This is a genomic window from Marinobacter lipolyticus SM19 (assembly GCF_000397065.2).
In the GTDB taxonomy this organism is placed as follows: Bacteria; Pseudomonadota; Gammaproteobacteria; order Pseudomonadales; family Oleiphilaceae; genus Marinobacter; species Marinobacter lipolyticus.
The window spans coordinates 119,940-175,807 of record NZ_KE007317.1 but is presented as its reverse complement, the minus strand read 5'-3'; the positions used below and the strand labels follow the sequence as shown (position 1 = coordinate 175,807).

The following is a 55,868-nucleotide window of genomic DNA, read 5'->3' as shown; positions in this document are numbered from 1 at the left end:
GTAATCCCCAAAGGCATTGGCGGCCGTTACTCCAAACAGGTGGGAGCGGTTGTAGCTGGCTCGAATCGCCCGTACCGCTGGATCAACGGTAATGATCGGGTCGTCAATGGTGTGGTACAGGTAGTTGAAAGTGAGATCCCACCCGTTCCAGTATCGCCCTAGGCGGGCACCGTAATCGCTTTCGCTGAATGCCTTTGGTCGGTCAACTGTCAGCTTGCCGGCACCATCGAAGGGGTCATCCAGCAATGCATAGGCTGCTCCCGGTTCCGGTGACTCCGTGACGGTACTGTCTGGTACCCACACCAATTGCAGGCTCCATGAGTCCATGGGCATTTCGACTTGGGCGCTCCAGAGGGGAATGCGTCGGTCTTCCATCTCAGGAAGAATAAATTCACGGTGATTCAATGGATTAATAACGTCCAGGACTCGCAGTCCGTCGGCCTGGCCCCAAACGATCTGTTGTTTACCAATGCGAACAAAGGTATCGCCGAGATAGTCATCCACGAACAGCTCGCGCAACTCGAGATCGGTGTGGTTGTCGGGGAAGATACGACGATTAATGCCTGACCTGAAAGGCTGTGCCGGCCTGCCCGGCTCAAGTTTGTCCTCAAGATCCCAGCGTGCAAGAAGCTTGGCGGTCACCTTGGTACCGCCGTCAAATCGAGCCATTATCTCGGGCTTTATCGCCAACTGATTGGTCTGCCATTCACCGGTGTTTATTTCGTAGCCTGAATTCCACCGGCTGATCCCGCTGAGGCCGACGTCTACCGCCCATAGCGCCTGTGACATCAGGGTCATGACCATGAACGCAAAACTCTGTCGCTTCATATCAGTACCCGCGTTTCAATGCGTTCTGTTCGAACAGCCGGGGAGGTACAGCGGCGCCATAGTCAGTATTGCTGAACAGTATCCGGGTTTGGTGGCCGGTTTTGTGATTCTTTGCCTCGATTTCTTCGACAGACCATATGCCGTCTATTTTGACAATTTTCCTGGTATGGACAGTTTTCAAATGGTTGCCGGCAATATCCCAGTAATCTGACAATCGTGGCATCCAGACTTTGGGGTCGATTCGTAACAACACCTTGCTGTAACCAAGAACCGAAGCGACTTCGGAAGAAGCGGGCCTGGCTTCGATCACCCAGGTATGACGGCCATCCACCTCCTCTTCACCCACCAGGGTAAAGTGATAGTCTTCTGCCGAGATCTTGCTCTCTTTCTTGATTTCCTCGTATGTGAAGTCAGTCCCAAGGAAATAGTCTCCCCTGTCTGATGCCGAGATCCGCCGAACCTTCCGTAGTGCGGGAAGGTAGAGCCATTGGTCGTCATCACGGGCATTATCGGCATAGTCCCATGTCAGAAAGGCGGTACCTTTGACGTTGACCGGGCTGGTATAAAAAATGACGGTCTTCTTGGTATCACCGAAATATCTCCGAAACGCCGCCGTTTCCTCGACCCGGGTATTGCCGCGGCGGTCGGTTAACTCGATTCGCATTTCCCGGTAGACGGAATCGCCTTCGTCCCGGGCATTCAGCTGTTGAATAACACTGTCACCGCTTGGCGACTGTTGTGCGGACGCCAGCTGGGCACCAAACGCCAGTGCAATGAGCACCAATGCAAGTGCAGCGCCTCGCCACTTGCTTTGCTTTTGCCCAAACAGGAAGGCGGGTTTGAATACCAGGGCAATGGCTGGTAGCAGCACCAGGCTGGAAATGAACGCGATGCCAACGGACATGGCGACCAACAGCCCGAAGTTAACTAGAGGCGGCACCTGGCTGGTCATCAATACGCCAAAACCAAGCCCTACCGCCAGGAAGTTGTACCAAAGTGCACGTCCGGAAAGCTGGAACACTGACTGAATTCGTTGCTGCACCGTTGAGTCGGTTTGCATGCTCAATACCTCCTTCAGGCGGTCGAGTGTGTAGATAGCGAAATCGACGCTCAGACCAATGGCAATCGCTGCAAACATGGAAGTGCCAACGCCCAGCCAGATATCCGTCACGCCCATCACGGCATAAACCGTCAGGATGGCCAGCCCCACCGGCGTGGCAGCCATGACACCACCAACCAGTGACCGGAAGAGCAAGGCGGCCATAACGAGCACGGCGATAAAGGCCGCCATCACACTGTTAAAGTGACTGGCGGCAATGCCCTGTATCCAGTGGTAGTCCACGTTGACACGCCCGCTAACGTTGGCGCTGACACCGGGATCTGAGAAGTGCTGTTCTAGGTAGGATTCCAGTCTGGGAATCAGCTCCCTGGACGTGAGATAGGACCCTGTGGAGAGGTTCGCCCGTACCAGGGCAATTCGGCGTTCAGGATCAATTCTGTCCTCAAAATCGGTGGGAGAGGCAGAAGCTGTATAAAGCAGGAACAACTGAGCCGTCAGATTCGGGTCATTGGGGATACTGTAGTACTGGTCATCCCCTTCATTGACTGCTTTGTGCATCTGCTGGATGTAGTCGACTATTGATGTCGAACCGTTGATCTCCGGTTGCTGCTCAAGGAAGTACTGCAGGTTCCGGATGCGGTTCAGCACTTCCGGTTCGTAGATTCCGTTAGCATCGGAGGTCTCAATCACCACGTCCAGGTAATAGCTACCATCCATGCTGGCGTTGATGGCTTTGTCGGCTTGATACAAAGGCTCGGACGCCTGGAAATTTTCGATGCGCTCCTCATTGATAACGACTTTGCTGCTTCCAACCACCCCGATCGCACCGATCAGGACAGCGACCGCCAGGGTGACCCGTGGCTTTTGCGTTCCCAGGACGCAAAGAGTTCTGGACAGTAGACTCGGCGGTGCCATGTTATGGGCAACCTTGATGCGACGGCTTGGCTTCAACTTAAGAAGGCTCAACAGGCAGGGTGTCACCAGCAGGCTCAATAGCCACGCCGCTATCACAGCGAGCGCGCCAAACACCCCGAAGTACTGGAGGGGTGGCATATCATTGGTGGGATAAAGCGCCAGGAAGCCTGCGGCTGTGGTTAGCGTCGTCAACGTGACGGGACGCCAGACCCGCGCCACGGCATGGGCAATCACACGATGGTGGTCCAGTGACGGGTGGCTGGCCATGGTGTCGTAGTATTCTGAGAAAATGTGGATAGAGTCCGCCACGGCGATCCCGATCATACACACGATCAAGCCATTGGTGATGACGAAAAAGGACACACCGGACACGGCCATCGCTCCCAGGCCCACAACCACTGTGCCTGCCACCACGAAATTGGGCACAAGGGCCGCTCTGGGTGTCAGGAATGCAACGATCAGGATCAGGGTAATGATCAGGCCGGCAAGTGGGTTCAGCCGCTTTGCATCCTGGTCGATATAATTGGCAAGGTACCCCGCAACGGCTCCTTCGCCGGCCACATGAATTTCGTCATTGGCTCCGGTCGGAGCATCTTTCACCAAAGCCATGATGTGGTCATAGGTGGCTTCCGCTTTGGTTTCGTCCAATAGCTCAACAATAATGAGCGTGGCGGTTCCATCCCGCGCCACCAGGCTGCCCTGAAAGAGCGGGAAGTCGCTGACTGCGGCCTGGATCCAATCCGCACGTTGTTCGTCCACCGGGCCTTCGCCATAAAAGTCGTCGACCTCCATGCCATCCTCGGTACCACGAATATTGGACTCCGTGGACAGGCTGGTAATCCGGTCAGGATCAACATTGGGGACCTGCTCAACTCGCTCCGTCAGCCATTGCACCAGCTCAAGGCTTCGGGGGTTGAAGATCCCGGACTCCCCTTTGTTCCTAACCGCAATGACGATGGGATCCCGAAGATTGAAAATATCTTCGACTTTTTCCCGATAAACGAGCGCTGGCTCGTCAGGGCTGATGAAGGCGTCTGCCTGTGTATTTTTCGTCAATTTCCCTAGTTGACTGCCAAGGCCAACCAGGCTCCCTAAGGCGATGCTCAAAACGACCCATCGCCAGCGGATAACGGTAAGAAAAAAAGCTTCAGCTCGTGTCGATGTTTTACTCATCGCCCTCTCCTGATGTATATACACTATAAGTCACCAATAAAACCACAAAGGAAGCCATCATACTCATAGCTTTCACTTCATCTGACTCGACCAATCTTTAATCTTAGTGTATTTACACTATTAGACTTGAAACCGGATCGCAAGCACTTTTCAACTTTATCCGATTTGACGTGGGATCTCTTCTATCGGTGGGTAGGCAGTCATCGAAGACTGCCGGCAAAGATCAAAGGTTAGACTTCAGGGAGGCGCTGAAGTCCTGCAACTTTTCGGCAACACTGGACCACTCTTCAGTTCCCGCCATGTCGACAAATGCCTGATGCGCTTCATTCCACTTCACAGAGGCTTCTTTATAAATCCGTTTACCCTCTGTTGTCAGGCTGAGTTCCAGAGAGCGACTGTGTCCGCTTGATCGGGTCTGCAATAAGCCTTTATCAATCATCTTATCCACCGTCCGCTGCAGAGACGTACGTTCCATGCCCAGAGTCTCAGCCAGATGGTGTATCGAGTCTGGAGTGAAAAGCGTAATCGCATTCATGATCGTAAACTGCGTGACCATCAATCCGGTCGGACGAAGGTAGGCGTTGTAATGGCGGGTAACCAGACGCGAAAATACCCTGGAGTGCAGGGCCGCACACTGCTGTGCAATGGCCATTGGATCAGGTGTATCGATTGCCTGTTCGCCTGTTAAACTCATACCTACCCCGTGGTTTGTGCCATTTAAAATGGCTAAAGCTGCATATACACTATATTGTCGTGACTATCGCCTGTCTTGTCTAGTGGCCCGTCTGGCTCAGTAGGTTAACGAATCAGCCAGACGGGCCACTGGCCCGCCGTTATTATCAGCTACACGCCGACGGCAGCAGCTTGGCTTTCACATTTTGCCCAAAGCAAACCCAACTGATCTCGCCTTCGACAACTTCGGGTTCCAGTATGATGTACTGCGACTCTCCACTGGCATCAGTTCCAACCTCAACACCGATCAGGCCGTTTTCGTAGATATCTATCTCATAACCCACTTCAGGATCCGACAGGGTTGGCTGCGCATACCCCAACTCGTTCATAGTGGTTGGCCACCCCTGGTTCTCATAACCATAGGCGGTGACCTGCTCCTGGACAGACTGAGCCGCAGAATAGGCCGAGGAGTAACGTGCCCGATCCTGGTACTCCTGATAGGCCGGAATAGCAACGGCAGCGAGGACACCAATAATGGCAATCGTCACGATCAGGGAGGCCGCACCACCGGCTCCACCGCCCACCCGAGGTACAAACATTGACAGGAACCAGGCAAACCCGTGGCGTCGTGGATGGTTTATCTTCCGCCCTTGCGAGACAGCAACCGCGGTCGCCATTCGCTTGGTCAGCCAGGGGTAATCGCCAGTCAGTTCGTTGAACGACATCCAGAACCCATTGGTGGTAGCCACCTGATTGATATAGGCGTCAACGTTAATGGTCTTCCAGCGCGTATCACCCGCTGCGATCGCGGCAATTGCAGCCTTGATGTCGCCTTCGGACCGGCAACAGGCAACTCCATAGCGGTCACACGTATATTCCTCCGCACGACGCAAAGCCGGGCCCACAATAGGAAGCAGCGAGCCTGGCATTACAAAAGTACGCCATGACAAGTGCTTACGGTGGATATGTCCGAGTTCATGTCCAATATAGAAATCGATCGCATCTGGTTGATCTTCCAAGGCATCGATAACATCCGTAAACAACACAACGAAATGTCTGCCTAGAAATTTCGTGGCCAGAGCATTAAAGAAGTCCGTGCGCAGCAGGTAGGCCTCCGGGATCTCCTTGACCCCGACCTTCTCACAGCTCCGAACCAGTCGCTCATGCAAGTCGGGATACTGATCCGGACTGATCCGGACTCCAGATCCTTTCAGGTGGGAAATAAACGCCGAATGGGCAAACAGAAAAAACAGATAGCCGAAGAGCAGATACAGCAAGGCGATGCCCAGGGTGCCGACAATCAAGGCCAGCCAGAATATGGCGGAAAACACCGCCGCAATAATCAGTAACGGTTTTTCATTTTTGTAAACCAGATCCATCCTATTCCCTCAATTAGATGACTACAGGGTGACAGAGCCACATCCAGGCTCCATGATCGCACGACCGGACGAAAACACGGGGCAACGAACACAACTGTCCATGGAGCCGGGGGTCATTGAGGTGCTTCCGTGCAGTAGACTCCGGAATTATAGGCTATTTTTACTATTCCCGGTCAGGTGCAGTGCATTCAGATGCTGTCGGATTACTGCTGCAACGAATCTTTGCCATCAACGCCAACGTTTTCGGGTCATAGACCGTTGGCGCTCCGTTGGTGCCATCCCGCATCTGAAGTCGGTTCTGGCGGAACATTTCCTGGTACCCCTCAATGTCTTCAGCAGATATGGTGATCCAGCTCTTATCTGGAATAGCTGATTCCTGCCCTCCTATCAGCTCCATGGTTTGCGGGAACATGGACCAGGCGATCGTTCGGGCCTTTTGTGCGGTTTCGTCATCCAACATATCGTCATGGACAATGAGCTGAACCGTTAACTGAGCCAACGCGTAATCGACGATACCGCCGTTTGGTTCGATGCCCTTATAGAGCTCCAGCGCTTCATACGCAAAGGCCGGCGCATAGGCGGCGTCGACGGAGCCATTGTTAAACTTTCCCGCAAAATTAGTGATGTCGGAGGGAACCACAGTGGCCTTAACGTAGTTCACCATATGGATAGCGTCTTTCTGATAATCCAGCGTAGCCATTCGTTTGCCGGCCAGCGCGGCGGCGGAATTGATACTGCGATCGTCGACGAACAGGTACCCTGCCCCAATCGGAAAAATACCAAGCACTTCAAAGCCACCGGATTTCATGAGGGGCGCTGCTTTAGGTTGCGCCAGCGTGGCCAGCATGGTTTTCAGGTCATCGTAGGTCGGCAAAGCGCCAACGGCACTGATTGACCCGGTGAACCGGTTAAATGGCCGTGTTCGCAGATCCGTGGCCGCAACGGCATCGCATTGCCCCGCGTTAAAATCACCCACTGCGACACCTTCGTCGGTGTATGGCTTCAGTTTGAGGTCCAGACCGATGGACTTTGCTTCCAGCGAGAAGTCCTTCATCAGGTTAAACACATCACCATTGGCACCGATGACATCGAACACACACACGGACAGCGTGTTAGCTGAAGCAAACGGGACAACACACGATAACGTCAGGGCACTAATCAATTTACGCATTCTTGATTTCCTTTTTTTTGTTTATGGACTTATTGGTTTGCATGCTTCATAAGCGCCGGTATTCCACTTGTGGCATTGGCGTGCGATGCCAGGACGCGCTCTGCCGAAGACGCATATTTCTCATCCCACTCCAGGACCTTTGGCGTCATGAGCTTGTGCCAAAGCGGCGGGATCATTGCGACCACTATGGTGGTGAGATATCCGCTGATCATCATGGGTGAATCCGGGAACGGCTTTAGATCCTGATACGGCACCTCGCCCTGGGCGTGGTGATGGGAATGGCGGGTCAGGTTAAACATGGTCCAGGAACTGATGCGCTTGTTGGTATTCCAGGAATGCCGTGGCTGCACCGGGGTTTCAGGGTGACGGACCATGCCGTAATGCTCCATGTAATTAACGATCTCGAGTAAGGCCTTGCCCCAGAGTGCACAGGCTACGAAGTACACCATGGCGCCAACGCCTCCCATGGCGAAGGCCGTAGCTACCAGCAGCGCACTCATCAGATGCCCCCGGATCACCGCATTACGCCAGGACAATGCAGAGTGACCTTTACGCCTTAGCCGGCGGCGTTCGATATTCCAGGCGCTGGCATTGCCTTTCACGGTGGATGCCACGACGTGGTGATAAACATTTCGTCCGCGCGGTGCGGTAGCCGGGTCCTCAGTGGTCGACACGTAGCGGTGGTGCCCGTAGACATGCTCAATAGAAAATATCGTGTCGAAACTGAAGGCCAGCAACCAGCGGCCAATCAGCATCGACACCGGATCCCAGGTTCTGTGGGTCAGCTCATGGCCGGTAATGGTGCCGATGATTCCGATCATCAGTCCGGTCAGTACGACACCGGAGATGTGGTGAAGGAAAGGCGTGGCATCGCGGGCCGAGATCGCATCGTAGCCAGTCAGTTCAGTGATCAGGGCACCAAACCCGGCGACATCCTTTGAACTGAAGCTCCAGACTGAGGCGAAAACGATCAGGCACAGTAATGGCAGCGCCATCCATAGTTGCACCGTCAATATTGCGGGGTGTCTGAACTCAGGTGTTGTTGTGTCGTCACCACACAGGGCGTCACCGGCAATGTAGATGACCAATACTGCCAACAGCCCCAGACTGATCCAGTAGCCACCGGCTACCAGTGAAGCCAAAGCCTGGAGACCGATGCCGTGAAAGAGAAAAAACTTCAAGTAGTGTAATAACATCATCTTTCAACTCCTTAGGTTTTTTAGTTTTTTAGAGAGTCATGACTGAGGCATCGGCCTCCAGCACATCCCGTGTGGTGGTGAATCGGTCGGCATAAATGCTTATCCGCTTGACGCCCCCTTCAATAAGCCTGGCTTCAGCGGCATCGATCATTCCTGGCGGACCACACAGGTAGGCCTCTGATCCTTGTAATGAGAGTCCGGGGATGAAATCGGTCACCCGTCCGCGAGCCCCGGTCCAATCCGAACGTTCGTCCTCCTTGGATAAAACCGGGATGAACCTGAACGCCGAGGACCATTTGAGTGCGAGATCCCGAATGTCATCCAGCCGGTAAAGATCCTGTTGACACCTGGCGCCAAACAACAAGGTCACTGGCCTGTGATTCTGTCCATCCATAGCGTCTTTCAGGAGCGCCAGGATCGGCGCGAGACCGCTGCCCCCTGCAATCAGAATCAATGGAGCCTCTGAGGCGCGCAACCAGAATTCTCCTGCCGGACCATCCACCATGACGGTGTGGCCCAGCAATTCCTGATCATTCACTGCTGTTGAGAATGGGCCCCCGGGTACTTTGCGGACAAAGAACGACAGCGTTGCATCCATCTGGCAAGGCGTGGCGAAGGAATAGCTCCTGGCCAGTCCCGGTAACGAATCCAGGGACAGATCCGCGTACTGACCGGCTTTGTAATTCAGAGTCTGATCGAGCTGTAATTTGAGGTGGGTGATATCGTGGGTTAACCGCTCCTGCAGGATCACTCGTCCCGGAACGGTCTTACGCTGATTTTGTGCCGTCAGGTCCACTTCAATGGAGATGTCGCTCGTCGGGACACTCTGGCAAGCCAGGATATACCCCTGATCGAGCTCGTCGTCACTAAGGATATAGCCAATGTCCGTCAGCTCCTTCACGGTTCCCTTGACCAGGCGGCATTTGCAGGACGCACAGCCCCCCACACGACAACTGTGCGGGAAATCGATGTTCTCCCTCAGTGCGGCATGCAGGATGGTTTCTTTCTGGAATACCTGGACAACTTCCCCGTTGATCTCTGCGCAGTGTTCTTTCGGTGCACTCTTCCTGAATAAAGAAAACATGATCTTCCCCCGTTTCTTGTTCTCACGGGATACATGCTAGTGTCCCTCACCGAAAACCAGGGGGTTATTTATTGACATCCATGGGTGATAAATTGACAATCATCAAATGTCGAACTCGAAAATCACCTTACCCAATCACTACATCCTCCAGATCATCAATATCGTCGCGGATCTTGGTGTTCCGACACAGGGCTGGCTGCGGCATCTGGGAATTGACCCGGATGAGTCGGAAGAATCGCTGATTACCATGCCTTGGGCGACATTTCGGCAACTGCTGTTGGACGCTGGCCGATTCTGCAACGACAAGGCACTGGGACTGATGATCGGAGAACGACTGCTGATCAATACCCACGGCATTCTTGGTTATGCAGCGCTAAGCAGTGGCACTACCCGGCAAGTGATTGAATTACTGGAGCGATATCTGGTTCTCAGGACCGACATGGTGACGATGGAGTCCGCCCAACAGGGTGACCGGTTATGGGTGAGCTTCTACGAGAACAGACCGCTGGAGGACGTTCGCCGACCGGTTACCGAAGCCATTGTCCTGGCGATTCGAAATATTCTGGACTTCACGACCATGGGGACCTGCGACATCCGGGAGGTTACCTTTCCATTTGATGGCGATGCCAAGCTGGCAGAAGCGATGTTTCGGTGCCCGGTTTCCTACAATCAGGACTCAGCCGGCTTTTCGCTACCCCTGGCGACCATTGACCAACCTCTCAAGCTCGCGAATACCGTCAGCTTTCAGGAAGGGCTGAAAGTCTGTCAGCAAGAGCTGGAGAAACTGTCCTCCGAACAAACCTGGGCTGTCCGCGTACGCCGGATCATGTTGCAGAGTACCCATGGTTTCCCTTCTCTGGACATGACCGCGAGGCGGTTCCATGTCACACCGAGAACCCTTCACCGCCGCCTGATCGAGGAAGGCACATCGTACAGGGACATTCTTGAGGATGTCCGCCACCAACTCGCAACCCGTTACCTGGAAACGGGACAGATGACCGTGCAGGAGATCTCCTATGCGCTGGGCTATTCGGATATCGCGAATTTCCGGAAGGCCTTCAAGCGCTGGGAGTCGGTGCCACCCTCCATGTATATACCGCCACTAACGTCATAGACGCGCCTCTGTCATTTTATAACCCTAAACTGTCATTAAATAACCCAACTCCGCCGTCATAGAGTCGATACCATACTCTGGGACCAGTTTGGTCAGCCACTTTTCAAGACCACGAGTCATCAAAAGTCCAACAATTGGCGAGCGCCATGAGCTTTATCCCCCCAAAGGAGGATTCCAGAAATGGAAATGGTTAAACAAGACATCCCCACACTTGAACTGACGGCCACGAATCCGGCCAACGGCCAGACGTTGGGCTCCCTGCCCTACACGCCATCTCACCAGATTCCTGAAATGTTCAGTCAGGCAAGGAAGGCTCAGGCCTTATGGGCGGAAAAGTCGTTTGCCGAGCGCCGCCAGCACATGAAGAAAATGGGCAACTACATCCGTGACAATGCCGATGAGCTGGCCCGCATCGTCAGTGAAAGTAATGGCAAGACACGTATGGACGCCCTGGCGACCGAGGTGTTGCCCTGCCTGATGGCCTGTGACTGGTATGGCAAGAACGCGGCAAGTGTTCTGAAGCCCGAATATCGGGGACCCTCCAGCCTTCTGTGGATCGGCAAACGTTCTGAAATCCGTCATGACCCACTGGGTGTGGTTGGCATTGTCAGCCCCTGGAACTATCCATTGTCCATTCCTTTCGGCGAAGTGGTCATGGGTCTGATGGCCGGTAATGCCATTATCCTGAAAGTGGCTGCCGCAACACCGCTGGTTGGTAAGGCCATCGAGGATATCGTGGCCGCCGCTGAATTGCCGGACGGCCTGTTCCACCATATCGTCGGCTCCGGCGGACAGGTGTCCAGCGCAATGTTTGAAAACGGTATCGACAAGCTGTTTTTCACCGGCTCGGTACCCACCGGCAAACAGATCATGGCCCAGGCCGCGACCACGTTGACCCCGGTGTCACTGGAACTCGGTGGAAAGGATCCGATGATTGTTCTGGAGGATGCTGATCTGGAACGGGCCGCCAATGGCGCCGCCTGGGCGGGCTATCAGAACGCCGGTCAATCCTGCGGTGGGGTTGAGCGCGTCTATGTTCATGAGTCTGTGTATCACCGGTTTGTGGAGCTGATGGCGGAGAAAACAAAGGCGCTACGCCACGGTGTTCCCGATGACAAGTGTTCCGTGGACATTGGTTCGATGACCACCGCCAAACAACGACAGTTCGTTGAAGGGCAGTTGGCCGACGCAGTCAGGGATGGGGCAAAAATAGTCGCCCAGTCACAAGCTATCAGTGATCAGGACGGCGAATTCCATCCTGCAACCCTGGTAACCGATGTGCATCACGACATGGCCCTGCTGCGAGAGGAAACCTTTGGGCCAGTAATACCTGTGATGTCATTCAAGACTGAGGACGAAGCGGTAGCCCTGGCCAATGACTGCACCATGGCACTGACTGCTTCCATCTGGACACGGAACACCAAGCGTGGCAAGAAACTGGCTGATCGCATTAACGGTGGCGTGGTGGCAATCAATGATCACCTGTACACCCACGGAATGTCCGACCTGCCCTGGGGCGGTCCCGGAGAGTCCGGAATTGGTCGTACCCACGGCCCGGAGGGGCTGCTGGAGATGACCCATTCCAAAGTGGTTAACTGGGACTGGCTGAAAGCCAAACGCAATCTCTGGTGGTACCCGCAGGATGAGGCGAGCAACAACGCCATTCACAACGCGTTACATCTGGTGGCCCCTCGTTCGCCGGTCGACTTTGTACGGGCAAGCTTGCGTGTCATGCCAGCGATGATCCGTAAAATGTACTTCTGACGATTACCACCTCCGCAAATAACGGGGCGGATCATGACTTCCTCCTGATCCGTCCCGACTGTCCTAACTGGCTACACCGTTTGTATCTGCGGACTTTCCTCGCCCAGTATCTCGGCCAACACCGAAATTGCCAGGCGTTGCGGATCCTTCATCGGGCCAACCAGGCCTATGGGTCCGTGGATGCGATTCAGTTCGGCGGTGTTGTGCCCCAGATTCCGTAACGCTGCCAATCTGGCTTCGTGGGTGCGATGACTGCCCATGGCGCCGATGTAGAAGGCATTGCTCGCCAACGCCTTAGCCAGAATCGGAATCTCATAGTCGTGATCGTGAAACATCGCAACAAACGCGGTTCTGTTATCCAGCGATGCTCCGTCAAATGCCGTGGGGCTGATAATTTCAGCGGCAATCCCTTGAGCGGCCAACCGTGCCACCTCCTCCGATCCTGGCAGATACACCTTCACGCCAAAGCCTGAGCTTTGAGCCAGGTGAGCAAGGGCCATGGGTTCGGTACCCCGACCGCAAATTGCCAGTTGAAGCCGCGGCTGATATTGAATCCGTGGGTAAGGTTCGGCGAGCGCCAGCTTTTCAGGCAGAAGATCCCGCAGATCAAGGTCCCAACGTTTCCGGTTGTGAAGGCAGGTCATGGCCCTATCCAACCAGGTTGGCGAAGGATCCGGAATTATCATTAGATCAACCGCACCACCACAAGGCAGCTGGATATCCAGATAATCACTCCCGGCACCATAACGGATACGTCTCACCTGGTGAGTTGCCATGGTTTCCAGTGCCTGGGACACAACATCTGACTCCAGACAGCCATTCGACAGGGATCCGACATACTCTCCGTTATCCCTGACCGCCATGAGGGTCCCGGGAGATCGCGAAGCCGGCCCTTCCACCGATACCAGAACCACCAATGCACAGGAACCAGTATTTCGTGCGGTTGCGAGGTGCTCAAGCACTGAGAGCGGATCACTTGTAATCTGGCCGTTCATGGGCAAAGCAAACCTCCGGGCCCGCGGGATAGGAACGAGATGTAGCTGACACCGGCTTATTCTGCCATTCGATTCCCGTTAATACACGGTGTAATGGCACGGCTTTTTACCGGCTTGTTCGCCAACACGACCCCGACCATTAGCAATGCCACACCACCCCAAACGGTCCAGCCAAAGGATTCTTTGAAAAACAGAATCCCGAACAGTAAACCTGCCGGTGTGATCACAAACCCGAGCTGACTCAGAAAGGTAGGTGACGAGCGTTTCTGTAATTGAAAGAATCCTCGATACCCTACCGCCGTCACCATCGACTGAATGATCAGGATGCCCCATAACGTCGGATGACCAACCAACAGCGTAGCAGCCTCTCCCCGAATCAGGATGACAACAAGTATCAGGATGGCGCCGCCCAGAAGCATGCCCGGGGCCAGCTGTTCCGCAGTGGCGCCTCTGGGCCAGTGCGTCGTGCGGTAGATATTACCGATGGCCAGTGACAACGGGATCAGCAGACCCAACATCAGCCATGGAGCGGTCTCTCCACTGATACCGGTGGGACTGGGAGACAGTATCCAGACACAGCCGGATATCCCCATCAACAGACCCATGGCCCTGCCCAGGCTCAGGGTCTCCATGCGAAGTGTCAGCGCGATGGCGTAGGTTGCCAATGAAGGCAAGGCGTACAATGTTGCCGTCAGCCCCGAGCCTATCTGCGCAACCACGACAAAGGCAAGCACATTGGGTAAGGCAATGGCGGTCAGTGCACTGAACCCAAAATATCGCGCCACACTGCCTCGCCATCCAATAGCTCTCCCTTTCCCCTGGCAAACAAACAGGATCAAACCACCGCCAAAAGCCTGCCAGAAGGCATAGGCCAGCGGCGTCATCCCCAGGCTCATTGCGATTTTGGACAGTGGCAGCATGAGCGCAATCAACACCCCTACTCCGAGGAGCAGGAGCACGGATACGGCGTCCGGTCGGAAACTTTCGATCACGGCTTCGGATTTCATACGATGTTCTCCCCAACAGAAGTCCGCCATGATCCATGAACCGATACCGTCAATCAGCCCCCATTTCGTGAAAACTCATTTCCCGATCCGGAGGTCGATCGGCACCTTCCGTTCAGGAGATCATTACCGGGAACAATTACCCAGCGAACGAAAGGAGAACATCATGGACTTTCTAAAGGCTTTGCATTGGCGCTACGCCGCGAAACGAATGAGTGGTCAACGAATTCCTGAATCGCAACTCGATCGCATCCTGGAGGCAACCCACCTGGCGCCCTCATCCTATGGTCTGCAGCCTTATGTGGTGAAGGTGATATCCGACCGATCGCTGCTTGCCCAAATCCGTGAAGAAGCGGCCCCGCAACCCCAGGTCACGGAATGCTCACACCTGTTGGTGTTTGCAACCATGACAAATCTGAATGATCCGTTGGTCGATCAGTTCATACAACTGACCGCCGAACATCCAACCCCTGTATAATCGGCCATCCTCCAATCATCAGCATGGAGTCTGGGCATGGACCGCCTCAAGGGTGTCGAGTACTTCAAACGAATCTATGAACTGGGATCTTTCACGGCAGTAGCAGACGAATTCCGTTGCTCGAATGCCGTGATCTCAAAGTATGTCAAATTCCTGGAGTCCTGGACCGGCGCCAAGCTGATTCTTCGCAATACCCGTACGATCAGCTTCACCGACGAGGGGCACCGGTTCTATGAGTATTGCCGATCCATTACCGAACAGACCGAGCACTTGCTGGATTCTGTAGCGAATACCGGGGAGCTCACCGGCCAGCTGGTGATTGCCAGCCCCGTCTCCCTGACCATGAAAGTGCTGGCACCGCTCGTTTTCCAGTTCCAGAACGAACATCCACAGATCGCCATTCGGATGCAGATGAGTGACCAGATCACGGATCCGGTGGGATCCGGGGTCGACCTGGCTATTCGGGGCATTGAGGCTCCGGAAGATTCCTCCCTGATTGCCGTTCGGCTTGGCTCACTTGAGCGAATTCTGGTTGCCTCCCCCAGCTACCTGAACCGTGCCGGCACTCCCGAAACGGTCGGGTCGCTTGGTCAGCATCAATGTCTGATCTACAGTCTGAGTTCCGACGCCAACCATTGGGAATTTTCACCCTCAGCGGGTGACATCGTGCCGCTCTCGGTAACGGTTTCCGGTCCGGTCACTGCGGATAATTCACTGGTCCTGGCAGACGCCGCAAAGGCAGGTCTGGGCATTGCGCTGTTGCCAAGGACTTATGTTCAACAGGAGTTGGTACGGGGAGAACTTCAGGAATTGCACCTGGACGCCCATCCAATTCCCCGGTCAATCTATGCGGTCTATTCAGACCGTAAATATCTCCCAAAGCGGGCACGGCTCTTTACCGAGTTTCTAAAGACCGCTTTCAGATAGCCAGTTTTAATGGGTGGCTCAGAACTTCCAGAACGGCGTTTTCAAGCGCTGTTCAACAACTTCCGGGGAATAGCCAGCATCTATAAGAAGGCGAGGCTCAGTGGTATGAACGAGGTGGAGAAAATTACGTTTCATCCTCCACCCTTTGTACAGTGATGCAGCTTTTTTCATAGTAACCTTCCATTCATAGGTAACAACAAGTAGCAGATCAAAACCGGTTTGTTAGTTGCCTATTCTATGAAAAAAGTCTTTCCGGCCCCATACTTGGAAACCACTACGCCACCTGGCTCCCGAGCCAGAAGAACTACCTGTTTATACCTACCCCTTGCCGTTGGATTTCTTCACGAGTGTTTGGTACAGGTCATCCTTCAGTTCCAGTCGCTGCTGCTTCATCCGGTGCAGCTTGTCGTCACCTATCGGTGAATCCCTGAGCTCCAGCCCTTCGATTTCCTGGTCCAGTGCTGTATACCTTTTGAAATGTTCCTGGAATTTCGGGTCATTCTTGTTCAACTCGTCAATCAGATCTCCAAATTGGGGAAATTCGTTGTGAAGCTCGTGGTTCGAAATGCCCATTACCTCATCTCCTTTTTCTCGCAGCGTGTTTAATCAGGATGCCATTCTTACTCAGGATTTGTGAATAGCCTCAGAAGATTCAAATCCATCGCCCTACAAATCCGATTCCAGGCGCTCCAGCCCCAATGAGGCCTTGAAACTCTGGTATTCATCCCAGTATACGATGGCCCCCAGCGCCATCGCTGCCTTGGTCGTCATACGGTTGAAACTCTCCCGTATCAACCCGGGAATATTCAGCTTCAGCCGCACACTGGCAGTTTCTATCAGTACGGCGCCCATCACCAACAAGGCATCAATCCTCCGGTTATTCCTGTCGCCATCCATAATATGGCGTGCCAGTATCCTGGCATCCTCCAGTATCACCTTCTCTTCCGGGTACAGGCTAGCGCCATCGAAGCTCATGAAGCTTTGATAGCGTCGCGCCCTCTTGAGCATGAAAGACTCCTGAACGGCGGGGTCCGGTTCGTCTGCTGCCGGCCTGGAATTGAGAATGCCGTGAAGCCGGAAGTCGACCTCTCCCGCCGCCCGTTTTTGCTCAAAGACGTGCCTGATGTCGGACCGTGCCTTCTCCGAGGTACTCTCCAGAGCCTCGGCGATAACGGCATCAAAGGTAGTTTTCTCGACCAGATCCAACACCCGGCGAATGGTATGAATAGCTTTCATGACATCCGGCCACAGGCGAGGATCCGCTTCTTCCGGCTCGTCTGGCAGGCGGCTCCCGATCGCCCGGGCACTGAAGAACGCCTTCTCAACATCGCGAATAGCGACACCGGATTCGTTGGCCACCCATCTGACGCCATAATCATTGAGGTCTTCAATCAGGCTGGAGGTGAGGATTAGCAGGTAATACTTCATGCCAAGCGGAAGGTCTGTCATTAACACTCCTTCTCATCATGGATTTCTCTTTAAAGGTATAGCTTATTATGGCCCGAGTACCAGCTCTGTGCATTGCCGCCTTCGCCTTTGACAAACCGCTAATAGCTGGGGCCCATCAATAGGGTATAGGATGATTAAAAGAATCTGAGCATTGATCTGTTTACCCTGAGGAATATTGCACATGACGTACGCGCGAATTGTCGGCACGGGCTCGTATCTGCCCCAGAATGTCATGACCAACAAAGACATGGAAAAGATCGTCGACACCAGCGACCAATGGATTCGTGAACGTACCGGCATTGAACAGCGGCATATTGCGGTGGAAGGAGAAACCACCGTTGATCTCGCAGAAAAAGCATCGCGGCTCGCCATTGAAGCGGCCGGGCTCACGCCCGATGACATTGACCTGATTATTTTTGCCACCTCAACGCCGGACAAGATTTTTCCGAGCTCTGCGTGCATCCTCCAGGCCCGACTGGATATTCATGGCTGCCCTGCTTTCGACATCCAGGCCGTGTGTAGCGGGTTTGTCTATGCACTGTCCGTGGCTGATAAGTTCATCAAGACCGGCAGCAGCAAAAAGGCGCTGGTTGTGGGCGCAGAACTGTTCTCCCGTATTCTGGACTGGGAAGACCGTGGTACCTGCGTCCTTTTTGGCGACGGCGCTGGCGCCGTGGTCCTGGAAGCCAACGAGGAAACAGGCATTCTGTCCACCCATATCCATGCCGACGGCCAGTATGAAGAGCTGCTGCATGTGCCCTATGGCATTGGCGACGGCTTTGATCAGGTGCGGGCCGGTAAAGGGCACGTTCACATGAAAGGCAATGAAGTCTTCAAGATCGCGGTTAATACGCTCGGCAAGATTGTCGATGAAACCCTGGATGCGAACCAGATGCAGAAGTCGGATATCGACTGGCTGGTTCCCCATCAGGCGAACCTGCGCATCATCGCCGCGACAGCCAGAAAACTGAACATGTCCATGGACCAGGTGGTGGTCACCGTCGACAAACACGGTAATACCTCGGCAGCATCCATTCCCCTCGCCCTGGACGTAGCCGTTCGTGATGGCCGCATCAAAAAGAACGAAGTCGTCCTGTTGGAAGCCTTTGGTGGCGGTTTCACCTGGGGATCTGCCCTGCTCCGTTATTGATCGTTCTGACTACCCGGTTTGCACACATTAGCCATCCCTGATCCCCTGTTGGCGCTTTATACTTGTTGGTGACAACGAAGCCAACAGCCAACAGCCAACAGGATTCAGGTGATGACGAACAAGGCGAATGCAAAAAAGCCATCGGTGATAATCATCGGAACCGGCTTCGGTGGTCTCTGTATGGCCATCCAGTTAAAACAAGCCGGTTACGATAATTTCACCATGCTGGAGAAAGCCGGCAACGTCGGCGGAACCTGGCGTGACAACACCTACCCGGGTGCCGCCTGCGACGTGCAGTCACACTTCTATTCCTATTCCTTTGAGCCGAAGCACGATTGGTCCCGCAAGTTCGGACTCCAGAAGGAGTTGCTGGGTTACATGGAAGACTGCGTGGACAAGTTTGGTCTTGCCAGCCACATTGTGTTCCACCAGGAAGTGACACGCGCCGCCTTTGATGATGCAAGCAACACCTGGACCGTGACCACCCAGGATGGGCAGCAACGCATCGCAGATGTGGTAGTGTCCGCCACAGGGCAATTGAACCAGCCCGCCTATCCGAACATCCAGGGTATGGACCGTTTCAAGGGGAAGCTGTTTCACTCCGCTCGCTGGGATCATGACTACGATCTGACTGACAAGCGGGTTGCTGTGATCGGCACCGGGGCAAGCGCCATCCAGTTCGTGCCGGAAATCATGAAGCAGGTGAAGTCACTCAGCCTGTTCCAGCGTTCCGCTGCGTGGGTATTGCCCAAGGCCGACCGGCCCTTCAAGGCCTGGGAGCAATCCCTGTTCAAGTCCATCCCCGCGTGGGACCGAATCTATCGCTACATGATCTACTGGAAAAACGAAAGCCGCGCACTGGCTTTCACACGCTTCAGTGGACTGCTGGAACTGTTTGCTCGCCAGGCCAGGAAGGAAGCCCGCAAGCACGTCACCGATCCATACAAGCTCAAGCACATCATTCCCGACTACAAGATCGGCTGTAAGCGGATTCTGATTTCCAATGACTGGTATCCGGCCATTAACCAATCCCACCTGGATCTGATTACCACCTCGATAGACCGGATAGACGAGTCAGGCGTGGTGACGTCTGATGGCAAACACCACGACGTCGATGCGATCATTCTGGGTACCGGCTTTGCAGCGTCAGAATTCCTGGCGCCGATGACCATCACCGGTCGAGACAATGTCACCCTCAACGAAGCCTGGGCCAACGGAGTCGAAGCCTACAAAGGTATTTCCGTCACCGGATTCCCGAACCTCTTCGTGCTATACGGCCCCAACACAAACCTGGCCCATAACTCCATTGTGTATATGTTGGAGTCCCAGGTCCGCTACGTCATGAGCTGTCTCGATACATTGGAGAAATACCCGGGATCAGCCATGGACGTGTTACCCGAGCGCCAGAAGGCATTTTCCGACACAGTCCAGACTGGACTTGAAGACAGCGTCTGGAATGCCGGCTGCACCTCGTGGTACCTGGATAAAAACGGTCGTAACACCATCAACTGGCCAGGTTTTACCTTCACCTACCGCCTGGCGACACGTAGCGTGGACACTACGGATTACCAGCTTCTGTATCCCTCCGAAGCCCACTGACGACACTATCGAATGCCAAAAAAATCCCGCCCTGACCGGCGGGATTTGACGTTTCCCGATATTCATAGGATGATTGGTTAATCAGCTGACAGGATCATAGACATGGCTCTTGTACCTATCAAAAAAGGATCCCTGGTCGAAACGGCCATCGAAAGTCTCCGTTCCGCCATAGAACAAGGCCAGTGGCCGATCGGCGCCCGACTGCCCGTGGAGGCAGACCTGTCCGACGCACTCGGCGTCAGTCGCAACACGGTTCGGGAAGCGGTCCGCGTACTGGTGCATGTCGGCATGCTTGAAACCCGACAGGGGGACGGCACCTACGTGCGGTCTAAAAGGGACGCCGGAGAAACCCTGCGCCGAATTGCCCGGACCCGATTGGGCGATCAGCTGGAAGTGAGAATCATGCTGGAAACGGAAGCCTCCCGGCTGGCCGCTGGCCGTCGTACAGAATCCGACCTTGTGGCCATGAGTAAAGCACTGGATTCCCGGGCACAGGCCGGGGACAACCTGGCGGCCCGCATCCGCCACGACGAAGCCTTTCACCATGCGCTGGTCGCCGCGTCCCATAATCCCGCGCTGACAGAGCTTTACGACTACTTTGCCCATGCTGTTTCCCGCACCATCGAGAGCACGGAAACCGAACCTGATCTGCCCGAACCTTCCCAGGAAGATCATGAATTGCTTTTGGCTGCCATCCGACGCCAGGATGAGGAAAAGGCAGAAACTTTGGCAAAAGCGCTCCTGAAACCCAGCCTGGACACCCTTCGGGACAACCGCCCATGAAGTTGAGGGTCGATACCTTTACCCTGCTTTTGCTCGGTGCCATTGTTCTGGCGTCTTTTCTGCCGGTCAAAGGCGACGCGGCAGACCTGCTCGCAACCATCGGTACGCTGGCTGTCGCTTTGCTGTTCTTCTTTCACGGAGCAGCCCTGTCCCGCGATCAGATCATCGCCGGCGCCACACACTGGCGCCTGCACATATTGATCACCTCCCTCACCTTCGTATTCTTTCCTCTGGCAGTGCTGCCCATCAACAGCATCAGCAATTTTGCGCCACAGTGGATGCCGGCCGACCTAGGACTGGGGTTCCTGTATCTCGGCGTCCTGCCCTCGGCGGTGTCATCATCCATTGCCTACACCGCGATGGCGAGAGGGAATGTGCCGGCGGCCATTTGCAGTGCCGCAGCTTCTAATGTGTTTGGAATGATGTTAACGCCCTTTCTGCTGCTACTGGTGGTCAGTACATCCGGTGGCAGCAACTTCTCGGTGGCCGAGGCCCTGAAGGATATTATGTTGCAGCTGTTACTGCCGTTTGCAGCCGGGCATGCCCTGCGACCACTACTGGGAGGGTTCCTGGCACGTAACGAGGGATTGATGTCGCGTTACGATCAATGCGTGATCTGGCTGATTGTGTACTCCGCATTCTCCCATTCGGTGGAAAGCGGTCTGTGGCAAAACCTGCCAGTTCCAGCGATCGTACTGGCTGTCGTGCTGTGCTTTGCCCTGCTCGGTTTTTTCATGCTCATGGCACGATTCCTGGTCAGGCGTTTCGGGTTCAGCCTGGAGGATGAGGCAGCGGTGGTATTCTGCGGATCAAAGAAGAGCCTGGCCTCGGGATTGCCCATGGCGAAAGTGCTGTTCTCGGGTCACCCCGGCTTCGGCATGATCGTACTGCCGATCATGTGTTACAACCAGATTCAGGTGATCGTTGGGGCCATCCTGGCCAAGAAATACCGCGAGAAAATAGAGGCAGCCTCAGCCACCGCCTCCCATGCCACTGAAAAGGGTCGCCAGAACGGCTAGCCCAACAATCCAGCCAATCACAGCTGGCCAGAAATTGACCATCTGAGGCGGCAGCTGTTCCGCCTCTTCCTGCTGCTGCACCCCCCCTGCAATCTCCTCTTCTTCCCTGTCTTTTCTGACCACCTCGGTCAGGCTGTACCAGTCGAACCACTCGCCAAGAAAACTGACGACAGGGGGCGGAAAGCTGCCATTTTCCGCCATTGGCCGCACCTGGTGCTCCAGAGATCTACCTATTTCACGCCTCAACCGGGGCTGATCCGCAGGCGGCTCGCCAAGGATTGCCTTCCAGATTTGGGGATCCTTGCTTCGCCGGGAATCGTTCAATAGCGCATTCACCTGGATCACCACTTCGCGAACCACCTGTTGCTCACTGGCATCCAACGATTGCTCGTTAGAAACGGGCTCTTCAGGCTGTTGCGGCTGCTCTTGTGGAGCCTCATCCCTTCCCATTGCTTCCCGGTATGCCCGTTTCAGGCGCTCGGCTTCTTCGCCGCTGGCAAATTTGCTTTGCTGCTCATAGGCGGTTTCAATCCGGCGTGGATCACGGGTCGGTTCGATTCCGAGGATTTCCCAACATGTCATATAGGCGTAACTCTCTTGTCAGAGATTCATTACAATTTTGAGAGACAAATGCAGTGTCGTCACCTACGATACACAAAAGGCTTTCATGCAAGACACTGTCTATCCCGTACTCAGCCGATTATAAAACGACTGCCATGCCCGTTACGAACTCTGTTGCCAACATGTTACACGGCCCGCGCCGATCCGTCGCTCCACTGGCCTGTATAGCCCTGGTTTTTGCCGGCTCGCTTTTGATTTACACCCCGACCCAGGCAGATGACCGGGAACCTTCGACAGACTTTTCCGGACTGTCATCCATTGAACCTCCCCTTCCGGAGATCCTGACGACTACCCGGCTGCGCCAGCCAAAATCCCGGGTTCCCGGCACCACCACCATTATCGAAGGGGATCTCATCAGGGATCTCGGGGTAATGAATCTCGTCGAAGTGTTCCGCCTGGTACCGGGCATGACGGTTGCGGAAGTAGGCAGCAACAACCCGGTGACCAGCTACCACGGCACCGTGCACTACGAGCAGCGCCGGCTTCAGGTTCTGGTGGATGGTCGTACCTCATACCGCGCCAGCCTCTCTGACACTGACTGGCATACCATGCCCGTGCCGCTTGAACTCATAGAACGAATTGAGGTCAGCCGCGGCCCCAACGCGGCAGCTGATGGCATTAACGCATTTCTGGGCACCATCAACATCATTACCCGCTCACCTGAGGATACCGAAGGCGTTCAGCTTGGGGCGGTGTCCGGTTCCCGCGGCCATCTCAGGACGTTCGGTTCCATTGGCGATTCCAGTACCCCGTACAGTTGGCGGCTGGCCTATGAAAAACGCAAATCCGACGGCTTTGACAAGCAGGAAGATGACGACCAGTTCTTTCCGTTCAATGACGGACACGATATCAACACATTCAGTTATGACGGCATTGTCCGCACCTCAGACAGCACCAATGTCGAACTCCGGGGCGGTGTTGTAGACGGCATCAACGAAGAAGACCTGAGAAAGAACGGCAAGCTGGGCGCCACGGATCACCCGGACATCATCGTTGATGATTATTACCTGCAAACGCGGCTGAACGTGACCACGTCCGAGAACCATTTCTTTCATTTCCAGGTCAATTATCAGAATTATCAGCGTCGCCAGCGTTGGCCAGTGTGTATTTCCGGACCAGTAATCGATGGCATTCTTGCCGGGAATGCACCCGAATTCGATTTCGAACCGGGCGATTGCATGCCAGAAGACAGCCCTGCCCCCTTCGTTGCAGATCTTAACGAAGATATTGAAGAGTCCCGGCTGGAATTCGAAATTCAGGATACCCTGTATTTCAACCCCGACCTCAAACTGGTTTCCGGGCTGGGGTACCGCAGAGACACCTATCGCTCCGAAACTTTCTTCAATGGCCGGGGTAACAATTACCAATCCCGAATGTTTGCAAACCTGGAATATACACCGATTGAATGGGTCACCTTCAATGCAGGCGGAAACTGGGAAAGCACCACAACCACCGATGACGACTACCTCTCGCCACGGGTCGCCGCCAATTTCCTCATCACCAGAAACCAGGCCCTGAGATTCGTTTATTCGGAAGCCGTTCGCACCCCGGATGCTTTTGAGCAGAATCCCGACTGGGGTTACCAGCCAAGAAATATACGTCCACCCTACGATTTTCTCGAAGGCGCAAGGTTCGAGGTCGAAGATCTGGTAAATCCACAGACCTCAACTTTTGGAGAAGAACTTGAAGAAGAACGCATAATCTCCCGGGAAATAAGCTATTTTGGCCAATTTTTGGTCAATCAGGCCCTGTTGTCGCTGGAGGTTCGGTATTTCAACGATCACCTGATTGACATGATCAGCGGCGTCATAAATGAAGAAGAATGGTTCATCGCCAACAATGTCGACCTGGACCAGGAAGGTTTCGAGCTGGAGTCGTCTGTCGACTACGCCGGTACCAAGCTTCGTGCGACCTATGCCTACCTTGATCAGGATGGCCGCTATACCGGGGCTCCCGATGCACTTGACTCCAGGGATCAGGAATATGTCGTTGAGCTTCTCGGGCGACTGTCCGTTCGTCACTCCGGAAGTTTCGCGTGGATACAACAGTTGCCTTTCGACCTTACATCGTCTGCTACGTTTTTTTGGGCCGACGAATTCCGGAGAGCCCAGTTCGAACGTGCGGATTTCCGCCTGGCGCGTAGAATATTCGCCTCAAGCTACAGTTACGAACTGGCCTTTACCGTGCAACACTATCTCAACAGGGAGCCGGACCTGAGTCCGGATAACATTATTCAGAACCACAACCAGTATTTTGTCGAAGCGGGTGTCCGCTTCTGACCCAGTCAATGGAATGCACTGAACCCAGGACGGTATGAGAGCCAAAATCGAGTCAATCAACGCCTTGTACACAGGCAGGATGCCTGTAAGCACTGCTTTTTGCCTGTTCTTCCTCTGCGTGCTGGCACTGCCGCAATCCGCGTTCAGTCAAACACCCCCGACAACGGCCGTTTACATTGCCGGCACAGAGTCCAACGTCGCGCTGACGCAACACATGTCCGGCCTTATACAAAACGAGCTCGGCGAAGAGTTCAGCCTGCGGCCATTCAAACCGGGCCAAACCTCTCAGGATGACAACAGTCTGGTCATCACCCTGGGCCCCGATGCCTTTGCCCTCGTTCGGCAGGAAAGTCGCAGCGTTCCAGTTCTCGCCCTACTCGTGGATGAGCAATTCATCAAAGGGTACACCGACCGGCCCGGGGAGCAGCGTCTGGGCGCCATCTTTTATGCTCCGCCCCTGATTCGTCAGGCAGTGGCCGGGAAAGTGATCCTTCCGCACGCAACCCGGGTATCCATGCTTGCCACACCTGACAGCGTAGAAATATATGAACAATTGACGGAACAGTTGCCGGCCTTTGGTATGGAAGGTCAGGTATTTGTTGTCACCAATAACGATAACCTGATTTCCACCCTGATCCGGGCGCTTGAGTACGGCGACTTTCTCCTCGCTGCCCCCGATAACGGCATCTATAACCCTCGCACCATCAAACATATCCTGTTGACGACCTACCGACGAAATCGAATTGTCATCGGTCCAAGTCAGGCTTATGTCAAGGCGGGCGCGCTGGCATCCACCTACGTTCCCCTGACGCTTGTCGCAGAATTAGCCGCAGATGTCATCAATGAGTATCAGGTTTCAAATCAGTTTCCTCCACCGATATACCCGGACAACTTCAAACTGGAAATCAATGAACAGGTTGCCCGCTCATTGAATATCCCCCTTCCATCCAGGCAAGAACTTGTCGATGTCATCAAGGAGAGGCTTTCAGCATCCATGGAGGGCGACCATGACTGAACCGACAAACAGGCCCGCCCCTCTTGTCAGAAAGCTGATGCTCCTGGGCGCAGCGCCCGCCATTGTCATGTTCATTGTGCTGATGGCTTTCTTTACCTCCGCCCGGCTTGATGATGCCCGAAAGGATCTGGCGAACAGCAGTCAGATGCTCGCCAACAGCCTGGCTCCGGCAGTGGAGTACGCTGTGGTTTCAGGCAATACAGCAGCGTTAAAGCAGATTTTGAGTCAATCGCTTCAGCGAAGCCGGGCACAGTGGATACGGGTATCCGACGTGATGGGAGACGAGGTAGGCTTCGTGACCAGCACCGATAGCGACACCATGGGTGCCAATGACACGTTTGACATTTTTGAGGCCGAGATTCTTCAACAACCACTGGATCTGGGCGGTAGCCGTCAAACCGAATGGTTTGAACCGGATTACAGCTTCGGCAACGGTGCCCTGAGAGTGGGAACCGTTCAAGTCGGTGTCAGCAAGGAGCAGCTTGCCGCACGACGTAACGACATTCTCTGGACCTCTCTGGCGGTCGGAGTCGCCTTGTTGCTGTTCACCATGTTGATTGTGAACCAGACCTTGTCCGGCATATTGGCACCGATACGCCGGTTGTCTGATCGAGTAACAAAGCTCATAAACCTGGACTACAACCAGGTTGCCGTTAGCAGAAAACATAACACCCGGGAAATTCAGGAGCTGGAGGAAAACCTCAACGCCCTGGCTGCCCACCTGAGAAGCCTGGAAGATTCCAGGGCCCATACCCTGGCCGCTTCCGAGAACGCCCGCGCCAAAGCGGAGACCGCCAACCAGGCCAAGTCAGAGTTCCTGGCCACAATGAGTCACGAACTACGCACCCCACTGAATGGCGTGCTCGGTATGATAGAGCTGGCCTCCGAAGACCCTCTTTCATCCCGCCAGAAAGACTATTTGCTGACCGCCAGACGATCGACAGAGGATCTGTTGATGGTGATTGGGGATATTCTCGATTACTCAACGGTCGATCGTGGCCAACTCAAGCTTGAGAATCGTGAGTTTGACCTTCGCCAGCTACTCACGAACTGCACAGCAAGTTACAAGTTACTGGCCGTTCAGCAGGGACTTGATTTGACGCTAACCTTCCAGGGCAACTGGCCAGAAACACCGTATGTTGTCGGTGATGCTCCCCGGCTCCGGCAGATTCTTGCGGGACTGACCGACAATGCCATCAAGTTTACCAGTGCCGGCTACGTCAATATTCAGGCAGGCTGGTTCCCACTCGAAGATAACTGCATGGTACTGAAATGTACGGTCAGCGATTCCGGATCGGGTATTCCGGTCGACCGACTGAATGATATCTTCAACTCCTTCGAGCAGCTCGATAACGGCGATAGCCGTGATTACGGCGGTACTGGCATAGGCTTGTCACTGGTTCAGAGACTGATTGAATTAATGGGTGGCCATATTCATGTGGAGACGGATCCGGGCAAAGGGTCGTCATTCAGTTTTGAATTGCCGTTTGAACTTAGTAACCTGGCTCCGTTGCCGAGCCCCTCCAGCCGCCCGATCAGATCACCGGCAACTGAAGGCTTTGCCTCAAAAGCATTGGTTGTCGAGGATAACCTCGTTAACCTCAGAGTAGCCACCGCCCTTCTTAAGCGCCTGGGATTCGACGCTGATGCCGCCAGTAACGGCAAGGAGGCATTGGAGTTAATCCAGACGAATCATCACGGTTATGACGTCATTCTGATGGATTGCCAGATGCCCATCATGGATGGTTACGAGACCACGCGGTGCATAAGGGAGTGGGAACAAAGCAACGGTCAGTGCGGCACACCGATCATTGCGCTTACTGCAGATGCCCTGCCCGGCACAGAAGCCAATTGCCATGGGGCCGGCATGAATGATTACCTGGCCAAGCCAGTGCGCAAAGAAAGCCTGAGAGCGGTGCTCAGCCGCTGGTTAAACGTCTGATCAGCGACTGAGCAACGGGCCGGCTCGGTTCAGGTAACCGGTTCACGCATAGTGACAAACTCTTCGGCGGATGTCGGATGAATCCCCAGGGTACTGTCAAACTGGGCTTTGGTCGCTCCCGCTTTCATGGCAACGGCCAGTCCCTGAGTGATCTCACCCGCGTCCGGTCCCACCATATGGGCGCCAAGAACTTTGTCACTCTCCTTGTCTACCACTAACTTCATCAAGCAGCGGTCCTGCCGGCCACTCAGGGTGTTTTTCATCGGCCGAAATTCCGAGCGGTAGATGCTGACCTGGTGGCCGGCTTCTTTTGCTTCGGCCTCTGTCAGCCCCACTGTGCCAATATTCGGCTGGCAGAAAACGGCCGTTGGGATACAGTTATAGTCCATCTCGCCCTGACCATCGCCAAATAAGCGGCGAGACAGAACCATGGCCTGGGCAAGTGCAACCGGCGTTAGCTGAGGCGTACCGATAACATCGCCCAAGGCGGTAATGGAAGGCACAGATGTCTGGAAATGGTCATCCACCTCCACATGACCAGACCGGCTCAGCTTGACACCCAACGCCTCCAGACCAAGTCCTTCGACAAGTGCACGACGACCAGTAGCCGCCATGACCAGGCCAGTGGTCAGATGAGAGCCATCATTCAGAGTGACATCGTAATAAGTCCCGTCGCTTTCGACAGCCTCAATGGTCGTACCGAACCTCACATCCACCCCTTTCCGACGCATTTCATTGGCAGTAAATTCACGAACGTCATCATCAAACCCGCGCAGGAACAGCTCTCCTCGATATAACAGGGTGGTTTCGACACCAAGCCCCGCCAGTATGCCTGCAAACTCCACAGCGATATAACCACCCCCCCAGACAACTGCCTGCCGGGGCAACTGTGGCAGGTAGAACATTTCATTGGAGGTGAGGATACTTTCTTTGCCTGGAATATCCGGAATCACCGGCCAACTCCCGGTCGCTATGGTGATATGACCAGTGGTATAGCTCTGTTCGCCCACAACCACGGAATTGGCATCGGCAAGCGTCGCAGTCCCCTCAATGATGGTCACGCCGGCATTTTCCAGGAGACGGCCATAGATACCGTTCAGTCTTTCAATCTCGGTGTTCTTGTTCGCCACAAGCGTGGGCCAGTCGAAACTGACCTGATCAAGCGGAACGTTCCAGCCATAACCGGCTGCGTCTTCAAGATCCTCACCGACATGGGAGCCGTAAACAAACAGCTTCTTGGGAACGCACCCAACGTTGACACAGGTGCCACCAAGGTATCGGGACTCAACAATCGCTACCCGGGCGCCCCTCTGGGCGGACATTCTCGCTAGCCGTACACCTCCCGAACCGGCACCAATTACTATCAGATCGAAATCCTGGTTGTCAGACACAGCGTCTCCTGATCAAAGTTGGGACAATAACGTCAACCGGGCGCTGCCTGCTTTTCCGCAGGGCACACTTCCCGGAATAGAACATGGTCCTCGAAGTCTCCCAGGCGGATTTTTCCGAGACTGCGGAATCCTTCGGACTCGTAAAATGGTAGATAGCGGCTGTTACCGGTATCCAGGACCAGACCACTGCCACGCGGGTTGTCCGCACACAGGCGCTCAACCGCCGATAGCAACAAACGGCCAAAGCCCCGGTTCTGGTACTGGGGATTCACACCCATCAGCGGCAATTGATGGGCCAGTGGCTGGGGTAACATTTCCTTTATTTTCTGGTGATAATCAAGGTAACGGCGCGTACAGGCAAAACCGGTTGTCAAAACCATCCTGATCCGCCAGCTGATCTGATCAGCCAGGTTCAGACGCAAGTCGGGATCGCCGATGAATGCTACTGCGACCAGGGTATTATCCAGCATGACACCGATCGATTCCTGATTCAGATCCAGATAAAGATCAATCAGTTCCCGAATGGTGGCCCTTACCCGTTGCTCGTACCCTGGCCGCCGGTGATCAAACAGATACTGGAACGTCGGCTCACGAAGGTAAGCATGGAAAAGTATGGATTTCGCCTCATTACGCGCACTCTCATCCAGGCGGACAATCACGGGCTCTGGATTATTTTTTTTATCGTTGCCGTCATTCATCAGGTTTCTCCTGTTTACTCTCCGTTCACACTCAACCCTGTTGCGGCTCAAATGTTCAGATCGTAAGGGTTAGCCGTACCGACACAATGCCAGGATCATCCTGCCTGTCCATCGCGGCCTGATCGATTACCACACCGTGATCGGTATTCAACTTTTCCAGCCATGCTGCTACATCTGCGAACGGCACGTCTTCAAGCCAGACCCGGATAGCGCTGCCCCCGCTGGGTTCAAACCGTTGCAGCGACAACCCGGATTCGCCGGCACTGCGGGTGACCAGTGCCATCAGTGCGCGCCCGTCTTGCGGTGCATTGGGCGCTGGGCTACCGGCACCTTCAGTGGCGGCCAGACGCTCAATATCGGACTGGTTTGCCCGCATCCAGGCCAACAACTCTTCCGCGTTTTCCCGCGAGCTTACCGCCTGGTCGTGAAACCCGGTAATGGGGCGCCAGATCAGGAAGTACAGAAGCCCCAGAAATACCGCAACCGCCAGCACAGCCAGCGCCTGCTGGTCCCTGCGAGGAAGCTGATCATACTGGGCTATAAGCTTGCCTACGGAAGGCTGATCTTTCAGTTTCGTCAGCATCGTCTCAGCCTCCCGATACGGTCAGACGCCCACGGGCGCCACTGGATTCATTAACAACGGAACCGATCTGTGCTTCCAGCCCCTGCTGTGCCAAACCATTACGCAAGGCGCTCATACGGTTGTAAGTGTCCGCCCGGATGTCCACGACAAGTTCTCCGCGTGAACGGCTATAGTTGATAGAGTTGAACGTCAGCGACTGGTTTTGCGGTACCTTGGAGTACTGGTCGCCGGTGTACTTCATCAACGTAATAAAATCTGCGGCAGGTCCACCAGATCCGATTGAACGCAACTGCCCTTCGATAACCCGTCGAACATTGCCAGCGTGGGTGCGACGGTCGTCGGGGAAGGCGTCACGATAGATTCCCATGGCTTGCGCACGAGTAGTATCAGCCTTCTGCTGGTGGTAGAACCCCATTCCCAGCTCCACACCCAACTGGATGACAAACCAGGCACAGGCAACCGCAATCAATGGCCTCCAGGCCCGCAAAGGGCTAGTCTGACCACTTTTAACACTGTAACTGCCCTGGCACAGGTTAATCGGGTGGGACAGGTGATGGTGATGAGCGTGCGCCAGCAATTCCAGCGGCATGAGCTCAATGGCCTCAAGCTTGACCACGAGTCGACCGGCGGAACGCAGCTCACTGATCGCGGATTGCTGCTGATCCAGTTCCTGTTCGGTGCCAAAAATTGTCACTGGCACTTCCGCAACGACGTCTTCGGAAGGCGGAACCGCCAGTGTGTGAGCAAACATGCCCAGATTCCTTGACTGGATGCTGAGCCATTCGCCCCGGTCACTGATCAGCATGGCATTTTCGCCATCCAGACAGATGGACCAGCCACCTTCCGTCTCCGGCAACAAGGCTGCTTCCGGGTAAATTGCATCCAGCCGCGCATGCTCCCAGCCACTGAACAGGTTTACCCAATCCGACATCCGGCTCCGGTCAATGGCGGCGACCCTGAAACCATTGTCCGTTCGGCTTCCCAACGCCAGGTGCACAGTGTCAATATCCTGGGCAATCTGCTCCTCAACCGCATACGGCAGAGCCTGAAGAATGAAACGGGTTTGCTTCGCAGGAATATCCGCTACACAGAACAGCGCCTCGTCGCCGGGCACCATGCCAATTAACAGAACGTTGTCGAGGGCGTTCTGCCCAAGGGTCTGTTCAATAAGATCCCGTGTGTCCCCTCGCCCATGGGCCTGAGTGTCGCCACTTGCATCATGGAGAACCCAGTTATAGAGCTGCGCATCCGGTGTCTGACCAGGGTCGGCAAAGGGTGGAAGAGGCCTGACATAAAGGCGGTAAGACATGTCTATCCTTCTGAAATAGTAAAAGGCTCTTTAGTAATTCGGTTTTTCTGCCCGGTATCCCGGTGAACCGTCTGCAGCTCTCCTTCAGGGCTCCGGAAAACGGTACTTACCAGATTCGCAACCCGGTCATCATAGGTAATCCGCGACACGACCTCAAAGAAACGGGTTTGCAAGCCCAGTCCGGTCGCCTTCAATCCGAGCCCCGAGAACTCCGGCAAGGCCAGAAAATCCTGAATATTTTCAAACCGCTCCTCTTGCCTTTTTTCAAGAATAGACTCTGCCTGAGCCTGTGTCAGCTCTGCGTGTAACGAACGCAGAACCGGGGCTGTCGCGGTGTTCACATTGATACCAATTCCAGTCACTGGCAATGCTGTCACATGCGGCCTCAGGGCACGGTACGCCTCTTCAGTCATGCCCTCAATAAGCCTGAGTTCTGTCACGCTGACAAAAGGTTGATTGGCCGCCCTGAAACCGGGATCTGCCATCAGGTACTGTCCATCTTCAGCACCATAGGCGCTCACCGTCTGATCATCCGCGTCGACCCAATCGATCAGGGCGTCAACCGAGATTTCGGGTAAACTCAGCGCCACCAGCAGCCGCTCAAGCTGATCCCGGACCATCGGGTTCACCTGTCCATTAGCCGATACCAGATCGTTCAGGTTAATCCGGCCACCCAGATCATCGATCTGGATTTGAACCACACCGTTTTCATCCAGTGGCAATACCGCAGAATTCGCAGCCCAGAACTCGTCCAGACTGTCGACCATCAAATTGTCTTCCTTGTCCTGTTCGAAGTCCCGGGACAGGATCTGTCTTGCAAAAGCTTCTGCGCCAAGGGCAATGCTTTGTCCTTGTTGCTGTGCCAGATAGTGCCCTGCCCGGAAAACCCTCACACTTTGCTGCTGCGTCATACCTGTGGCAAGCATGACTACCAGAGCCATGGCCAGCAAAACCATAATCAACGCAACGCCGCGCTGACTTGATCGATGGGGCGCTCCGGGCATCATCATTGAGGTCCCCCAAGGGCAGACGGCCCGCTCTGACCCTGATCGGACTGGCTGTCTTCCTCTTCTTCGCGATCAGTATCCGTCTCCGATTGGGCCTCATTAGCGGTATTAACCATGCCCTGGGCCTTACTGTTGTCGAAGTCTGGCATCGCGAATGTACGTATGAGTTCGCCGAATCTTTCATGTTCCAGGGTAATTTCTATGCCCAGAGGAAGTGGCAGATCAGGCCGTGTCCCCGGACTCAGGCTCGCCATTGCTTCTTCGGTGGGCCAGCCGTCGGTCCAGTTACGCTGATCGTCAAGAAAGCGGATCTCAAACGATGTTACCTCTGACAACAGCACAACATCCTGGCTGCTTTCATCTTGCCCCTGATCCAGGGTAATCCAATGTCGGCGACGCAGTTCCTCACCGGTATACTCCCAGCCGGCTCTCTGTAGCGAGCTCCGTCGCATTCCCAATGGGTTCCGCCAGCCCTGACGGGTCAGAACCAGGGCAAAACTGTCTTCCCGGCTGGTCAGTGCTGGCTTGTAATCCCCGTACATATCCCGTACCGGGCGATTAACAACCTGCATAAGATCCCGCTCCAGCAGCAACATGGTGCGTTGCAACTGGTCAAACTCCTCAGCAACCTCATTCACCCGGTCCCGGGACAACACCACGCCACTGAGAACCTGCCACACGCCCAGCCCGATGACCGCGGTGATCGTCACTGCAATCAGAACCTCCATCAAGGTGAAGCCCCGTTGCAACATCAGTTCTCTCCAATGAAAGCGGACAGTGTATGAATCGGCACCGGATCGCTGCCATCATCCCTGAAACGAGCGACCGTCACCTCAATGCGCCGCATGGTGGGCTCTTCCGTACCGAGAACGGCGGTGGTTACCTGCCACCGATAGGGACCATAATCCAGGTCATCGGAATTTTCGGATATGTCAGGCAGAGCCTCTTGCAGACGAAGCTCACTGATCCGGTTGTCTGCAATCCAACCAGCCATGGTCTTGTCGCGGATACGCTCGTAGCTGGCAATGTACTGACTTCCAACCTCGGCAGCGGCCGTGGCGATCAAACCAAACACCAGCAGTGCCACCAGCACCTCAATCAGAGTAAAGCCACGCTGACTGCTCACCGCTCGTCCTCTTCACTGCCCGGACGACGCCACTCCAGGGGAGACACGCCATCCGACGCGAGTACATGCATAAAGGAACTGTCGCTACCGATGGTGAATTCCACTTCAAATGGCGTGGTTTCACCGCTGGAGAAAAACACGATGTCTGGACGTAACCGATCTTCTTCGGAAGCAAGCCTTGGCGTATCACTCTCGATGAACTCGGTCATTACCAGCCACTCCGGGAAACTGCGCTGTCGGAACATCCGTTCCCCTGACTCTTTCCACTCATTCGCCTGCTCGTCAAACGTTACGAACCGATAACTGTCTTCTTCAAGGGCCAGCCCCAATTCCTTGTTGTTCAGTACGGCCTGCTCAGAGGCGGTTTGCATCAACAAAAACATCTCGCGGACATTGTTTTCCAGCTCCCGCTGTTGAGACCCGCCACCCAGGTTCATGACTGCCAGCGCAGCAAGTAGCCCGACAACAATCAGTACTACCAGAATCTCAATCAGCGTGAAGCCAGAGACAGTTGCCCGCTTCCCCATAATGCTTAATCCCTGGTCGTTCAGTCCTTGGTCTTCCAGACACTGATGTCGGCTGCATCGCCTTCACCGCCTTCCTGGCTGTCGGAACCATAAGAATAAAGATCGTAGGGCCCTTCTGTGCCCGGACTAACGTACTGGTAATTCGAACCCCAGGGATCTTCCGGAACATTTTTCAGGTACCCATCGGGGTTCCAGTTCTTGGGTTCCGGGCTACCACTCGGTTTACTGACCAGCGCCTCCAGCCCCTGCTGGGTTGAGGGATAGTGGCTATTGTCCAGACGATAGAGGTCAAGCGCGTTGGCAATGTTGCTCAGCTGGGTTTCCGCCACGGTCACTTTAGCCTGATCGCTACGCCCCATAATGTTCGGAGCAACAATCGCAACCAGCAGACCGAGAATGACCATAACCACCATAATCTCGATCAGGGTGAAACCACCTTGCTTGCGGTGGTTGTCGCGTGGATTCCGGGTAACGTATGGCTTCATAGTTAGGCTCGTCATTAGTAAAGACTCTCTTTCCATTGTCTAGGGGTAAAACTTTTGAGGTCAGCCGACCAGATTGCTCATATTGAGAATCGGCAGCATGATGGCCAATACGATGATGAGGACCACCACACCCATGAATAACAGCATCATCGGTTCGAAAAGACCGACAATCGCTGCAATTTTCGACTGCAGGGTGTTTTCCTGCATTTTCGCGGTTCGCTCCAGCATGCTGTCGAGTTCACCACTCGCCTCACCACTGGCAATCATATGGAGCATCATCGGCGGGAAATATCCCGTCTGATCCAGCGAGCGTTGAAGGGAGCCACCCTCGCTGACTTTGCGGGCAGCATCCCGCAGTTCGCGGCGCAGGTAGTCGTTGGACAGCACCTCGCCCGCAATGCGCATGGCGTCCACTAACGGCACGCCGCTGGTGGTCAGGATACTGAGTGTACTGGCGTAACGGGCAGTGTTAACCCCTCGCACCATGCCGGACAACAGCGGCATATTCAGCAGCCAGCGGTGAAACTTTAACCGGAACGCGGGCTTACGCAAGGCAGTCCGAAATCCGATGATACCAACAACAATCAGTATGAGGAGGTAGACACCAAAGTCGCCGAGAAATTCCGACACCGCCAGCATCGCAACGGTCAGCCCGGGCAAGTCCTGCCCCTGCTTCACAAACACCTCGATAATGTCCGGCACCACATAGGTGAGCAGGAACACCACAATAGCAATCGCCACCACACTCAGAATGATCGGATAAATCGCGGCGAGCTGAATTTTCTGGCGCGCCTCTTGCCGGGCTTCCGTGTAGTCCGCCAGCCGGTTGAGCACCAGGTCCAGGTGCCCCGCATGCTCCCCTGCGGCAACGGTGGAACGGTACAGCCGAGGAAATGCCCGTGGAAACTCGCCAAGACTGTCCGCAAGACTGTAGCCTTCCATTACCTTGGCACGAATGGCGATCAGCATGCTGCGGATACGCGGTTTGGTGGACTGCTGCGCCGCTGCTGACAGAGCCTGCTCGACGGGAATTCCGGATTGTATCAACGTTGACAGCTGTCGGGTGACCAGTGCGAGGTCGGCGGCCGCCAAACTGCCCCGACTGCTGAGCGGGTTCCTCCCATGGGCCTGCTTTTCAGTTGATGGTGCCACTTCCAGCGGGGTCAGCCCGCGCTCCCGGAGTTGTTGCCTGACAGCCCGGGGGGCATCAGCCTCCAATACGCCCTGCTTTTGTTTGCCCCGGGCATCAAGGGCCTTGTAATCAAATGCAGGCATAAGATTATTGGCTCCGGTGGGTCACGCGCAGGACCTCTTCAACGGTGGTAACACCGTCCAGAATCTTCTGTACACCGTCAGCGTGTATGCTTGGACCAGACAACCGGGCCTCATGTTCCAGGTCCAGCTCCCCGGCCCGCTTGTGGATGAGCGCACTGATTTCATCAGAGATCTCCACCACTTCGTAAATACCGATTCGACCGCGATAACCCAGCTGATTGCAGTGTTCACAACCGGTTGCACGGTAGATGGTTGGCGGGTTACCAGCGTCCTGTTGCAGGAAGTCGCAGTGCTCTTCACTCGGCGTATACGGTTCGCGGCAATCCTTGCACAGCACCCTCACCAGACGCTGGGCCACAATCCCCACCAGACTTGACGAGATCAGGAACGGCTCAATACCCATATCCATCAGCCGCGTGATGGCACCGACGGCCGTGTTGGTGTGCAGCGTAGAAAGTACAAGGTGACCGGTCAGACTCGCCTGAACGGCAATCTCAGCGGTTTCCAGGTCACGGATCTCACCGATCATGACCACATCCGGATCCTGACGCAGAATGGCCCGCAGTCCCCGGGCGAACGTCATATCGACCTTGGTGTTGACCTGGGTCTGACCGATACCCGGCAGATTGTACTCAATGGGATCCTCGACCGTGAGAATGTTGCGGCTGCGGTCGTTGATCTCCTGGAGCGATGCATACAAGGTGGTCGATTTACCGGAACCTGTGGGACCGGTCACCAGCAGAATCCCGTAAGGGCGGTAAATCAGCTTACGGAGAACCTTGAGATCCCGCCCGGCCATACCAAGGGATTCCAGGCGAATATTTCCGGCCTGCTTATCCAGCAAACGGAGCACCACTCGTTCGCCACTCGAAGATGGCATGGTAGAGACCCGGATATCCACTTCCCGGCCGGCCACCCGCAAGGCAATACGGCCATCCTGAGGCACACGCTTCTCAGCGATATCCAACTTGGCCATGACCTTGATACGGGAGACCAGCAGCGGCGCCAGCGCCCGTTTGGGCTGGACTACTTCCCGCAACACACCATCGACACGGAACCGGACCACCAGACGTTTTTCGTAAGTTTCGATGTGTACGTCCGAAGCGTTGGTTTTGACCGCTTCCGTCAGGATGGCATTGATCAGGCGGATAATCGGCGCATCGTCTTCCTGCTCAAGCAGATCTTCCGTCTCGGGCACCGAGTCCGCAAGGGAGGCCAGATCCATGTCATCCCCGATGCCTTCTACCATCTGCATGGCTTCAGCAGAGTCGTTCTGGTAGGCCGCATTCAGGGCTGCATCAAAGCGCTCCGGATCGATCGTGGAGAACCGTGCACGCCCCCCACTGATGCGATTGGCTTCGGCCAGGGCTGAATGACTGGCTCCGGGACGCACCAGAATAACCGGCTCACCGTCTTCCTCGCGGGTAAGTATCACGCCATTGCGTTTGGCGAAAGCGAAAGGAAGACGGCCCAGCGGAGCATCCTGCGGCTGAAGTTCATGTTCTGTATTCAAGGTCGTCCTCGTTTTGTTGCCAGGCGCGGATGAATTATCCGGAAACCCTTTTTATTCAATTAATTCAGAAAGGCTACCATAGGATATGGAACCGCTGAATAACTCTATACACTATACTGCCATTTAACCGTTGCAGTCTGATAACCTGTGATCTTTTTACAGGGCCGTAAATTCATTATCGGGATATCCAATGTCTTTTAATAACACCCGGTTACCTATTCTCCTGGCCGTTGCCGCTATCGCGGTCATGATTGCTCTGACATCATGGCAGGCTTACCGCTTCTGGCAACAGGAATCCCAACGGGGCAGCCAGCAATTGCAGGCGGCCGCTGAGCTGAAATCGGTCACGGAAGAACAGAAAGTACCTGAAGTGACCCTGGCCTCCCTGGACCTGTTTGGCAAAGCCGGAGAATCAGCGACAGACCAGAAAATCGACACCGAGAACCTTCCCGAAACCAACTTGCGGCTCTTTCTGCGCGGCGTGCTCGCTGCAGACGGCGATTTTCCGGGCAGCGCTCTGATAGAAGACGACAAGAGCCAGACCGAAGCGTACCTGGTTGGCGATGAACTCCCCGGCAACGCCAAACTCCGCTCGGTTCATGCCAACCGGGTCATCATCCAGCGTGGCGGAAAGCTTGAGAACCTGTACTTCCCGGAATCCGAAGACCGCACCGGGCTTGAGTTTACCGCGGATAGCTCCACGACTCCTGAAGCGCAAAGCGCCGAACCCGATAATTCGTCAAACAGAGCAAGTCCCTCCCCAGCTGCCGACGATCAGCGCAGAGAAGAAATTCGCCGCCGCCTTGAACAGCTCCGCGAACGCCTGCGGAACAACAACAGCTGAGGCTGACATGGAAACGGCAGCCCGGAGGTTTTGTCGCCGAAGCTTGCTGTTTCCCGTGTTGCTGATCGTGGCCACTGTTGCAGCCTTTGAACTCAGCGACCGCCTGCTGAATTACGTTCGGGAGGAGTTTGGCCAGGAGGCTCATGCTCGCCTTGAAAACTGGCAGAATCTCAATCGCATGGCAGCAAACGCACCGAGGGAAAGACAACTTGCCCTGGTGAATTCATTCTTCAACCGCGCCCGTTTTATTTCCGACATGGAACATTGGGGCGAGGAAGATTATTGGGCGACGCCGGTGGAGCTTCTGACCACCAACGGTGGTGACTGTGAAGATTTCTCCATCGCCAAGTACCTGACACTGAAATCCATGGGAGTTCCCGATGAAGAGCTCCGAATCGTCTACGTCAAGGCACTGGATCTGAACCAGGCACACATGGTCCTGGCCTGGTACCCGACGCCGGACGCAGACCCGCTCATCCTCGATAACCTGATCAACCAGATCAAGCCCGCATCACAACGAAACGACCTCGAGCCAGTCTACAGCTTCAATGGCGAAGGCCTGTGGCTGAATCAATCCGGCGGACGTCAACAGCGGGTAGGTGAAGCAGGCAAGCTGGACCACTGGCAGGACATGAACAAACGGCTTACAGAAGCACTGCGCTGATCCACTCTGTGCTTTTTTCACGAAATTCCGCTATAATGTGAAAAACAGACATTAATGGCGGAGGGCCTATGACCACCGTTTCAGGTATCAAACCACAAACCACCGACCGCGCACTACTGGGCAAAGCTGTAGTCAACGCCGGCAAGGCCATGGGCCTGACCCAGGCAGACGTGGCTGAAATCGTGGGCCGCAACCGCTCCGGCCTGATCCGGGACGGGATCGGCCCTTCCAGCAAGGCTGGCGAACTTGCCCTGCTCCTCATCCGCCTGTATCGCAGTGTCTATGCACTGGTGGGAGGTGATGAGGACGCCATGCAACATTGGCTCAACACCGAAAACCGGTACTTTTCAGACGTTCCGAGGGAGTTGGTACGCAGTGCCGAGGGGCTGGTGCGGGTTCTTTATTATCTTGACGCCATGCGAGGCAAGATTTGAGTCTCCGCAATCGCATTGAATCCAGCATCACAGTCGTTCAGGGCACGACTTACCGGGTTGTTGAATCCCAGGAAGAAATAGCCACGACGGAACTGGTGGACAACATCCAGGAACAGATGAGGCTCGAGGAACTGCTTGAACAGAGCAAGCCACCACGCCCGGAAGGTACCGAAGGCCTTCACTATTTGTTGGCGACGCCCTTTCGATACCCACCCCTGAAATACGGCTCCCGTTTCGGCCGACCATTCGAAAAAAGCCTGTTCTACGGCGCCATGACGGTAAATACTGCTCTGGCGGAAGCCGCGTTCTACCGTTTTGTATTTATCAACGATATGGTTGTGCCCTACCCCAAGCCCCTGAAGACCCTGCACACCCTGTTCGCCACCCGCGTGCGAACAAGTCGCGGCATTCGCCTGCAGGATACGGCCTGGGAAGACCTCCACGACACGTTGACCGATCCCGCCAGCTACGATGCCTGCCAAAGTCTCGGGACGGCCATGAGAGAAACCGGCATTGAGGGTTTTCAGTTTCTGTCGGCCCGGGCGCGCCAGGCCGACCTGTACCAGTTGCCATACTCACCCACAAATGGCATGGAAGGCGTTAATGCTGCTCTGTTTTCGCCACGAGCCCTGAAAGACAGGAAACCCAGAAGTCGCTACCGCCTGATCATGATGGCGGACCCTGCCACTGTAACCATGAGCCTGACCAACGAAGAGGGCAAGAAAACAGCCTCTGCTTTCAACCGGGACATCTTCCTGGTGGATGGCAGGCTGCCGTGTCCTGCGAGCTAGGAACCCGATCCACCTCGCATTGTGACAGTATCGGCGAGCCAAACGTGGTATATATGCTGCGACGTTGTCATTCTTTTGCCCAGCCCACTCCTGGCCTTGCTCCAGATCAACCGGCGGTTAACCAGAAAGGTTTTATGAAAGTACCAAAGAGATTACAGCCCCTTGTCGATGACGGCATGGTGGACGAAGTGATGTACCAACTTATGAGCGGTAAAGAAGCGCAGGTTTATGTGGTGCGCTGTGGTGACGACCTGCGCTGCGCCAAAGTGTTCAAGGAAGCTCAGAAACGCAGCTTCAAGCAAGCCGTGGAATACCAGGAAGGCCGCAAAGTTCGGAACAGTCGACGCGCCAGAGCCATGAGCAAGAAAACACGCTATGGCCAGAAAGAGCAGGAGGATGCCTGGCTCAACGCTGAGGTCGATGCCCTGTACCGTCTGGAATCAGCCGGCGTAAGGGTGCCCCAGCCCCTGGGATTTGTCGATGGCGTGCTGTTGATGGAAATGATTGCCGATAAAGACGGCAAGGCCGCACCACGGCTCGACGACGTCACGCTTACTCCGGAGATCGCCCGACTTTACCACGACCAGGTCATGACCGAGATTGTCCGCATGCTCGCTGCTGGCCTTATCCATGGTGACCTGTCCGAGTTCAATGTGCTTGTGAATGAACAGGGCCCGGTGATCATTGACCTGCCCCAGGCCGTTAATGCCGCAGGCAATAACAATGCCCAGCGCATGCTGTTGCGGGATGTCGACAACATGCGCCGTCACTTTGGCAGGTACGCACCGGACCTGTTGGCAACGGATTACGGCCAGGAGATCTGGGCGCTCTATGAGAGTGGCGAACTAAATCCTGACAGCAAGCTGACTGGTTGCTTTGAGCAGGATACCCACAGCGCGGATGTCGATGAACTTATGGCAGTAATCGATGCTGCGAGGCTGGAAGAGATGGAGCGGCAGGAAAGAACGCTAATGGAAGACGAAGATTGAGCCACCCGGAAAAACCGCGAGCGCACCGGCACCCTCTGCCAACATAAACCTGCATTACGGGCTAATGTAATATCGAGTCAGAACAGGAAAAAAATGGAGGCGCGGGTCGGAATCGAACCGGCGTACACGGAGTTGCAGTCCGCTGCATAACCACTCTGCCACCGCGCCGGGGAAAAGTCCGAAGGAAATTTAAGGACTTTCATGCTCTCAGGTGGGCTGTGAGAGACTGTATTGACCATTAAACCAGTTAAACTGGAAAAATTGGAGCGGGAAACGAGATTCGAACTCGCGACCCCAACCTTGGCAAGGTTGTGCTCTACCAACTGAGCTATTCCCGCTTGGTCAACGAGGGCGTATTCTACGGATTCGACCGTTTGCGTCAACCACTTTTTTCAACTTTTTGTTTTATCAGCGTTTTATGGACAATATTTGAGCAACTCCAGGGAGCACCATGGCGCCAACATCTCCGTCCAGTTCCGCCAGAACAGCATCCGCAGCCAGTGTTTGTGGTGAGATTCTGGCGAACGACAGCCAATTGACGATCCAGGGAGATTGGGTTCTCGATCATTATTCCGAATTACAGGCGAGAGTTCGCCAGATTCTAGGCACCCATTCCTCCAGCAACTTGCAAGGTGACCTATCCGGTCTTGGCCGCATTGATACCGCTGGCGCCGCCTTGTTGGCAGAGCTGCTGGGTGCACCGGCACTGGCTGATTTGGCGGACACCGCCTCCGGGCTCACAGAGGAAAGACGCGCCCTTCTCCATGCAGTAGCAACCGCCATGGGCAATCGTAGCGAGCCGGCGCCCCCATCTTACAGCCCGGTGAAGACATTCCTGGCCGTCACCGGTCAACAGGTGGAAGAGCTGTACGACCTGCTCCGGCTTCTTCTGGCCTTTATTGGTGAAACACTGGCTGCGCTGGCCTACAACCTGCCGCGTCCTCGCCGCTGGCGAATGACGGCCTTCGTGGCTTCGATCCATGATACCGGCCTGAACGCGCTGCCCATCGTGGCACTACTAACCTTTCTGGTAGGTGCCGTCGTGGCATTCCTCGGCGCCACAGTGCTGGAATCGTTCGGCGCCACGATCTACACCGTCAACCTGGTGGCTTTTTCATTTCTCCGGGAATTTGGCGTGTTGCTGGCAGCGATTCTGCTGGCTGGTCGCACAGCGAGCTCCTTTACTGCCCACATCGGCGCCATGAAAGTGAACGAAGAACTGGATGCCATCCGAACCCTTGGCCTCAGTCCGGTTGAGTTGCTGGTGCTTCCGAGGGTTCTGGCAATGATGATCAGTCTGCCCATACTGACCTTTGTCGGGATGATATCCGGAATGATTGGCGGCGCGGCTGTCTGCGCCATGGTACTGGACATTTCCCCAACCCAGTTCCTGGCCATTGTTGAGCAGGACATTGCCGTCAGACACTTTCTGGTCGGTCTCAGCAAAGCGCCGGTCTTTGCCTTCCTGATTGCCGTCATCGGATGCCTTGAAGGCTTCAAGGTCAGCGGCAGCGCGCAATCCGTCGGTGAGCACACCACATCCAGTGTGGTGCAATCGATTTTCATGGTCATTCTGCTGGATTCAATCGCTGCGCTATTCTTCATGGAGATGGGCTGGTGAACATGGCAGACAAAGACATTCTGGTAAAGGTCCGGGGGCTGGGAAACCGGTTCGGTCCCCACGTTGTACACGACGGGTTGGACCTTGATATCCGGCGAGGCGAGATTCTCGGCGTCGTTGGTGGGTCAGGCACCGGTAAATCGGTGTTGCTTCGAAGCATCGTTGGCTTGCACCACCCTTCATCGGGTGACATTCAGGTTTTTGACCAGAATCTGTGGGCATTAACAGACAGGGAGCGTTCCCGCATAGAACAACGTTTCGGGATTCTGTTTCAGGGGGGCGCCCTGTTTACGTCCCTGAACCTCCGGGAGAATATTGCCGTGCCCCTGATGGAGCACGCAGGCCTGACGCGCCCGATGGCGGAACACCTGGCACAGATGAAGCTGGCCCTGACAGGCCTGCCACCGGAAGCCGCCCTCAAGTATCCAGCGGAACTATCCGGTGGCATGGTCAAACGCGCCGCTCTCGCGCGGGCTCTTGCTCTGGACCCGGAGATACTGCTCCTGGATGAGCCTACAGCGGGGCTGGACCCCATCGGTGCTGCCGCCTTCGACCGGTTGATCAAAACCCTGCGGGACGCCCTGGGGCTCACAGTGTTCATGGTGACCCACGACCTGGATACGCTATACAGCACCTGTGACCGGGTTGCAGTATTGTCACAGAAAAAAGTACTGGTCGCCGATAGCCTTGAGGTTGTCGAAGCGACCAACGATGAATGGATCAGGGACTATTTTCACGGCCCCCGCGGCCGTGCGGCCGCACACTCAGCAACAGGCGGGACTCAGGAGCAGTAACTATGGAGCCCAAAGCTCACCATATCATTATCGGACTGTTTACGGTGGCGACCGCTGCCGCAGCGCTGGTGTTTGCGCTCTGGCTGGGTAAGACAGCAACCGATCGGGAGTGGGCCTGGTATGAGATCGGATTTGATCACCCCGTCAGCGGCCTCTCCAAAGGCAATCCGGTGCAATACAGCGGCGTGGAGGTCGGGGAAGTCATGGAGCTGACTCTGGATCCTGAAAACCCCAGTCACGTCCGGGTTCTGGTCCGTGTCGACGAAAGCGTCAAAATCCGCGAAAACACCCGGGTTGGCCTTGTACTCGCCAATATTACCGGCAGCATGAGCGTGCGCTTTCGGGACGGCACCAGTGACAGCCCGGTCATTGAAGGCAACCGCAAAAACCCGCCACGGATCATGGCCGAACCTTCGGTATTTACCTCACTGCTGGACAATGGCGAAGCACTACTGAGCAAGGCAGAACGCTTGCTGACTAACGCGAATACTCTGTTTTCCGAAGAGAACAGCGAAAATCTGACCGTGATCCTGCGCAATACGCGGATAGCCACCGATGGACTCATGGCCCGAAGGGACGAACTTGAAGAGCTGATGGAGCGGATGAATGACGCCAGCGTGCGCGCGGCGGAGGCTTCAGAACGGGTATCAGAGTTTGCCGACAATGCCGACAACCTGTTGCAGAGCGAAGGCAAGCAGACTCTGGTGGCGCTCAACAATGCCATCACATCCATCCAGACCACCGCCACCAGAATTGAGCAGCTGACCGTAAACAACGAAGGTGCGTTGGATGAGGGGCTCCAGGGCCTGGGCGAACTATCCCCCGCACTCCGGGAACTACGCAGCACGCTCAGGAACCTCAATCATTTCACCCGGCGCCTTGAGGATGACCCCACCAGCACAATCTGGAACCGGGAAACGATTCAGGAGGTGCCACAATGACAACCCGCCTTGCAGTGGCGTTGGCCGCGATAGCGATGATGGGCATGGCACCGGGATGTACCGTATTCCCGGATCACGAACCGCCTCGTGTGATGGACATTCCGACTCCAGGACTGTCAGGACAGGACGGCGTATCACCTCTGGATAAAACCGTGCGCATCGACACGCCCCAGGCCACGGAACCCTTCGACAGTTCGCGGATACTGACAAAGCCTGCTCCCCACGAGTATCAGATATACGGCGACGTCCGTTGGCGTGATACCGCGCCGGTTCTGGTGCGGGAAATGCTGATTGGTGCCTTACGACAGGACGGTCGCTTCCAGGGGGTGGTCAATGAAACCAGTCCAACCGGCAGCGACGTCACGCTCATCAGTGATCTTTATGGTTTTCACAGCCAACCCGGAGACAGTGGAATCCAGGTCATTGTTTCCCTGTATGCCCAACTGATGGACAACCGGTCCCGGACAACTGTTTGCACGAAGAATTTCAGGGTAACGACCGACGCTGAAGGTACGGATATAGACCAGGTGGTAAAGGCATTTGGCCATGGAAGTGAAGAGCTGAGCCAACAGATGCTGGGCTGGCTCAGTGAATGTCTGGACCCTTAGGAATTCTGCTTGGGAAACAGGTCCGGCCAGGCAGCCTGGAGATAAAGAATCATCGACCAGAACGTCAGAACGGCGGCGACGTACAAGATTCCGACGCCCACCCAGGACCACAGAACGCCCGGCGGAAAAGCCAACAGGGTAATAATCGAAACCATCTGAGCCGTGGTTTTAATCTTGCCAATGTAGGAAACCGCGACACTGGCACGACTGCCGATCTCGGCCATCCACTCGCGCAAGGCCGAGATGACGATTTCCCGGCCAATAATCACAGTGGCCGGTACGGTAAGGATCAGGCTGGCGTGCTCTTCAATCAACACAGTCAGGGCGACCGCTACCATCAGCTTGTCCGCGACCGGATCCAGGAACGCCCCGAAGGGGGTGCTCTGGTCAAGCTTTCTCGCCAGATAGCCATCCAGCCAGTCGGTAGCCCCGGCAAGGGCAAAAATGGCCGCGCTGACCAGGTAGCTCCATTGCACCGGCAGGTAAAAGATCACCACAAAGACCGGGATCATCACAATGCGGGATAGCGTCAGTAGGTTCGGTAAATTCATGCTGTCCTTACTCGTCGTGCAATGCTGCGTAGATGGTTTCCGCCAGTGACTTGCTGATGCCCTGGACCTTGGCCATCTCATCAACGCTGGCTTTACGAAGTTCCTGTATGCCACCGAAGTAGCGAATGAGATCCCGGCGACGCTTCGGTCCCACGCCCTCAATACCTTCGAGAGTCGACTGCCGGCGCTTCTTGTCCCGCCGGGCACGATGCCCGGTAATGGCAAAGCGATGGGATTCATCCCGAATGTGTTGAATCAGATGCAAGGCGGGTGAATCCGCCGGTACCCGGAACACATCCCCGGTCATGGCATCAATCAACTGTTCCATACCCGCCCGGCGGGTCACGCCCTTGGCAACACCAATCAGCGGGATATCAGAAATACCCAGCTCATCAAAGACTTCCCGGGCGATATTCAGCTGCCCCTTACCGCCGTCGATAAACACCAGATCCGGGCGTTTTCCCTCCCCCGACACCATTCGCTTATACCGGCGGGTCAACACCTGGCGCATGGCCGCGTAATCGTCGCCGGCGGTGACGCCTTCAATGTTGTACAGCCGGTAGTCACTCTTAAGCGGACCATTTTCATCGAAAACCACGCAAGATGCGACCGTGTTTTCACCATGACTGTGGCTGATATCGAAACACTCCATCCGTGACGGCGTCTCTGTCAGCTCCAGCATGTCCCGCAACGCCAGCAATCGGCGATATACGGTTTCCTTGCTGGCCAGGTGGCTTAGCAGGGTCTGGCGCGCGTTGGTCATCGCCAGCTCCAGCCATTTGCGACGCTCGCCACGAACGTTGCGACGGATTCGGGTGTCCCTGCCCGCGGATTCGGTCAGCGCCTGTGACAACAACGCCTCACCTTCAACCTCCACCGGCACCAGGATATCCTGAGGAATTTCCCTGCGGGTACTGCCACCGAAATAGTATTGACCCAGAAACGCACTCAGCAGCTCGCCTTCCGACTGCTCTATTGAATAACGGGGAAAGTAATCCTTGGTTCCCAGCACCCGTCCGCCCCGTACGACAATCACCACAATGCAGACAACCCCCGCATCCTGGGCAATCGCAACCACGTCAGCGTCACCGCCCTCTCCGTCCACGGACTGTTGCTCCTGGACATGGCGAAGGTGGTTAATCTGGTCACGATAAGCGGCTGCCTTCTCGAACTCCAGGTTTCCTGAGGCCTTTTCCATAGCTTCCATCAGGTCGTGGATGATGGCGGGGTTCTTCCCTTCCAGAAACATGGTGGCGTGGCGGACATCCTCTCGATAGTCTTCCGGCGAGATATATTCCACACACGGCGCCGTACACCGGTTGATCTGATATTGCAGACAGGGGCGAGTTCTATTCCTGAAATAGCTTTCACTACAGGATCTTATACGGAAAACCTTTTGTAAAATGTTAAGGCTTTCCTTAACTGCTCCGGAGCTGGGAAACGGCCCAAACCAGGTACCGCCGCCCTTTTTCGTGCGGCCTCGCCGAAACGTAAGCGAAGGATAGTCCTCGTGGGATGACAGGTAGATATAAGGGTAGGATTTATCGTCCCGAAGCAGAATATTGTAGGGCGGTCTGAGGGACTTGATGAGATTCTGTTCCAGCAGCAGAGCTTCAGTCTCACTGCCGGTAATAGTGACCTCTATGGACATGATTTTGGCCACCAGCGCTTCGGTCTTTGGCGCCAGGCCAGATTTGCGGAAGTAGCTGCTTACACGCTTCCTCAGATTGCGGGCCTTGCCCACGTACAGTACGGAACCCCCTTCGTCGTACATTCGGTAGACGCCGGGTCGTTCGGTGAGCTGCTGCAGGAAGCTTTTGGAGTCGAATTCAGACCTTGTCGGCATCAAGCAATCCGAGCCGTACCGCCATCAAAGCGAGCTCAACATCACTGGAGATTTCCAGCTTCTCGAATATCCGGTAACGGTAACTGTTGACGGTTTTTGGACTGAGACAGAGCTTGTCGGAGATGTCCTGAACTTTCTGACAATCCACCACCATCATGGCAATCTGCATTTCACGCTCTGAAAGGCGATCAAACAGGGAGAGATCGCCGTCTTCACCGTTAACATCGCCCCCCATCTGCTTGAGCGCCATCTTCTGGGCAATCTCGGGGCTGATATAACGCTGACCGGAATGGGCCATACGGATGGCACGTACCATTTCCTTGATATCGGCGCCCTTGGTGATATAAGCCGACGCACCACTCTGCATTACGCGCGTGGGATAGGGATCGTCGGCACAGGCAGTCACGACAATGACTCGGATGCTATCATCAATTCGCAGGATCCGGCGGGTGGCTTCCAGACCGCCGATACCGGGCATGCGAATATCCATCAGGACGATGTCCGGTGTCTGCTTGCGTACGAATTCAATGGCGTCCTCGCCAGCTGAGGCCTGGCCGATGACGTCTATGTCGGGGTTATCTGCCAGCATCCGGGTAATCCCGGAACGCACCAGCTCATGGTCATCAACAACCAATACCCTGATCAAAACTCACCTCGCACACGGCTTCTGGTAAAAACAGCGGGATTGTACCGTTTAAACGAATTCCGGGGTAGTTTTGTTCCCTCGGACTCATCAAACATGAAAAAAACGCTCAGGAGGGCACGCCCAGACCGGCGGTATTCTCCACCGGATCAAACCACACCACCAGTTCCCCCCTCCTGACGGCTGCTTTCACCCGGCCACGCTCAGCCATCGGGTTTTCGGTGTCATTGAGGCCGTGATACCGGGTGCAATATTCGTCTACAAGACCGTCGATCTGGTCATCGGAGAGCAACTCCGTATCAACCACGAACTTTTCCTGCCTGGGGTCGACCTCGGGTTGCTGGCTGGCATCGTCGATCATGATTCCTCCGTTTCAAGGACTTATCATAAGGCCTGAAGAGGTATCGGTGAAGGGCTGTTACTGTTAAGTTGTGCGAAACCTTGCAATTAATTGTCGCATCGACACAGACTCCTGACCGAGTGCCTCACTGATTTTCCGGGTACTGTCCACACTGCGACTCAGCGAATCGGCACTGTCATCCAGCACCGCTGAACGCTGGCCAACCCGTTGAATTTCATCCCGCTGGTGGCAAACCGCAGCGTTAATCTCATCCGTTCGTGTTTGAAGGTCCTTGAAACGGCTGCCCAGTTCGATCAGGTGATCCTTAAGGGCGTCAAGATTGTTCCGGTTGCCCACCCCGGCCTCTCTCATCTCAGCAAGCAACCCGTCGACGTTGCCAACGCCTTGCACCAGATCCCTCACCCATTGACTGATCTGGGTGGTGGAGTCGGCAGTGCGCCTGGAAAGCGTTCTCACCTCATCTGCAACAACCGCGAATCCCCGTCCGTGCTCCCCTGCCCTGGCCGCCTCAATGGCGGCGTTAAGCGCCAGAAGGTTGGTTTGCTCCGCAATATCGGCGATGACACCTATGACCTGCTCAATCCTGACGGTTGAACCACCAAGCTCCTGAATGGCCGACGACACTCGTGCAATGACCTCGATGGCGTGCTCGGCCCCGCTTTCGCTGTGGCGGAGGCCTTCCTGAACACCGTCATTCGCAGTTGCAGCCTGACGTACGGTATCGGCAGCATTGGCAGAAGCGACTTCAATGGCCGTCGCCTGATCGGCAATGGCAGACATGGACTGGCTGACATCCATGATCTGGGAGCGAGTACGATCAGTAGAAGCCTGGACATCCCCGGCCTGAGCATCCAGTGATGCGGATCGATGATCCAGACTATCAGACGCCTTGCGTATGTCGCTGATAAAGCCTTCGAACTTCATCACCAGGCCACTCAAGGCAGCACTGACGCCAGCCACCTCATCCCGCCCCGATACGGCAGGCACCTTCGTCAGGTCTGCCGTTGCTTCCATGAGATTCAGGTCATGCTCTATCCGCCGAAGCCTGACAATGACTGTCGCCCTCAACCACAAGGTCATCAAAAGCACTGCCAGCACAAACGCGATGGATCCCACCACGAGATAGGCTTGCCGGGTCGCCAGAAAGGCCAGCAGATCCTGTGCGCCGGCGTCGATCTGTTTGCGGCTGGCCTCCCGACGATCAGCGATGGACTCAAGCATGGGCTCCAGTGCCGGGAAAAGCTTGAAATCAACAACCTGCCCCACCCGATAATAGCTCTGTTCTTCAATGCCGGGAGACAGGTCATCCAGCAGTGACTGCACTTTGGCAAATCGATCACGGTTTTCGTTCGCCCAGCCTGCCAATAAGGGGGTGGCGCCTATCGCGCTCCAGTGTTTTTCCAGCGACTCCTGAACAGACTGGAACCCATCATCAATCTCATCCCAGAGCAGCAATTGCGCCTTCACCTTGTACGCAAGGTCCTGAAGCCGTCGATGATCGGCTTCGAGGTCTTCCAGTAACCAGGATTCCGCCAGATTGTCTTTGATCAGTTGCTCCGATGCCTGCTCCGCCTTCGTGATGATCGCCCAGGACAACAAACCCAGGCCAAGCACAGCAAAGACGGACAGACAAGAGAAAAACAGGATACGACTACGGACAGTTCTGAGCATGACAACTCCACATGCAGGCTTTGCGGTGGAGGTTATGCCAATTCCGTGACACTTTTGTTGCAGGGGGTGGAGCCAGCCAGTTACCGGCAGGCAGGCCTAGCTGGCCTGCCCCTCCAGGTTCGCCACCAGTCGTGAGTCTTTAAGCGCAGCCGTGCGATGCTTTACAACCCCCTTGTACTCCGGGCTTTCTATCATCGTCAGAAACGCATCAATGGAGGGATAACGAACCAGCAATACCTGGTCCCAGGATTCATCCGGGGGTGCAATCAGCGCCCCCACCCCACGACCGGACCAGATCACCTCGGCTCCAACCGCACGAACGCAATCTGCGGCCTCCTGCATATATAACGAATACGCTTCCCTGCCTGAACGATCTGCAGAATCGTCTTCGTAGTCAGCACGTTCGCGAAAACGCAACAGATTCAACATGACGACCGGCTGATCCTTTGGGGTATTCGCCAGCACTTTCTGAAGTTGTTCCGGAGTCGGGTTAACGGTTTCCATGAGTATCCTTGATTCGTCAGGCTCTGAACGTTCGTTATATTTTGACAATTATCGGATAACTATAGCCCAGCATGCCCCCTCACGACCAAAACCTTTCAATTACATTTCTTTCAGCCTGGGCGTTCAACAAAACCGCACCATGGGATCTGGCCGGGATAATCTGTATGCTTTTCTACCATTTTCTCGTCTGAGAACAGAAACATGACGCTGCTGGACATCTTCCGCCAAACTCTGGAAACCACCCTGCCCGTATTTGCCATGGTGTTTATCGGGCTGGGGCTGCGACGGGTCGGGTGGATCAACGGTGAATTCGTCAATACAGCCTCCGCCCTTGTATTCAAGGCCACTTTGCCGACCCTGGTGTTTCTCAGCATCATTCGGGCGGATCTGGAGACAGCCCTGAACTTTCACCTACTGGGGTTCTTTCTGGCGGCGACGTTGGCAAGCTTTGCCCTGGTGTGGGGCTGGGCTGCTTGGCGAGTACCACGTGCGGACCGCGGAGTGTACGCCCAAGGAGCGTTCAGAGGTAACTGCGGCATTGTGGGACTGGCGCTGGCGGCCAGCCTTTACGGCGACTATGGACTGTCCGCTGGCGGCATTTTGCTGGGGCTGGTGATTATTTCCTATAACGCGCTTTCGGTGACCGTCCTGCTGGCGTACCAACCAGGGAAATCCGCCAGTTGGCGGCGCATCCTCAAGGACATTGCCCGTAACCCGCTTATTATTTCGGTCATCCTGGCCATTCCCTTCGCCTGGTGGGAGGTGTCCTTTCCGACCTGGATTATGACCAGTGGAGACTACTTTGCTTCCCTGACACTGCCCCTGGCCCTGCTCTGTATCGGGGCGACGGTTTCCCTCAGCGCCATACGCAGCGACAGCCGGGTTGCCATCAGCTCCAGCCTGATGAAGATGGTCACCCTTCCAGCTCTGTGCACTGGCGCAGCCTGGCTGTCAGGTTTTCGGGATGCCGAACTCGGATTGATGTTTCTATTCTTCGCCAGCCCCACGGCAGCTGCCAGCTTTGTTATGGTCAAGGCACTCGGCGGGAATGACAGGCTGGCCGCCAACATCATTGCGTTAACTACGTTGATGGCCAGTATTACAATAACCCTGGGCGTGTTCCTGTTACGGAGCCAGGGCGTAATCTAGTGACAGAACCACACACAACAGAGGCGGTTTATGCATCAGGAAAAGCCCTATTCACAGGCGTGTGAGAACAACAAACCGTTCATTCTTGAGAAGCTGAGCCTGGTCTTCAACACGCCGGGCACCATTCTCGAAGTGGGCACGGGAACCGGACAGCATGCCGTTCATTTTGCCCGGCACTTGCCCCACCTGACCTGGCAGCCCAGTGACCATCCGGATAATTACCAGCTCTGCCGGCCCTGGCTTGAAGACACGGGACTGACCAACATCCTGGCCCCCGTACCGCTGAACGTTGTTGACACCGAATGGCCAATACCGGATATACAGGGCGCCTTTTCCGCCAATACCGCACACATTATGGCCTGGGAGGAAGTCGTGGCCATGTTTTCGGGACTGGCCCAACGATTGCGTGAGGGACAAGCGTTCTGCCTTTACGGTCCATTCAACTACAACGGCACCTGGACGAGTGAGAGTAACCGTCAATTTGACCAGTATCTGCGCGCACGTAATGCCCATATGGGTATCCGCCATATCGAGGACATGCACGACATGGCTGCCCGCATCGGGTTGGTACTTGAAAGCGATTTCGACATGCCAGCCAACAACCGGCTCCTTGTATGGCGTAAACGCTAATCAACGGATGTCGGCCAGAACACCAAAGCCCCGACGACAACCGCTCAGATAGCCGCCTCCAAACAGGTTGTAGTGATTCAGGTAGTGGTACAGGTTGTAGATCTCCCGCTTTAACGGGTAATCAGCGCTGCGGGGCCATACATCATCGTATGCTCTGTAGAATGCTGCGCCGAATCCGCCAAACATTTCCGTCATCGCCACGTCCGCCTCCCGGTCCCCAAAATATACCGCCGGGTCGATCAACCAGGGAGCCTCCCCGTCAAACAGGGCATTGCCACTCCACAAATCACCATGCAGCAGGCTGGGCTGTTCACAGCGGGCATCCAGCCAGCCTTCCAGGATAGCCGCGCTGCTATCCAGAATAGCCTGGAATTCCTGGCGCAATGCATCATTCCGAATCAACCGAACCTGGTAGCCAAGCCGGTGTTTTACGAAAAAATGACCCCATCGTTCAAACCGACCATTGATCTGCTGCGACAGGCCAATATAGTTATTGGAATCCAGGCCATAGAATGGCTGCGGCGCCTGGTGCAATCTCGCAAGCCCCTCCCCCAGCATGGCCAGCGTTGCGTCAGATGAAGGTCCTGCCTCGATAGCCTCCATTTGCAACTCCGAATCGTCGACGTGGAAAACCTCCGGCACACGAATCCGCGACAACGGGTCCACAGCCTCTAATCCGGAACGCAATAACGCCAACCCCTGCGCCTCACGGATCAGTGCATCCGGATATTCTGAGTGATTACGTTTGCAATAAACGGCCATTCCCTGTCACTCCCGGTCTTGAGCTTTGCCAGCAAGGGCTTGTACATTGGTCAAGAGCGTACCACGCCATAACACACAGGAAAGACCATCATGCACAAACGCTGGACAATGTTGGTTTCAGGTAAGGTACAGGGGGTGTACTACCGGGCCTCGACCGAGGACGTAGCTCGCCGACTGCGCCTCACCGGATACGCAAGAAATCTTCCTGACGGTCGTGTTGAGGTAGTCGCGGAAGGGGCGCATGAGGACCTTCAGGCGCTCAGGGACTGGTGCGAAGAAGGCCCGCCCGCAGCCGCCGTCGACAACATAAATGCAACAGAGAGCCCAGCAACCGGCGAGTTCACCAACTTTGGCGTTCGGTAACTACTGGCCAAATTGCGGACTGCCGCCTTGGCCGGCTCATTTTACGCCCCCCCTTAGCTGTATAGTCACTCACTTATAGGCCGTCAGCGCCGAAGGTCAGCGGTATATTCAACCCCATAGAGAAAGCTGAGCCAATACCGCTCAGACCGACAGCCACGGTTGGTTGCAGATAGACGCCACGTGCGACCTGGGCAGTCAACCCGAGCTGCAGCGTGGAAAAATCATTCTCTCGCAGAGTCGCATTGGTGAATTCTGTCTCGCTCTGGTAGGAGGTTTCCACCCAGGTGTTCAACGACAGTCTGTCGTTCAATGCGAACGCATAACCAAAGCTCAGAGCAGTCGTATGCTCTGGTTCCAACAGGGTAATATCATCGAAATCGCGGCTGTCTGTATATTTATAAGACACCGCGCCGAACAATACGGCAGGGTCCAGGCTTTTTAAAAAAGTAACACTACCACCGAATGCCGGGGATGTTTTGTTGGTGCGGACTTGCCCCTCCAATCCCAGAACCACTTGTGGCCGGCCGATAAATTCATCCAGCGCCACGTAGCGTAAACCGATGTCAACGTCGCCCCGCTTACTCCGCGACGTGTCGCCGACCTCGGATCCGAAAAGATACACTTTGCTTTCCTGGTTGAGACCAGCAGCTCTGGCGTAGATTTCGGCATCATCGCTAAGACTGTATCGCGCTAGTCCCTGCAGTGTAGCTGTGCGAGTTTCGACAGTCGCCAGCGCAGCAGGCGCAGGACCGATAATGACCTGACTATCCCGCCGGGTGTAAAACAGACCGATGTCGAAGGCAAAGTTGTTTTTCGCCAGCAGTACGCCCTGTTCCCGCAAAAACGTTTCCGTGGCAGTCTGGCCCACTGGTTCAGCGCCGATAGAGCCAGTCTGCTGCCCCTTGTTCTCATCTATAGGCGCTGAGGATGCTGCTCGCATTTCCAGCCAGGCCATAAGAGCTTCGCGGCTGAACCGCCACGAGTCCGATTCACCTCCGATGGACACGCGCCGCCCAGGTATGGTTCTGGCCTTAACCATGAGTTCCACCGTCTGTGTGTCCGTACGCAGTAGTTCAGCCGCTTCCTGCAGCGTTAGCACATCGGGTACAGGTACTTCCGCGTGGCTAAAGGGAATAAAAAAGAGCCCGACCAGTAACGGAACGACTCCTCTGAAAAATACACGGGTTGAGTTCATCGCGTTAACATCCTGGCAGGTGCTGACAGTGCGCCAGCGGGTAGCAGCGAACGCGCATCCATCAGTGCCGGGGCATAGCCTTCACCGGGCTGAAGTCGCATACCGCCAGCACCGACCGTCGCGGTCGTGGCGTACAGAGGCTCCACCGCGAAAATAATTCCATCGCCACCGTCACCTTCCCACCAGTCTAAAAAGCGATACAGAGGAACGGTGATATTGCCTCGGGACGGATCCGCTAGTACGGCGCGCTCACCCACAACGCCTCGCAGGACGGCAAAGTGCTTGTAGCCGTACGGTTCTATGAACACGATCACCGGCCCCTTCAATTTCGACAGTTGCGGCGATTTCATTCGGAACCCCTGAGCCTGGTAACCTCGGGAGCGAGCAACCTGTTGCAGATCAAGTAACGTAAAGCCGCTACTCCGTCGCTGGGCCAATTCCTCTGCCGAGGTAATGCGAGATAAAGTCTCAAGGATGTCACGCTCTGAGACCGGGTCGTGCCATTGGTAGGTCATTATTGTGGCGAGAGCGGCGGCGCCACACGAAAAATCCAGGCTCTGCCGCACTACCTCGAAATCGCGCAGTTCAGCGAACGACGAGAGTTCGGTGATCTCCCGGGCAAGGTCTTCACGCTCCTGTGGCAAGCGTTCGGCGTGAACACTTGACGCCCACAAAACCACTGCTACGGCGATCACGAGATGAGTTAGAAAAGGACGCATCAGCTAAAAGGATAGCCCAAAGCCCTCGCGAGCTATGGGCTATCCCACCCTCATCTTTTCTCAGGAGCCAGGAACTTGCGCCTTGCCCAGCGCTCGATCGGGGCTAAGGCCTAAATCCCATGCTGGTTTATCCGCGATGTTCCCGTTGGTGTTGTCGAATACCAGTGCACCCAGGGGGAAGGTGGTATGGGCCATGCCTTCAACTTCAGACATCTGTTCGACGCTCAGCGGAGTGACTTTTGCGTCGCCGACAG

Annotated in this window: 56 protein-coding genes and 2 tRNA genes (2 of these 58 cut by a window edge); 23 read left to right on the top strand and 35 right to left on the bottom strand. The window is 55.3% G+C overall.

The window, feature by feature from the left end; genetic code table 11:
* The 7 genes from MARLIPOL_RS07250 to MARLIPOL_RS07220 all read right to left on the bottom strand — a co-directional run.
* A protein-coding gene (locus tag MARLIPOL_RS07250) for a DUF1302 family protein (protein ID WP_012137398.1) crosses the window boundary here: on the bottom strand, window positions 1-828 show its 5' portion. The gene continues 426 nt to the left of window position 1, outside the view; 828 of the gene's 1,254 nt are visible here — the first part of the coding sequence; the start codon lies at window positions 826-828; its stop codon lies off the left edge, out of view.
* Between the two features lies 1 nt (window position 829).
* On the bottom strand, window positions 830-3,976 hold the full coding sequence (locus tag MARLIPOL_RS07245) for an outer membrane lipoprotein-sorting protein (RefSeq protein ID WP_012137397.1): 3,147 nt from the start codon (window positions 3,974-3,976) through the stop codon (window positions 830-832).
* Window positions 3,977-4,199: 223 nt separating this feature from the next.
* Window positions 4,200-4,670: a MarR family winged helix-turn-helix transcriptional regulator gene (locus MARLIPOL_RS07240; RefSeq protein WP_051123109.1), complete on the bottom strand. Its 471-nt coding sequence runs from the start codon at window positions 4,668-4,670 to the stop codon at window positions 4,200-4,202.
* Between the two features lie 145 nt (window positions 4,671-4,815).
* Window positions 4,816-6,027 (bottom strand): M48 family metalloprotease, encoded by a 1,212-nt coding sequence (locus MARLIPOL_RS07235; RefSeq protein WP_012137395.1) that lies wholly within the window; start codon window positions 6,025-6,027, stop codon window positions 4,816-4,818.
* A gap of 163 nt (window positions 6,028-6,190) precedes the next feature.
* Window positions 6,191-7,198: a putative solute-binding protein gene (locus MARLIPOL_RS07230; RefSeq protein ID WP_012137394.1), complete on the bottom strand. Its 1,008-nt coding sequence runs from the start codon at window positions 7,196-7,198 to the stop codon at window positions 6,191-6,193.
* A gap of 29 nt (window positions 7,199-7,227) precedes the next feature.
* The gene (locus MARLIPOL_RS07225; RefSeq protein WP_012137393.1) at window positions 7,228-8,397 is read right to left on the bottom strand and encodes an alkane 1-monooxygenase; all 1,170 of its coding nucleotides are present in this window, start codon (window positions 8,395-8,397) and stop codon (window positions 7,228-7,230) included.
* A 28-nt stretch (window positions 8,398-8,425) separates the two neighbouring features.
* Window positions 8,426-9,481 carry a 2Fe-2S iron-sulfur cluster-binding protein gene (locus MARLIPOL_RS07220; RefSeq protein WP_012137392.1) on the bottom strand — a complete coding sequence of 352 codons (1,056 nt, stop codon included), beginning with the start codon at window positions 9,479-9,481 and terminating at the stop codon, window positions 8,426-8,428.
* 106 nt (window positions 9,482-9,587) lie between these two features.
* Between MARLIPOL_RS07220 and MARLIPOL_RS07215 the strand changes: the two genes are divergently transcribed.
* On the top strand, window positions 9,588-10,595 hold the full coding sequence (locus MARLIPOL_RS07215; RefSeq protein WP_012137391.1) for an AraC family transcriptional regulator: 1,008 nt from the start codon (window positions 9,588-9,590) through the stop codon (window positions 10,593-10,595).
* A 180-nt stretch (window positions 10,596-10,775) separates the two neighbouring features.
* Window positions 10,776-12,359: an aldehyde dehydrogenase family protein gene (locus tag MARLIPOL_RS07210; protein WP_012137390.1), complete on the top strand. Its 1,584-nt coding sequence runs from the start codon at window positions 10,776-10,778 to the stop codon at window positions 12,357-12,359.
* 71 nt (window positions 12,360-12,430) lie between these two features.
* Here the strand turns inward: MARLIPOL_RS07210 and MARLIPOL_RS07205 are convergent, their stop codons facing one another.
* The gene (locus MARLIPOL_RS07205) at window positions 12,431-13,354 is read right to left on the bottom strand and encodes an XdhC family protein (protein ID WP_012137389.1); all 924 of its coding nucleotides are present in this window, start codon (window positions 13,352-13,354) and stop codon (window positions 12,431-12,433) included.
* Window positions 13,355-13,410: 56 nt separating this feature from the next.
* Window positions 13,411-14,361, bottom strand: coding sequence for a DMT family transporter (locus MARLIPOL_RS07200; protein ID WP_012137388.1), 951 nt, complete (start codon window positions 14,359-14,361; stop codon window positions 13,411-13,413).
* A 163-nt stretch (window positions 14,362-14,524) separates the two neighbouring features.
* Here MARLIPOL_RS07200 and MARLIPOL_RS18535 point away from each other — a divergent pair, with 163 nt between their 5' ends.
* Both MARLIPOL_RS18535 and MARLIPOL_RS07190 read left to right on the top strand, forming a co-directional pair.
* Window positions 14,525-14,836, top strand: a complete 312-nt coding sequence (locus tag MARLIPOL_RS18535; protein WP_012137387.1) for a nitroreductase family protein — start codon at window positions 14,525-14,527, stop codon at window positions 14,834-14,836.
* A gap of 36 nt (window positions 14,837-14,872) precedes the next feature.
* A complete protein-coding gene (locus MARLIPOL_RS07190; RefSeq protein ID WP_012137386.1) occupies window positions 14,873-15,763 on the top strand; it encodes a LysR family transcriptional regulator in 891 nt (296 codons plus the stop codon).
* A 318-nt stretch (window positions 15,764-16,081) separates the two neighbouring features.
* Here MARLIPOL_RS07190 and MARLIPOL_RS07185 read toward each other — a convergent pair whose 3' ends face one another.
* Together MARLIPOL_RS07185 and MARLIPOL_RS07180 are read right to left on the bottom strand one after the other, a co-directional pair.
* On the bottom strand, window positions 16,082-16,336 hold the full coding sequence (locus tag MARLIPOL_RS07185; RefSeq protein ID WP_012137384.1) for a YdcH family protein: 255 nt from the start codon (window positions 16,334-16,336) through the stop codon (window positions 16,082-16,084).
* Window positions 16,337-16,429: 93 nt separating this feature from the next.
* Window positions 16,430-17,212 carry a hypothetical protein gene (locus tag MARLIPOL_RS07180; protein ID WP_012137383.1) on the bottom strand — a complete coding sequence of 261 codons (783 nt, stop codon included), beginning with the start codon at window positions 17,210-17,212 and terminating at the stop codon, window positions 16,430-16,432.
* A 181-nt stretch (window positions 17,213-17,393) separates the two neighbouring features.
* Between MARLIPOL_RS07180 and MARLIPOL_RS07175 the strand changes: the two genes are divergently transcribed.
* The 4 genes from MARLIPOL_RS07175 to MARLIPOL_RS07160 all read left to right on the top strand — a co-directional run bounded on the left by MARLIPOL_RS07175 (window position 17,394) and on the right by MARLIPOL_RS07160 (window position 21,763).
* Window positions 17,394-18,362 (top strand): beta-ketoacyl-ACP synthase III, encoded by a 969-nt coding sequence (locus tag MARLIPOL_RS07175; protein WP_012137382.1) that lies wholly within the window; start codon window positions 17,394-17,396, stop codon window positions 18,360-18,362.
* 111 nt (window positions 18,363-18,473) lie between these two features.
* The gene (locus tag MARLIPOL_RS07170) at window positions 18,474-19,961 is read left to right on the top strand and encodes a flavin-containing monooxygenase (protein WP_012137381.1); all 1,488 of its coding nucleotides are present in this window, start codon (window positions 18,474-18,476) and stop codon (window positions 19,959-19,961) included.
* Window positions 19,962-20,063: 102 nt separating this feature from the next.
* Window positions 20,064-20,744 (top strand): FadR/GntR family transcriptional regulator, encoded by a 681-nt coding sequence (locus MARLIPOL_RS07165; protein ID WP_012137380.1) that lies wholly within the window; start codon window positions 20,064-20,066, stop codon window positions 20,742-20,744.
* On the top strand, window positions 20,741-21,763 hold the full coding sequence (locus MARLIPOL_RS07160; protein ID WP_012137379.1) for a bile acid:sodium symporter family protein: 1,023 nt from the start codon (window positions 20,741-20,743) through the stop codon (window positions 21,761-21,763). Before MARLIPOL_RS07165 ends, MARLIPOL_RS07160 begins: the two co-directional genes overlap by 4 nt.
* Here the strand turns inward: MARLIPOL_RS07160 and MARLIPOL_RS07155 are convergent.
* Window positions 21,716-22,345 carry a hypothetical protein gene (locus tag MARLIPOL_RS07155; protein ID WP_012137378.1) on the bottom strand — a complete coding sequence of 210 codons (630 nt, stop codon included), beginning with the start codon at window positions 22,343-22,345 and terminating at the stop codon, window positions 21,716-21,718. The two genes, MARLIPOL_RS07160 and MARLIPOL_RS07155, sit on opposite strands and share 48 nt — an antisense overlap.
* Window positions 22,346-22,479: 134 nt before the next feature.
* On the opposite strand from MARLIPOL_RS07155, the gene MARLIPOL_RS07150 reads away from it, so the two are divergent.
* The 3 genes from MARLIPOL_RS07150 to MARLIPOL_RS07140 all read left to right on the top strand — a co-directional run bounded on the left by MARLIPOL_RS07150 (window position 22,480) and on the right by MARLIPOL_RS07140 (window position 27,620).
* Window positions 22,480-24,663 carry a TonB-dependent receptor plug domain-containing protein gene (locus tag MARLIPOL_RS07150; protein ID WP_012137377.1) on the top strand — a complete coding sequence of 728 codons (2,184 nt, stop codon included), beginning with the start codon at window positions 22,480-22,482 and terminating at the stop codon, window positions 24,661-24,663.
* Window positions 24,664-24,742: 79 nt separating this feature from the next.
* Entirely contained in the window at window positions 24,743-25,678 is a 936-nt protein-coding gene (locus tag MARLIPOL_RS07145) for an ABC transporter substrate-binding protein (protein ID WP_051123119.1), read from the top strand.
* A complete protein-coding gene (locus tag MARLIPOL_RS07140) occupies window positions 25,671-27,620 on the top strand; it encodes a HAMP domain-containing hybrid sensor histidine kinase/response regulator (RefSeq protein ID WP_012137375.1) in 1,950 nt (649 codons plus the stop codon). The genes MARLIPOL_RS07145 and MARLIPOL_RS07140 overlap by 8 nt, the downstream gene beginning before the upstream one ends.
* A 29-nt stretch (window positions 27,621-27,649) precedes the next feature.
* Here the strand turns inward: MARLIPOL_RS07140 and gorA are convergent, their stop codons facing one another.
* The 11 genes from gorA to gspE are packed head-to-tail and all read right to left on the bottom strand — an operon-like array spanning window position 27,650 to window position 37,534.
* Window positions 27,650-29,011: a glutathione-disulfide reductase gene (gene gorA, locus MARLIPOL_RS07135; RefSeq protein WP_036190939.1), complete on the bottom strand. Its 1,362-nt coding sequence runs from the start codon at window positions 29,009-29,011 to the stop codon at window positions 27,650-27,652.
* 32 nt (window positions 29,012-29,043) lie between these two features.
* Window positions 29,044-29,709 carry a GNAT family N-acetyltransferase gene (locus tag MARLIPOL_RS07130; RefSeq protein WP_012137373.1) on the bottom strand — a complete coding sequence of 222 codons (666 nt, stop codon included), beginning with the start codon at window positions 29,707-29,709 and terminating at the stop codon, window positions 29,044-29,046.
* A 55-nt stretch (window positions 29,710-29,764) separates the two neighbouring features.
* Entirely contained in the window at window positions 29,765-30,292 is a 528-nt protein-coding gene (gene gspM, locus MARLIPOL_RS07125; protein WP_012137372.1) for a type II secretion system protein GspM, read from the bottom strand.
* 4 nt (window positions 30,293-30,296) lie between these two features.
* Complete coding sequence (gspL, locus tag MARLIPOL_RS07120) at window positions 30,297-31,601, bottom strand: type II secretion system protein GspL (RefSeq protein ID WP_012137371.1); 1,305 nt, start codon at window positions 31,599-31,601, stop codon at window positions 30,297-30,299.
* Window positions 31,602-31,603: 2 nt separating this feature from the next.
* A complete protein-coding gene (gene gspK / locus MARLIPOL_RS07115; RefSeq protein WP_228677588.1) occupies window positions 31,604-32,611 on the bottom strand; it encodes a type II secretion system minor pseudopilin GspK in 1,008 nt (335 codons plus the stop codon).
* Complete coding sequence (gene gspJ, locus MARLIPOL_RS07110) at window positions 32,608-33,360, bottom strand: type II secretion system minor pseudopilin GspJ (RefSeq protein ID WP_012137369.1); 753 nt, start codon at window positions 33,358-33,360, stop codon at window positions 32,608-32,610. The genes gspK and gspJ overlap by 4 nt, the downstream gene beginning before the upstream one ends.
* Window positions 33,360-33,734 carry a type II secretion system minor pseudopilin GspI gene (gene gspI / locus MARLIPOL_RS07105; protein WP_012137368.1) on the bottom strand — a complete coding sequence of 125 codons (375 nt, stop codon included), beginning with the start codon at window positions 33,732-33,734 and terminating at the stop codon, window positions 33,360-33,362. The genes gspJ and gspI overlap by 1 nt, the downstream gene beginning before the upstream one ends.
* Window positions 33,731-34,261: a type II secretion system minor pseudopilin GspH gene (gene gspH, locus MARLIPOL_RS07100; protein WP_012137367.1), complete on the bottom strand. Its 531-nt coding sequence runs from the start codon at window positions 34,259-34,261 to the stop codon at window positions 33,731-33,733. Before gspH ends, gspI begins: the two co-directional genes overlap by 4 nt.
* Window positions 34,262-34,281: 20 nt before the next feature.
* Window positions 34,282-34,746, bottom strand: a complete 465-nt coding sequence (gene gspG, locus MARLIPOL_RS07095; RefSeq protein WP_012137366.1) for a type II secretion system major pseudopilin GspG — start codon at window positions 34,744-34,746, stop codon at window positions 34,282-34,284.
* A 60-nt stretch (window positions 34,747-34,806) separates the two neighbouring features.
* A complete protein-coding gene (gene gspF / locus MARLIPOL_RS07090) occupies window positions 34,807-36,021 on the bottom strand; it encodes a type II secretion system inner membrane protein GspF (protein WP_012137365.1) in 1,215 nt (404 codons plus the stop codon).
* 4 nt (window positions 36,022-36,025) lie between these two features.
* The gene (gene gspE / locus MARLIPOL_RS07085; RefSeq protein ID WP_012137364.1) at window positions 36,026-37,534 is read right to left on the bottom strand and encodes a type II secretion system ATPase GspE; all 1,509 of its coding nucleotides are present in this window, start codon (window positions 37,532-37,534) and stop codon (window positions 36,026-36,028) included.
* 190 nt (window positions 37,535-37,724) lie between these two features.
* On the opposite strand from gspE, the gene MARLIPOL_RS07080 reads away from it, so the two are divergent.
* From MARLIPOL_RS07080 to MARLIPOL_RS07060, 5 genes are all read left to right on the top strand, one after another.
* Window positions 37,725-38,378: a type II secretion system protein N gene (locus MARLIPOL_RS07080; RefSeq protein WP_012137363.1), complete on the top strand. Its 654-nt coding sequence runs from the start codon at window positions 37,725-37,727 to the stop codon at window positions 38,376-38,378.
* A gap of 7 nt (window positions 38,379-38,385) precedes the next feature.
* On the top strand, window positions 38,386-39,042 hold the full coding sequence (locus MARLIPOL_RS07075) for a transglutaminase-like cysteine peptidase (RefSeq protein ID WP_036190936.1): 657 nt from the start codon (window positions 38,386-38,388) through the stop codon (window positions 39,040-39,042).
* A 68-nt stretch (window positions 39,043-39,110) separates the two neighbouring features.
* Window positions 39,111-39,476: an MbcA/ParS/Xre antitoxin family protein gene (locus tag MARLIPOL_RS07070; RefSeq protein ID WP_012137361.1), complete on the top strand. Its 366-nt coding sequence runs from the start codon at window positions 39,111-39,113 to the stop codon at window positions 39,474-39,476.
* Entirely contained in the window at window positions 39,473-40,267 is a 795-nt protein-coding gene (locus tag MARLIPOL_RS07065; RefSeq protein WP_012137360.1) for an RES family NAD+ phosphorylase, read from the top strand. The genes MARLIPOL_RS07070 and MARLIPOL_RS07065 overlap by 4 nt, the downstream gene beginning before the upstream one ends.
* A 134-nt stretch (window positions 40,268-40,401) precedes the next feature.
* Window positions 40,402-41,256, top strand: a complete 855-nt coding sequence (locus MARLIPOL_RS07060; RefSeq protein ID WP_012137359.1) for a PA4780 family RIO1-like protein kinase — start codon at window positions 40,402-40,404, stop codon at window positions 41,254-41,256.
* A gap of 94 nt (window positions 41,257-41,350) precedes the next feature.
* Here MARLIPOL_RS07060 and MARLIPOL_RS07055 read toward each other — a convergent pair.
* Window positions 41,351-41,424: transfer RNA gene (locus MARLIPOL_RS07055), tRNA-Cys, on the bottom strand.
* 94 nt (window positions 41,425-41,518) lie between these two features.
* A tRNA-Gly gene (locus MARLIPOL_RS07050) sits at window positions 41,519-41,594 on the bottom strand.
* A gap of 113 nt (window positions 41,595-41,707) precedes the next feature.
* On the opposite strand from MARLIPOL_RS07050, the gene MARLIPOL_RS07045 reads away from it, so the two are divergent.
* Genes MARLIPOL_RS07045 through MARLIPOL_RS07030 form a run of 4 tightly spaced genes read left to right on the top strand, consistent with a single transcriptional unit; the run spans window position 41,708 to window position 45,220 of the window.
* Window positions 41,708-42,877: an MlaE family ABC transporter permease gene (locus MARLIPOL_RS07045; protein ID WP_012137358.1), complete on the top strand. Its 1,170-nt coding sequence runs from the start codon at window positions 41,708-41,710 to the stop codon at window positions 42,875-42,877.
* A 2-nt stretch (window positions 42,878-42,879) separates the two neighbouring features.
* Entirely contained in the window at window positions 42,880-43,671 is a 792-nt protein-coding gene (locus MARLIPOL_RS07040) for an ABC transporter ATP-binding protein (RefSeq protein WP_012137357.1), read from the top strand.
* A gap of 2 nt (window positions 43,672-43,673) precedes the next feature.
* Window positions 43,674-44,612, top strand: coding sequence for an MlaD family protein (locus tag MARLIPOL_RS07035; RefSeq protein ID WP_012137356.1), 939 nt, complete (start codon window positions 43,674-43,676; stop codon window positions 44,610-44,612).
* A complete protein-coding gene (locus MARLIPOL_RS07030; RefSeq protein ID WP_012137355.1) occupies window positions 44,609-45,220 on the top strand; it encodes an ABC-type transport auxiliary lipoprotein family protein in 612 nt (203 codons plus the stop codon). The genes MARLIPOL_RS07035 and MARLIPOL_RS07030 overlap by 4 nt, the downstream gene beginning before the upstream one ends.
* On the opposite strand, the gene pgsA is transcribed toward MARLIPOL_RS07030, so the two are convergent.
* The 6 genes from pgsA to MARLIPOL_RS07000 all read right to left on the bottom strand — a co-directional run bounded on the left by pgsA (window position 45,217) and on the right by MARLIPOL_RS07000 (window position 50,796).
* Window positions 45,217-45,771, bottom strand: coding sequence for a CDP-diacylglycerol--glycerol-3-phosphate 3-phosphatidyltransferase (gene pgsA / locus MARLIPOL_RS07025; protein ID WP_012137354.1), 555 nt, complete (start codon window positions 45,769-45,771; stop codon window positions 45,217-45,219). The two genes, MARLIPOL_RS07030 and pgsA, sit on opposite strands and share 4 nt — an antisense overlap.
* 7 nt (window positions 45,772-45,778) lie before the next feature.
* Window positions 45,779-47,617 carry an excinuclease ABC subunit UvrC gene (uvrC, locus tag MARLIPOL_RS07020; RefSeq protein WP_012137353.1) on the bottom strand — a complete coding sequence of 613 codons (1,839 nt, stop codon included), beginning with the start codon at window positions 47,615-47,617 and terminating at the stop codon, window positions 45,779-45,781.
* Window positions 47,601-48,263 carry a UvrY/SirA/GacA family response regulator transcription factor gene (gene uvrY, locus MARLIPOL_RS07015; protein ID WP_012137352.1) on the bottom strand — a complete coding sequence of 221 codons (663 nt, stop codon included), beginning with the start codon at window positions 48,261-48,263 and terminating at the stop codon, window positions 47,601-47,603. The genes uvrC and uvrY overlap by 17 nt, the downstream gene beginning before the upstream one ends.
* A gap of 106 nt (window positions 48,264-48,369) precedes the next feature.
* Window positions 48,370-48,621: a YheU family protein gene (locus tag MARLIPOL_RS07010; protein ID WP_012137351.1), complete on the bottom strand. Its 252-nt coding sequence runs from the start codon at window positions 48,619-48,621 to the stop codon at window positions 48,370-48,372.
* A 63-nt stretch (window positions 48,622-48,684) separates the two neighbouring features.
* A complete protein-coding gene (locus MARLIPOL_RS07005) occupies window positions 48,685-50,292 on the bottom strand; it encodes a methyl-accepting chemotaxis protein (RefSeq protein ID WP_012137350.1) in 1,608 nt (535 codons plus the stop codon).
* A gap of 96 nt (window positions 50,293-50,388) precedes the next feature.
* Window positions 50,389-50,796: a DUF1330 domain-containing protein gene (locus MARLIPOL_RS07000; RefSeq protein ID WP_012137349.1), complete on the bottom strand. Its 408-nt coding sequence runs from the start codon at window positions 50,794-50,796 to the stop codon at window positions 50,389-50,391.
* A gap of 201 nt (window positions 50,797-50,997) precedes the next feature.
* On the opposite strand from MARLIPOL_RS07000, the gene MARLIPOL_RS06995 reads away from it, so the two are divergent.
* Both MARLIPOL_RS06995 and MARLIPOL_RS06990 read left to right on the top strand, forming a co-directional pair.
* A complete protein-coding gene (locus tag MARLIPOL_RS06995; protein ID WP_012137348.1) occupies window positions 50,998-51,945 on the top strand; it encodes an AEC family transporter in 948 nt (315 codons plus the stop codon).
* A 30-nt stretch (window positions 51,946-51,975) separates the two neighbouring features.
* A complete protein-coding gene (locus MARLIPOL_RS06990; protein ID WP_012137347.1) occupies window positions 51,976-52,575 on the top strand; it encodes a DUF938 domain-containing protein in 600 nt (199 codons plus the stop codon).
* On the opposite strand, the gene MARLIPOL_RS06985 is transcribed toward MARLIPOL_RS06990, so the two are convergent.
* A complete protein-coding gene (locus tag MARLIPOL_RS06985; protein WP_012137346.1) occupies window positions 52,576-53,337 on the bottom strand; it encodes a fructosamine kinase family protein in 762 nt (253 codons plus the stop codon). It lies immediately after the preceding gene.
* Between the two features lie 90 nt (window positions 53,338-53,427).
* Here MARLIPOL_RS06985 and MARLIPOL_RS06980 point away from each other — a divergent pair, with 90 nt between their 5' ends.
* Entirely contained in the window at window positions 53,428-53,700 is a 273-nt protein-coding gene (locus MARLIPOL_RS06980; protein ID WP_012137345.1) for an acylphosphatase, read from the top strand.
* 73 nt (window positions 53,701-53,773) lie between these two features.
* Here MARLIPOL_RS06980 and MARLIPOL_RS06975 read toward each other — a convergent pair whose 3' ends face one another.
* The 3 genes from MARLIPOL_RS06975 to MARLIPOL_RS06965 all read right to left on the bottom strand — a co-directional run.
* Complete coding sequence (locus MARLIPOL_RS06975) at window positions 53,774-54,895, bottom strand: helix-turn-helix domain-containing protein (RefSeq protein ID WP_012137344.1); 1,122 nt, start codon at window positions 54,893-54,895, stop codon at window positions 53,774-53,776.
* Window positions 54,892-55,569 (bottom strand): C39 family peptidase, encoded by a 678-nt coding sequence (locus MARLIPOL_RS06970; RefSeq protein WP_186008474.1) that lies wholly within the window; start codon window positions 55,567-55,569, stop codon window positions 54,892-54,894. Before MARLIPOL_RS06970 ends, MARLIPOL_RS06975 begins: the two co-directional genes overlap by 4 nt.
* Window positions 55,570-55,674: 105 nt before the next feature.
* Window positions 55,675-55,868 carry the 3' portion of a hypothetical protein gene (locus MARLIPOL_RS06965; protein ID WP_012137342.1) on the bottom strand. It continues 88 nt past the right edge of the window, so only the last 194 of its 282 coding nucleotides appear in the window; its start codon lies off the right edge, out of view — the gene reads right to left on this strand; it ends in the stop codon at window positions 55,675-55,677.

What these genes read in the sequence shown, in the direction of transcription:
- MARLIPOL_RS07035 (WP_012137356.1), top strand. Translation starts at nt 43,674, where the DNA reads ATGGAGCCCAAAGCTCACCATATCATTATCGGACTGTTTACGGTGGCG.
- MARLIPOL_RS07140 (WP_012137375.1), top strand. Translation starts at nt 25,671, where the DNA reads ATGACTGAACCGACAAACAGGCCCGCCCCTCTTGTCAGAAAGCTGATG.
- MARLIPOL_RS07160 (WP_012137379.1), top strand. Translation starts at nt 20,741, where the DNA reads ATGAAGTTGAGGGTCGATACCTTTACCCTGCTTTTGCTCGGTGCCATT.
- MARLIPOL_RS07170 (WP_012137381.1), top strand. Translation starts at nt 18,474, where the DNA reads ATGACGAACAAGGCGAATGCAAAAAAGCCATCGGTGATAATCATCGGA.
- MARLIPOL_RS06990 (WP_012137347.1), top strand. Translation starts at nt 51,976, where the DNA reads ATGCATCAGGAAAAGCCCTATTCACAGGCGTGTGAGAACAACAAACCG.
- MARLIPOL_RS07070 (WP_012137361.1), top strand. Translation starts at nt 39,111, where the DNA reads ATGACCACCGTTTCAGGTATCAAACCACAAACCACCGACCGCGCACTA.
- MARLIPOL_RS06975 (WP_012137344.1), bottom strand. Translation starts at nt 54,895, where the DNA reads ATGAACTCAACCCGTGTATTTTTCAGAGGAGTCGTTCCGTTACTGGTC.
- MARLIPOL_RS07080 (WP_012137363.1), top strand. Translation starts at nt 37,725, where the DNA reads ATGTCTTTTAATAACACCCGGTTACCTATTCTCCTGGCCGTTGCCGCT.
- MARLIPOL_RS07010 (WP_012137351.1), bottom strand. Translation starts at nt 48,621, where the DNA reads ATGATCGACGATGCCAGCCAGCAACCCGAGGTCGACCCCAGGCAGGAA.
- MARLIPOL_RS18535 (WP_012137387.1), top strand. Translation starts at nt 14,525, where the DNA reads ATGGACTTTCTAAAGGCTTTGCATTGGCGCTACGCCGCGAAACGAATG.
- MARLIPOL_RS07165 (WP_012137380.1), top strand. Translation starts at nt 20,064, where the DNA reads ATGGCTCTTGTACCTATCAAAAAAGGATCCCTGGTCGAAACGGCCATC.
- gspM (WP_012137372.1), bottom strand. Translation starts at nt 30,292, where the DNA reads ATGCTGACGAAACTGAAAGATCAGCCTTCCGTAGGCAAGCTTATAGCC.
- MARLIPOL_RS07155 (WP_012137378.1), bottom strand. Translation starts at nt 22,345, where the DNA reads ATGACATGTTGGGAAATCCTCGGAATCGAACCGACCCGTGATCCACGC.
- gspL (WP_012137371.1), bottom strand. Translation starts at nt 31,601, where the DNA reads ATGTCTTACCGCCTTTATGTCAGGCCTCTTCCACCCTTTGCCGACCCT.
- MARLIPOL_RS07205 (WP_012137389.1), bottom strand. Translation starts at nt 13,354, where the DNA reads ATGAACGGCCAGATTACAAGTGATCCGCTCTCAGTGCTTGAGCACCTC.
- MARLIPOL_RS07045 (WP_012137358.1), top strand. Translation starts at nt 41,708, where the DNA reads ATGGCGCCAACATCTCCGTCCAGTTCCGCCAGAACAGCATCCGCAGCC.
- MARLIPOL_RS07210 (WP_012137390.1), top strand. Translation starts at nt 10,776, where the DNA reads ATGGAAATGGTTAAACAAGACATCCCCACACTTGAACTGACGGCCACG.
- MARLIPOL_RS07230 (WP_012137394.1), bottom strand. Translation starts at nt 7,198, where the DNA reads ATGCGTAAATTGATTAGTGCCCTGACGTTATCGTGTGTTGTCCCGTTT.
- MARLIPOL_RS07130 (WP_012137373.1), bottom strand. Translation starts at nt 29,709, where the DNA reads ATGAATGACGGCAACGATAAAAAAAATAATCCAGAGCCCGTGATTGTC.
- MARLIPOL_RS07040 (WP_012137357.1), top strand. Translation starts at nt 42,880, where the DNA reads ATGGCAGACAAAGACATTCTGGTAAAGGTCCGGGGGCTGGGAAACCGG.
- gspG (WP_012137366.1), bottom strand. Translation starts at nt 34,746, where the DNA reads ATGAAGCCATACGTTACCCGGAATCCACGCGACAACCACCGCAAGCAA.
- MARLIPOL_RS07220 (WP_012137392.1), bottom strand. Translation starts at nt 9,481, where the DNA reads ATGTTTTCTTTATTCAGGAAGAGTGCACCGAAAGAACACTGCGCAGAG.
- MARLIPOL_RS07180 (WP_012137383.1), bottom strand. Translation starts at nt 17,212, where the DNA reads ATGACAGACCTTCCGCTTGGCATGAAGTATTACCTGCTAATCCTCACC.
- gspH (WP_012137367.1), bottom strand. Translation starts at nt 34,261, where the DNA reads ATGGGGAAGCGGGCAACTGTCTCTGGCTTCACGCTGATTGAGATTCTG.
- MARLIPOL_RS07185 (WP_012137384.1), bottom strand. Translation starts at nt 16,336, where the DNA reads ATGGGCATTTCGAACCACGAGCTTCACAACGAATTTCCCCAATTTGGA.
- pgsA (WP_012137354.1), bottom strand. Translation starts at nt 45,771, where the DNA reads ATGAATTTACCGAACCTACTGACGCTATCCCGCATTGTGATGATCCCG.
- MARLIPOL_RS07005 (WP_012137350.1), bottom strand. Translation starts at nt 50,292, where the DNA reads ATGCTCAGAACTGTCCGTAGTCGTATCCTGTTTTTCTCTTGTCTGTCC.
- MARLIPOL_RS07150 (WP_012137377.1), top strand. Translation starts at nt 22,480, where the DNA reads ATGCCCGTTACGAACTCTGTTGCCAACATGTTACACGGCCCGCGCCGA.
- MARLIPOL_RS07000 (WP_012137349.1), bottom strand. Translation starts at nt 50,796, where the DNA reads ATGGAAACCGTTAACCCGACTCCGGAACAACTTCAGAAAGTGCTGGCG.
- MARLIPOL_RS07215 (WP_012137391.1), top strand. Translation starts at nt 9,588, where the DNA reads ATGTCGAACTCGAAAATCACCTTACCCAATCACTACATCCTCCAGATC.
- MARLIPOL_RS06980 (WP_012137345.1), top strand. Translation starts at nt 53,428, where the DNA reads ATGCACAAACGCTGGACAATGTTGGTTTCAGGTAAGGTACAGGGGGTG.
- gspF (WP_012137365.1), bottom strand. Translation starts at nt 36,021, where the DNA reads ATGCCTGCATTTGATTACAAGGCCCTTGATGCCCGGGGCAAACAAAAG.
- MARLIPOL_RS07190 (WP_012137386.1), top strand. Translation starts at nt 14,873, where the DNA reads ATGGACCGCCTCAAGGGTGTCGAGTACTTCAAACGAATCTATGAACTG.
- MARLIPOL_RS07200 (WP_012137388.1), bottom strand. Translation starts at nt 14,361, where the DNA reads ATGAAATCCGAAGCCGTGATCGAAAGTTTCCGACCGGACGCCGTATCC.
- MARLIPOL_RS07225 (WP_012137393.1), bottom strand. Translation starts at nt 8,397, where the DNA reads ATGATGTTATTACACTACTTGAAGTTTTTTCTCTTTCACGGCATCGGT.
- MARLIPOL_RS07240 (WP_051123109.1), bottom strand. Translation starts at nt 4,670, where the DNA reads ATGAGTTTAACAGGCGAACAGGCAATCGATACACCTGATCCAATGGCC.
- gspJ (WP_012137369.1), bottom strand. Translation starts at nt 33,360, where the DNA reads ATGTTGCAACGGGGCTTCACCTTGATGGAGGTTCTGATTGCAGTGACG.
- MARLIPOL_RS07060 (WP_012137359.1), top strand. Translation starts at nt 40,402, where the DNA reads ATGAAAGTACCAAAGAGATTACAGCCCCTTGTCGATGACGGCATGGTG.
- MARLIPOL_RS07175 (WP_012137382.1), top strand. Translation starts at nt 17,394, where the DNA reads ATGACGTACGCGCGAATTGTCGGCACGGGCTCGTATCTGCCCCAGAAT.
- MARLIPOL_RS06985 (WP_012137346.1), bottom strand. Translation starts at nt 53,337, where the DNA reads ATGGCCGTTTATTGCAAACGTAATCACTCAGAATATCCGGATGCACTG.
- gspK (WP_228677588.1), bottom strand. Translation starts at nt 32,611, where the DNA reads ATGATGATGCCCGGAGCGCCCCATCGATCAAGTCAGCGCGGCGTTGCG.
- MARLIPOL_RS07075 (WP_036190936.1), top strand. Translation starts at nt 38,386, where the DNA reads ATGGAAACGGCAGCCCGGAGGTTTTGTCGCCGAAGCTTGCTGTTTCCC.
- MARLIPOL_RS07145 (WP_051123119.1), top strand. Translation starts at nt 24,743, where the DNA reads ATGCCTGTAAGCACTGCTTTTTGCCTGTTCTTCCTCTGCGTGCTGGCA.
- uvrC (WP_012137353.1), bottom strand. Translation starts at nt 47,617, where the DNA reads ATGCCGACAAGGTCTGAATTCGACTCCAAAAGCTTCCTGCAGCAGCTC.
- MARLIPOL_RS07030 (WP_012137355.1), top strand. Translation starts at nt 44,609, where the DNA reads ATGACAACCCGCCTTGCAGTGGCGTTGGCCGCGATAGCGATGATGGGC.
- MARLIPOL_RS07245 (WP_012137397.1), bottom strand. Translation starts at nt 3,976, where the DNA reads ATGAGTAAAACATCGACACGAGCTGAAGCTTTTTTTCTTACCGTTATC.
- MARLIPOL_RS06995 (WP_012137348.1), top strand. Translation starts at nt 50,998, where the DNA reads ATGACGCTGCTGGACATCTTCCGCCAAACTCTGGAAACCACCCTGCCC.
- MARLIPOL_RS07235 (WP_012137395.1), bottom strand. Translation starts at nt 6,027, where the DNA reads ATGGATCTGGTTTACAAAAATGAAAAACCGTTACTGATTATTGCGGCG.